Below are 57,200 nucleotides of genomic sequence, written 5' to 3'. Positions count from 1 at the left end.
TGTAAACGGGTCGCCAGCTGCACATATTGAGCGGTGATCGCATCGCCGAATAACGGATCGGCAGTTAACGGCTGTAATTGCCCCATCAACTGCTGCCAGTCCGCCGGTTGCAAGGTGGTTTTCAGCAAAGGAAAGATCTGTTGCTCTTCCAACACGATATGCTGACGCTGCAATGCAATGAAATAGCGTACTTTTTCCGTTAACAGCGCGGTTGGAATAATCTGGTCCGCCATCACCATCTGCAGCAGGGCATAAAACTGCTGACACGCCGCCGACAACGTTTCATGGGCCTGTGCCAGTGACGCTATCTGCGCCGCCTCATCCGGATACTGGGTGCTGAAATAGGTATAAATCTGATCTTCGAGGCAGTGGTGATGCTGTTCGGCATGTGGGATCAGGTACTCCGCCACATCGCGCAGCAGACGGTAATTTACCCCGTCGCCACGCTCTAGCCCGGCTAACTCTTCTTCCAGAACCGCCAGTAACCGGCTGATATTGGTATGCTCACGCGTCAACTGGGTCAGCAGCATGATCTTCTCCTTGTCCGTGGATATTGTCCGTGGATATCGTCCTTGGGATCACACAGAACGCCCTTCCCTTCGCGATGGAAAGGCGGCGCTTGATGACCCAGACCACCGGTACTGACAATCCCCGCAGGCGCTGGTCTTCACTGGCGTGTTATCCCCAATACTCCTTGTTGTACCACTCTCGGCCAACACTGCTGAGGATAAATGCTGTTTTTTTAATCAACCTCACACACTTGAGGTGACGCGTTTCAGCTATGCAACACGGCTCGCGCTTGTAGCACGTAGCTAACTCGATTTAGAGCACCGGTTGCCAGTCAATGGCCGGTAAATTTTGCTGTGCTAACAGCTGATTCGTTTGTGAAAAGTGGCGACACCCCAAGAAACCACGGTGTGCCGACAGTGGCGAAGGATGCGGCGCCGTCAGCACATGGTGACGCTGACGGTCAATAATGCGGCCCTTTTTCTGGGCATGCGCGCCCCACAGCAAGAAGACCACCCCTTGGCGATGTTCGTTGACGGCGGCAATCACGCGATCGGTAAAGGTTTCCCAGCCCAGCTTAGCATGCGAATGCGCTTGACCACGCTCCACGGTTAGCACGGTGTTGAGCAGCAACACGCCCTGATCGGCCCAGCTTTTCAGGTAACCGTGCTGCGGGATCTGAAAGCCCGCAATATCCTGCGCCAGCTCTTTGTACATATTGACCAGTGAAGGCGGCACCGGCACCCCTGGCTGCACCGAAAAACACAAACCATGCGCCTGATTGGGGCCGTGATACGGGTCTTGCCCTAAGATCACCACTTTTACCTGCTCAAACGGGGTGTAGCGAAAGGCATTGAATACATCGTGCTCCGGCGGATAAATCTCTTTCCCCGCCGCGCGCTCAGCCGCTACATAGGCCATGGTGTCCAGAAAATAGGGTTGCTGCTTTTCAGCGCCAATCACATCGCTCCAGTTCAGCTCGGGCATGTGCATCTCCACTCAGATAATCGTTAACAAGGCGTAAGCTTACCCCCTTCGCTACTGGCTTATCCAGCCTTGCACGCACCTATCTGCGCCAGATCTGCGCTAAGGTCGCATTTTAGCGCCTGCGGTTTGGCGCAGTTCTGCGCTTGTTGCTAAACTGTTAACACTACTCCTCTGACTGTGCGTGAGGCAACTTATGTCGATGATCAGCGCAAAAGAGTTTGCTCACTGGCTGTTTGAGCGCTTTAAAAACAATAAACAAGGCGTCTACCTGACTCGTAAGGACATCAGCCAACTCAGCGGACGGACTAAATTCAGCGTGGACTTTGTACACGACATTCATCATGAGCTGATGCCGCTCGGTATGGCCTTTGTGACTGACACCGCGCGCGAATACTTTTTCCTGCTTCCACTCTCCAATCAATACTGGCGCCATTCACTGGAAGAGCAGTATCAACACGACTTCTTAAACGTTCTGCAGTTCGACAAAATCGAAAAACGCCAGCCATAAAACCGAATCCAGATCAATTTTCACCTTTCGGCGCGCATCTCACGATGTGCGCGAGATCATTTTTATACATTTGAATAAACCTTACTTTGAATCAGGATATTGACATACATCAAACAAGGTCACACAATAACCATCAACAAAGGTTGTAAACTATCAACTCTTTCTATAATTACCTTGCGGGAGATCGCTATGATTACTGGGATTCAGATCACCAAAGCTGCCAATGATGCACTGCTGAACTCTTTCTGGTTGCTGGATAGCACCACCGGTGAAGCGCGTTGTGTATGCGCCAAGAGCGAATACGCTGAAGATCAAATCGTTCCAGTTAACGATCTGGGCGAAATCGAATACCGTGAAGTAGCGCTGGACGTACAACCGACTGTACGTGTGGAAGGCGGTCAGCACCTGAACGTTAACGTTCTGCAGCGTGAAACGCTGGAAGATGCGGTTAATCATCCAGAAAAATACCCGCAGCTGACTATCCGTGTATCTGGTTACGCGGTACGTTTTAACTCTCTGACTCCAGAGCAGCAGCGCGACGTTATCACCCGTACTTTCACTCAGAGCCTGTAATTGGCTGCGGGAAAAATCCCCGCGGGATGTTCTCATCCTCTCTGATGCTTCTCTCCAACAGGCGGTTTCTAACCGCCTGTTTCATTTACATGAAGTCTCCTGATACTCCCCGTAATTAGTCACAGAAATCTCTAATTCATTATGGTATTTTGTTTGATACAGCTACACAGTTCGTAACTGTTAGCAATAAAAAATATAGCCATTAGAATTTAGTACAGGATTCTTCTCATGAAACTTATCGCCAAGCTCATCGCCGGGATACTGGCCGGGCTACTCTTGGGCTTTTACGCCCCCGAATGGGTTATCCGTCTACTATTGACTGCCAAGTCATTGATCGGAGAACTGATCAACTTCACCATTCCACTGATTATTTTGTTCTTCATCACCAGTGGGATCGCCAGCTTGCCGCGTAACTCAGGTAAAATCCTGGGTAAAACCGTGATCTTGGCTTATGCCTCGACCATCGTGGCGGGTACCTGTGCATTCCTGATTGCCGGTCAGGTTATTCCATTGCTCGCCGAAAACGCAGTGAACACAGAAGCCGTTGCCAATAAGCTGACACCGTTTATTCAACTGTCGATCCCGCCACTGTTTGGTGTGATGACCGCGCTGGCGACCGCCTTCCTGTTCGGGATCGGTATCAGCAAGACCCAGAATAAAACCCTGAAAGAAGCCAGTGATGGCGGCCGCGATATCATCGACGGTCTGCTGGCCAAAGTGATCATTCCGGTACTGCCGTTCTACATTGCCGGGGTCTTTGCCGAAATGACCATCGAAGGCACGGTATTCACCACCCTGAAAACCTTCGGGATCGTGCTGGCACTGGCCATCGTGATGCATTGGCTGTGGCTGACCGTGCTGTATGTCGGCGCGGGGATCATCTCTGGTCGTTCACCACTGTTCCTGCTGCGCACCATGCTGCCAGCTTACTTCACAGCGGTCGGTACCATGTCTTCTGCCGCCACCATTCCGGTCACTCTGCGTCAGACCAAAGCGATGGGCGTGAACGAAGGCGTGGCGAACTTCACCATCCCGCTGTGCGCCACCATCCACCTGTCAGGCTCCACCATTACACTGGTAACCTGTGCTACTGCGGTGATGTATCTGGCACAGCACATGGATATCCCAAGCCTGATGACCATGTTGCCGTTCATTCTGATGCTGGGGATCACCATGATTGCTGCACCAGGAGCTCCGGGTGGCGCGGTGATGTCAGCACTGGGGCTGCTGGGTTCAATGCTGGGCTTTACCGAAGCGCAACTGGCGCTGATGATTGCCCTGTATCTGGCACAAGACAGCTTCGGTACCGCCTGTAACGTAACCGGTGATGGCGCCATCAGCCTGCTGGTCGATACTGGGTTTGAAGCGGAAACCGAAGCCAGCAACAAGCCTGCTGAAGCCTAATTGATGCTCAGTTAAGCAAACCATGCGTAACCGGCACGGATGCCCGTTCAACTCACACACGCTGTACCGTTATCTGACGTACAGCGTGTGTTGTTTATTGTTGCTCCTGTCCGGTTGCGCCGCACCACTCAAACCGACCACCTGCACCCCACGTCTGACCCTGCATTTGCTGTACCCATCCGCCAGCGCGCAGGCCCTCACCTATCGCAATCCCGAAGGCGAGCAGTTATACCTTTCGCCGACACTGCTGCAATGCCAGCACATTGATGATGTGTTTTATATCTATTCGATGGATGGCAGCGGGCCGACGCTGCGCCTTGACCTCGCGCCGCAAGGGCAAGCGATTCTCTCGCAGCAAACCAGTGAACACGTGCGTGGCAATTTAGCGATTTTGATTGATGGCCAACTGCTGGCAACGCCCATTATTCAAATGCCGATTGATGGTAACTCACTCCTGATTAATGGCATCAATGATGAAGTGGTGGCCAAATCATTGGTCAATAGCATGAAAGCGCAGAGCAATATCGGTCGTTATCAGGTTTCCGCACATCGGCGCACCGAAACGCCGGTACTGTTTCAAGCCGGCATGCAATTGCAGCCTCTAATAGCACAAACCACGCTTCCTACGTCCACTGATGTTGAAGCTGAAGCCTCGAATCCAGACACATCCCCTCGCGCGGCGCAAACGGCTGACTTAGCCGTAGCCGACACGACCGAGCTAGACCGCCAGCGCCAAGCGCCGAGTGCCAACCATGAAGTGCAATTAGGCATAGCGCTGAACAAGGCCGAACTGCTGCAACAAACGCTGCCTAAATTACGGGCCATGAATAACAGCAATTACACCATCCAACTGCTGGCCACGCGTAACTACCCGATCGCACAAGCCTTACTGCAAGAGCCGGGGATCAAAAGCCCGCTCTATCTGTATCGCACTTGGCGCAGCGGGCAAGACTGGTATTTGGTGGTCACCGGTGAATTTGCCACCCTGAGCGAAGCGCGCAGCGCGGCAACCAGCGAAAAAATGGCGCAGCTGTACCACGATGCGTGGGTCAAAAGCGTACGTAAAGTGCATCAAGAGCTGAACGCTAATGCGCCCAGTGCGGCCAAAACCAACACGCCACAAAAGAGCGCAACACCCGCTAGCCGAAAATCAGTCACCGATAGCGCACTACCCAATACCGCCGCACGCTAGCGCGCACCGGCAGGATATTCTTGCCCATAACGTCAACGCTGAAATATCAGCACCTTTTTAGCCCCCGCCCCAAAAGCCAAAAAAACAAAAAAACAAAAGTAAGCTTCGCCATAAAAAAACCGCCTCCCAAGGGAGACGGTCTTCATAGCGACAGCAGTGCTCAGGCCGTAGCGCAATAGCAAAATAAAAACGCGCTTTACCCGGCACGCTTATGCCCTGCTAACAGCCAGCACTTACAGCAAATGCTGCTGTAACCACTGTTTTAATGCAGCAAAATCCGCAGGCATGGCTTGCGACAGCAGTGGCAATTGCGCGCGCTCGGCCAATGCTGGCGGCAGATCAATGTCGCGCGCCAAGATAGCTTCGACACTCTCTTTAAACTTAGCCGGATGCGCAGTACACAAAAAGACGCCAGTTTCACCCGGACGCAACTGCTCCGACAGCACTTGATAGGCAGTGGCGCCGTGCGGCTCGCACAGATAACCTAACGCATCCAGTGTGCGCAGCGTGTCACTGACCGCCTCATCACTAACCGCGCCATAGGCCAACAGCGGCATCTGACACTCTTTGCGGCGATACAGCTCTTCAATGCGCGGCCAGTTGTTTGGCCGGCTCACGTCCATCGAGTTAGACAACGTGGCAACCGTCTCACGCGGTGCCCACTCTTTGGTAGCCAAATAACGCGGCACCGTATCGTTGGCATTGGTGGCCGCAATAAAACGTTTTACCGGCAGCCCCATCGCTTGAGCCAGCAAACCGGCGGTTAAGTTACCAAAGTTACCGCTTGGCACCGCCACCACCAACTGATTGCGCGCCGCCTGCGGCAACTGCGCCACCGCTTCGAAGTAGTAACAGATTTGCGCCAGCAAGCGGCTAATGTTGATCGAGTTCGCCGAATTCAGGCCAATCGCCTGACGCAGCGTTTCATCATCAAATGCTTGTTTCACTAAGGCTTGGCAAGCATCAAAATCGCCATCCACGGCCAACGTGGAAATATTGCCGCCCAGTGTACAAAACAGTTTTTCCTGCAGCGGACTGATCTTGCCTTGCGGATACAAGATCACCACTTGGATCTGCTCGATGCCGGCAAAAGCATGCGCCACCGCTGCGCCAGTATCTCCTGAGGTCGCAGTCAGGATGGTGATCTTTTCATCCCCCGCCACTTCAGCCAACACTTGCGCCATAAACCGGCCACCGAAGTCTTTAAATGCCAGCGTCGGGCCATGGAACAGCTCCAGCGCATAAACCGAATCAGACACCTGCTGCAGCGGCAGCGGGAAATCAAAGGCCGTCGCCACCATCTGCTGCACCTGCTCCGGCGTCAGCTCATCGCCAATCAAGCGACTTAAAATGCATGCACTACGCTCGACAAACGGCAATGCCAACAGCTCATCGATGTTGGCCAGTAACGGCACATCAAACGGGAAAAATAGCCCCTGCTGGCGACCCAATCCCTGACGCACCGCCTGTGCGAAGCTTACCTGCTCGTTGTGGTCCTTGATGTTATACAGTTTCATGCGTTACCCCAGTATGCGTGCCCCTGCCCGATCCATGCGGCAGATATGGACAAATCCTTCGTCATTTTGCAGATAGTTATCACTTAACCAGCGCGCGACACGGCTGGCCACCGCGTAATCGGCGCACACCGAGAACAGGGTTGGACCAGAGCCAGAAATGCCGGTCGCCAGCGCGCCGCAATCGCGCGCCTGACGGCGCGCTTCGGCAAAGCCTGGCAATAGCCGCTCACGATACGGCTCGGCGATCACGTCTTTGATCATCTGCGCGGCCAGCCGTGGCTGATGGCTGTAACAAGCATGGATAAACCCAGCTAGATGGCGACCATGAGCAATACAGTCTTGGCGACGGTATTGCGCCGGTAAAATTGCGCGCGCTTCCGCAGTCGATACCTTGATGCCCGGATAGGCCATCACCCAGTACCACTCGTCAAAACAGGGCACTGACTGACTGATGATCCCCATCTCTTCCAGCATCAGCTGCAAGCCGCCCAAATAGCATGGTGCCACGTTATCGTAGTGCACGCTGCCCGAGATGCGACCTTCCAGTTCGCCCATCATGGCCAGCATGGCATGCTCATCAAACGGGCGGTCATGCCATTCATTGAGCGCCACCAGCGCCGCCACAATCGAGCAGGCACTAGAGCCTAGCCCCGAGCCAATCGGCATGTTCTTTTCCAAAACCAGTCGCACCGGTTTGACCTTGCCGCCTTGTAAGCGCAGACGCTCACTGAACAGCACCCAACACTGATAAACGATGTTTTCCTGCGGATTGACCGGCAATTTATCGACAAACCGCCCGCGACACGCCAGCTCAAACGGTTCGCTGCAAGCCTCGGCACTGACCACATCCCCGAGCAAGGTACCGTCCACCGGACTGACCGCCGCGCCCAGCACATCGAATCCGACACTCACATTGCCAATCGAGGCCGGGGCATACACTTTGATTCCCATCTTAGACTCCCCGTTTCCACGGCAGGGTACGCAGCAGATCGGCGAAGATCCCGGCAGCGGTCACATCGTTGCCCGCGCCATAGCCACGCAATACCAGTGGTAGCGGCTGATAATAGCGGCTATAAAACGCCAATGCGTTCTCGCCATCTTTGACTTTAAATAACGGATCATCGGCCCCCACCGCCTGAATTTCAGCGCGGCACTGACCTTCTTCAATGACCCCAACATAGCGCAGCACTTTGCCTTCACTGTTGGCGGCCGCCACTCGCGCGGCAAACTCCGCATCCAACTGCGGTAAGCGCGCCATGAAGGAGGCGGTATCGCCACTGGCATCGAAACTGGCTGGCAACACGCCTTGCACCTGAATATCGCTCAACTCCAGTGGGTAACCGGCTTCACGGGCCAGGATCAAAAGCTTACGCGCCACATCCATCCCCGAGAGATCATCGCGCGGATCTGGCTCGGTATAACCGTTTTGGCGCGCCAGCGCTGTGGCCGCCGACAGGCTCATGCCCTCTTCCAATTTACCGAAGATAAATGACAAGGAGCCTGACAACACGCCGCTAAAGCGACTCAACTCATCACCGGCATTGAGCAAGTTTTGCAGGTTTTCAATCACCGGCAAACCCGCGCCGACGTTGGTTTCATACAGAAACTTACGGCGACTGCTTTGTGCGGTACGGCGCAGCAAACGGTAATAATCAAGCGATGACGTATTGGCTTTTTTGTTCGGGGTGATGACATGGAAACCGGCGGCCAAGAAGTCGGCATACTGATCGGCAATTTTCTGATCCGAGGTGCAATCCACAATCACCGGATTGAGCAGATGATACTGATTGACCACCCGGATTAGGCGAGCAAAGGAATAAGGCTCATTGGCGGCGCTGATTTGATCACGCCAGTGCTCCAGCTCGATGCCATTAACATCCAACAGCATTGAGCGTGAATTGGATAAGCCGCAAACCCGCAGCTGAATATTTTGCGCCAGCAAACGTGGCTGCTGACGGCGAATTTGCTCGACCAGCGCGCCACCAACACCACCGACGCCGATGATAAACACATCCAGCACCTGACGAGAGTTAAACAGCGCCTCATGGCAGGTCCGTACCGCTTCGGTGACCTTCTCATCGGCAATCACCGCGGAGATAGAGCGCTCAGACGAGCCCTGCGCGATCGCCACGATATTGATGTTGGCCTGTGCCAGCGCAGTGAAAAAGCGCGCTGAGATGCCACGCGCAGTGCGCATACCATCACCGACCACCGACACTACCGCCAGTTTTTCCTGCACATCCAACGGCTCTAACAGACCGTTTTTCAGCTCCAGATAAAACTCATCGTTCAACGCACGGCGCGCTTTGGCTAACTCGGCTTGTGGCACACAAAAACTGATGCTGTATTCAGAAGAGGACTGGGTGATCAGCACCACGGAGATCCCCGCGCGTGACATCACCGAGAACACCCGTGCCGCCATGCCGACCATGCCTTTCATGCCAGGGCCTGACACGTTCAGCATCGCCACATTGGATAAGTTAGTGATGCCTTTGACTTCCAGCTGCTCGGCGCCACTTTCCGCGCCAATTAAGGTACCTTCGGCTTGCGGGTTGGCAGTGTTTTTAATCAGGCACGGGATCTGGAACTGAGCAATCGGTAAAATGGTACGCGGGTGCAAAACCTTCGCGCCAAAGTACGACAGCTCCATCGCTTCCGGATAGGACATGGATTTGAGCAAACGCGCATCCGGCACCAAACGTGGGTCGCAGGTATACACGCCATCGACGTCAGTCCAAATTTCGCAGCACTCGGCGCGCAAACAGGCGGCCAGCACTGCGGCGGAATAGTCGGAGCCATTACGCCCCAGCACCACCAGCTCACCTTTTTCATTGCTGGCGGTAAAGCCTGCCATCAGGGCCACCGCGCCTTGCGGAATAGGATCGGCCTGAAAACGGGCGGTCGATACCTCGATATCCACGGTCGACTCCAGATAGCCACCGCGCGCCAGCAGTTTTTCCACCGGATCCAACACCTTAACCGGATAGCCGCGCGCCACAAACAGCGCGTCCATAATGGCAATCGACATCTTCTCGCCACGGCTGATAATGCTGGCATTGATGCTATCTGGGCACTGCCCCAGCAAACTGATCCCATGCAGTAGCTGGCGCAAATTGGCAAACTCGCGCGCCAACATGCTCTTGACGCTTTCCAGCGCAAACGCTGGCAACTCGGCATGCAGCCCCTGCACTAAATCGGCAAAAATCTGCTCGGCATCATTGAGGTTCGGTTGGATATCCTGACCGGCCACAGTTTTATCAATCATGGCCACCAGATGGTTGGTGATTTTGGCTGGAGCCGATAACACCGCGGCGACCTGCCCCTGCTGGGCATTGCTCTCGATGATGTCAGCGGCACGTGCAAACCGTTCGGCATTGGCCAGAGAAGTGCCACCAAATTTCAATACCCGCATCGTTGTACTCCCTTTACAAGTCCATCTCCGTTACCGTATCGCTCAGGATAACGGTTCCGTTAACTTTATGTTTTGCCGTGTTATGCAGGGCGATCACGCTCTGACATGTAACAGCAAACAATCCATCGTATCCATTCCGTGTTACCGCATGACACCGAGTCGCGCTGTGAAAACGGGTAGCAAAAAAAAGGCCCGTTCCGGTGAGGGTAACGGGCCTGGATATCTGATTTGCGCGCGTCAGCCAGCCCCGTTACCGATGGTGGTAATGGTGGTGGTTGTAATCGTAATCAGGGTAACCAGCTGAGCGTTCATCATAGTGTTACGTCTTCTCGTTGTAAGCTGTCGTAAGAGAACTGTTGTTGGTGATCCGTGATTGCCATAGCCTGCTGGGCAGACTTTTCGCGCAGTCGTGACTCTATTGGTTAAAGCAAAATTGCGCTAAAGTCAATCAATCGGCTGATTTTCTCTCCGCAGCCACCACTCAATCCACACCAGCAATAGCCATTTTTACCGGATAAAATCCTGCCAGCTTTAGCTGAATCGGTTAATTCGAGAAACCGACAGCGCCAATCTGATAATTACGCGTTGTTTTTCAGCGCGAGCATTTTTTCGATATCATGCAGCAAGGTGTGCAGCATCGCGGTGTCACGCTGAGCCAACATCCCTAAGCGCTGATCCAGCCAATCGGCCAGTTTCTGATCGTCGGCCACCTGCAAGGTTTGCAGTAAACGCTCGACGCGGGCGCGTAAGGCGGTTAACTGCCCCGCATCAGTCGGGGTTTCCTGCTCTTGCTGCAGCTGATTTAACTGCGACAACTGATAGCAATACACCATCACCGCCTGTCCCAAATTTAATGAGGGATAATCGGCCTGCATCGGCACGCAGGTCAGGATATCGGCCAGTTCTAACTCATCATTGGTCAGACCGGAGTCTTCCCGCCCGAAAACCAGTGCCGCGGAGCCCATCCACTGCTGCTTTTCTTGCAGTTGCGTCAGCACTTCAGCGGGGGTCGCGTAATAATTGAAGCGACCGCGCTCACGCGCCGTGGTTGCTACCACCAATTCCACATCCGCCACCGCGTCAGCCAGCGTGGCATACGTACTAGCCTGGGCAAGGATTTCTTGCGAGCCATGCGCAACCCATCCAGCCGCCGGCTGACGATGGGCATCACTGTTCACGATGCGCAGTGAGCTAAACCCCATGGTTTTCATCGCCCGTGCTGCCGCACCCACATTTTCTGCCCGCGCGGGCTCTACCAGTACGATATGAAACTGCATTGTTTTGTTCCTGATTCATTCACCGCCGGCAACTGTAACGAGTTTAGCCAGAAATGCAATTTCCCCCAGTTGCGCATTGGTTAAAAGATCGCCATAGTGAATCCATGCAATGCATATATTCACCTAAATAAAAGCACGGACGATCGCCCAATATGAGCCAGCACCGCGCCGCTTGGCGACGCGACATCAGCTGGTCAGCGAACAGATCGCAACAGGCAGAAGGAATGGCATGATGACCTCGGCACTGGAACACCTGATCGCGCATACGATCCTGCAAGGATTCGATGCCCAATACGGACGCTTTTTAGAGATCACCGCCGGTGCCCAGCAGCGCTTCGAACAAGCCCAATGGGCTGCGGTGCAAGATGCCATGAAGCAGCGGATCAATTTGTACGATCACCATGTCACCTTGGCCGTCGCCCAGCTCAAAAGCATGACCGGCAACCTGTATACCGATGCTCACTTTGTCATGCGGGTCAAACGTGCCTACGAAGATTTACTGCACGACTATCCGCGCTATGAAATTGCTGAAAGTTTCTTTAACTCGGTGTATTGCCGCATCTTCTCGCACCGCAATCTCAATCCGCATAAGCTGTTTGTGTTTAGCTCACAACCGGCGCGCTTTGATCTACCGCAGCGCCCGTTAGACAAAAGCTATCCACTGACCGAACAGTCAGGCGCTAGCGTCAGCACGCGTCTTGAACAGGCATTGGCGCAATTGCTGAATGACACCCCGTTTACCCTGCCATGGGAAAACCTCACGCGGGATATCGAGCAGCTGCAGCGCCGGCTGCGCGCACGTTTTAGTGAAGAGGCGCTAGCACAAGCCAGTCTGACCATGCTGCGCGAACCTTTCTTTCGCAATAAAGCCGCTTACCTGATTGGCCGCATTGAATGGCCGGATGCGCCGCCCACGCCCCTCATCCTGCCGATTCACCATAACGAAGCCCGCGGGATCTTTGTGGATACTTGCCTCACCGAGTTTGACGAAGCCAGCATTGTGTTTGGTTTTGCCCGCTCTTACTTCATGGTGTATGCCCCCGTGCCTTCTGCGGTCGTGCGCTGGTTACACACTATTTTGCCGGGCAAAAGCCACGCTGAGTTGTACACCGCCATCGGCTGTCAGAAGCACGGGAAAACCGAGTTTTACCGCGAATATCTGCACCATCTAGAGCACTCGGACGATCCTTTTATCATCGCCCCCGGCGTGAAAGGGATGGTGATGCTGGTATTTACCCTACCCTCCTATGACACTGTGTTTAAGGTGATTAAAGATCAGTTTGCACCGCAAAAAGAGATGAACCGCGAGATGGTGAAAGCCAAGTACCGCTTGGTAAAAGAGCACGATCGGGTCGGGCGGATGGCAGATACCCAAGAGTATGAGAACTTTATCCTGCCACGCGATCGGGTCTGCAGCGAGCTGCTGGATGAGCTGCGCCGTGAAGCGCCTTCGCAGTTGGAGGAAAACGGTGACCAGCTGATTATCCGCCACCTGTACATGGAGCGACGCATGACGCCGCTGAACCTCTATCTGGAGCAGGCCAATGACGAGCAACTGCGCGCCGTCATTGAAGAGTATGGCAGCGCCATCAAACAACTGGCCGCCGCCAACATCTTTCCCGGCGATATGCTGTTCAAAAATTTCGGCGTCACCCGTCACGGTCGCGTGGTGTTTTATGATTACGATGAAATTAACTACATGACGGAGATGAATTTTCGCGAAATCCCCCCACCACGCTATCCGGAGGATGAGATGTCGGCTGAGCCGTGGTACAGCGTGGGGCCGAACGATATTTTCCCTGAGGAATTCCGTACGTTCTTGTGTATCAACCCGCAGATTCGCCAGATCTTTGAAGAGCTGCATGGGGATCTGTTTGAAGCGCGTTACTGGCGAGAGATCCAAGATAAGATCCGCCACGGCCACATTGAAGACGTCTTTCCTTATCGCAGAAAGTTACGCTTCTCGCGAAATTAAAAAAGTTCCGCTATTAAACGGATATTTTGTCATTTTTTAGCCATACTGAGAGACACGCAGCAAACCGGCGTGGTAAAAGCGGACACACTATTGGCGCACGGTTTTCGCGTGAGTCTTTGGCTATTTACATGAATAGTCGTTATACGCCACAGGGAGAGGCTATGTTGTCACTGTCATCATTGCTGTTGCACGGCCGCCACGCCAATCCTCTTCGCGTGATGCGACTCTCCCTGCGCCAAGCGTTATTGGCAAGCGTGAGTGCCACTTTACTGATGAGCACAACAGCGCATGCGCTGTCGATGGCCGATATCTCGGTGCGTCCGTATTTTGATGCCGGTAACGAAATGACCGCCTTTGATGAATGGCACGTGGCCAGTGGCGTCAGCGTCAGCATTACCCCGGAATGGCAATGGTTTATTGCCAACCAAGTCGGTACCTCGCAAACCGCCGCGCAAGCTTATAATGGCGGAGATACCGGTGCGGCCAACAGTAATGGGGTAGTCAGCGGGGTAAGCTATCAATGGAGTCAGAATCTGCGCTTGGAAAGTCGTATTGGCCGAGAAAATCGCCCCAATGCCCAACAAAGCAGCATTGCCTTTGGTAGCGCCTTGAGCCTGACCCGCTCTTTGGCCGTCAAAGCGGGGATGAATGTGCAAACCACCACCTTACCAAGCAATCCGCAAACCGATGTGCAGCTCGGTCTCGGTCTGGGCGTAACTTTTTAAACGCCATCTCGACAAACATCCACGCGTAAAACCCTATGTATAAAACAAATCAGTGAGCCCCTAGCAATCTTGGCGGCTCACTGACTGTAAGTTGTGGGTTGTGGGTGGTAGGGTGTGGTTGCGGATGCGCGTTATAACGTCGGATCGGTATTGCTTGGCGGATTATCCGCTTGCATACAAGGCAAACAGCGCAAATTCAGCTCTTCACGTGCAATGGCAATGCCGTTCAAATCTGCATACAGCCAATCGCCGGGATGAATGCGGATCCCCTGAATCTCTACGCTGATGCCCAGCTCGCCCAAGCCTCGTTTATCAGTTTTCACAGGACAAGCACCGAGCGCTTGGATCCCCAAAGGCAACTGCGCCAGCTCCCCCACATCACGCACCGCGCCAAACACCACAATACCGGCCCAGCCATTGGCCACCGCTTTGTGCGCCAGCTGATCGCCTAACAAGGCGCGGTGCAATGAACCCGCCCCGTCGACCACCAGCATCTGTCCATAGCCAGGTTTAGCCACCAAATCACGCACCAGTGAGTTATCTTCTGGGCAACGCACGGTCACCACAGGGCCAAAAAAGATGGCGCGCCCGCCATAAGAGCGAAACCACGGCGGTAACACTGTCAGTGACTCGGCGTACACGTCGCATAAATCAGGTAAAAGATCCAACATCGTCCGATCCTTCTGTTATCCATCATCTAAACTTTATTAACATACGCGATCTTTTTGGCTAAATCTGTGTGCCGCTCCACTGGCGGTAAAAATCCCTGTTAACAATTAACTGATAATCCGCACAGATCGATAAACAGTTTATTGATAAATAATGATATTTTATAAAATATTGCAGCCAGTAGCAGACAGATCGGCTAAACTTGACATATATCAAGCAAATTTACGTTATTTCAACTAGTCTGACATAGCCCATTGTTATAAGGCTGTTACATAGATAGAATATTGCGCACCTAGAAGGTATCCTGCCATTAAGAGTCATTGACGACATCTGCGGTGTTACGGCGAGCATCTGTGCCGCATCGCTCCTAAGGAAGGCGCAAGCAGTTGAATTCTACGTTAATTCCTGTGCATTGATTCGTAAACACTTACCGATAAAATATGTTAAGTTTTAATGCACAACATTGCACAACAAGATTCATATTTTTGGTATTGTCTTAGGTAGCATACATGCAAACCCCGCACATTTTGATCGTCGAAGACGAGCTGGTCACTCGCAACACTCTGAAAAGTATTTTTGAGGCCGAAGGCTATATCGTTCACGAAGCCAACGACGGCACCGAAATGCATCAGATGCTGTCTGACCACGATATCAGCCTGGTCATTATGGATATCAACCTGCCGGGCAAAAATGGCTTACTGCTGGCGCGCGAACTGCGTGAGCAGGCCAATATCGCACTGATGTTCCTGACCGGACGTGATAATGAAGTCGATAAGATTCTGGGTCTGGAAATCGGCGCTGATGACTACATCACCAAGCCATTTAACCCACGCGAGTTAACTATTCGTGCCCGTAACCTGCTGTCTCGTACCATGAACATCGGTGGTGGCAGCGAAGAGCGTCGTCTGGTGGAAGAGTACTGCTTTAACGGCTGGACTCTGGACATCAACAGCCGTTCTCTGGTTAGCCCGGCTGGCGAGCAGTTCAAACTGCCACGCAGTGAATTCCGTGCCATGCTGCACTTCTGTGAAAACCCGGGCAAGATTCAGTCGCGTGCCGAGCTGCTGAAGAAAATGACCGGTCGTGAACTGAAGCCGCATGATCGCACCGTTGACGTAACTATCCGCCGTATTCGTAAGCATTTCGAATCCGTGGCAGATACGCCGGAAATCATTGCCACCATTCACGGTGAAGGTTACCGCTTCTGCGGCGAGCTGGAAGAGTAATTCCACTCTCACGCAATTGACCAACAAAAACAGGGCCATCGGCCCTGTTTTTTTATTGCGCATTTTTAACTACATATAGCGATACTACATATCGCCCACTACACATTTTTTACTGCATCTTGTTGGCTGCATATCGCTAGCGTGGCGGCTAACCTTAACCGACCCATTTACTTAGCGCGGCTTTTTGCCCTGCTCTGCCGGTGTTTGGCTTTGCAGCCAGCCACGCAGTAACTGCACGTCATTACGCCACTCACGATGGATCTCATCCACCCAATCCGCCACATTATCCCACCACGCCGGCAGATCCGGAGACTGCGCCTGCTGCGCCAATTGCTGAATATGTTTAAGCCCCACTGAACCTGCGGCGCCTTTGATCTTGTGCGCTTCCGACACAATGCCTTTTTGATCCTTAGCGGTCATGTTGGAATCGAGGATCGCCAGATAATCCGGCATCACCTTCTCAAACAAGTCCAGATTGCTCAGCATCAAGGTTGGCCCCACCAACTCCAGATATTGCTCGAGCATGGTCAGATCCAACAAGGCCGACGGTGCTGGCACGGCTTTGTCATCGGCTGCCGGCGTTGGCTGCGGAGCACTGACCGGCAGCTCTGCTGGCTGCGGTAACTGACGTTGCAACATTGCCTGCAGCGCCTGTACTGACAGCGGCTTACTCAGCGCATCATCCATCCCGCCAATTAAGTATTCGCTCTTGTCTTTCAAGACATTAGCGGTCAAGGCCACCAATGGCGGCAACTGGGTATAGGTTTCACGCCAGCGCCGAGCGATATCAAAACCGGTCATATCCGGCAGCTGAATATCCAGCAACACCAAGTCATAACGCGATGGATCAAACAGTGAAAACGCGTCGGCACCGGTCATCGCCACATCCAGAGTGTGTCCCAGCTTTTGCAGTACCGAGCGCGCCACAATCACGTTCAGCTCAATATCTTCGACCAGCAGGATGTGCAATGGCCGTTGTACACACGCCGCCACCGGCGCATCTTCCGGCTGCGCCGCCGCCAGCTCACGCACACTGACCGTCAGGGTAAAGCAAGTACCCTTGCCTTCTTCACTGGTGACTTGAATATCACCGCCCATCATCTGCGCCAACTTACGAGATACCGCCAACCCAATGCCGGTACCGGTTGGATTAAGCCGCCCATCTTGGCCTTTGACCTGATAGTACATGGCGAAAATCTTATCCAACTCGGCAGCCGGAATACCGATGCCGGTATCTTGCACCGCAAACGACAAGCGGGTTTGCGCCGCATCGCGCTCGGCATGCACGCTGACGGTCACCCCCCCTTCGCGGGTAAATTTCATCGCGTTGCCTACCAGATTCCACAGGATCTGACGCAAGCGGGTGCCATCGGCCTCAATGCAATCCGGTAATGGCTCATGCCGGATCAACTGGAATTTCAGCCCTTTTTGTTCAGCCTGCAAACCGGAAAGGTTTTCCAGATCGCTTAATAAGCCAGTGAAGTCGACCGGTTTAGCCGCCACATCCAAACGACGACGATCGAGTTTGTCCATATCGATGATGTCATTGAAGATATGACCTAAGGTGATCGCACTTAAGTGAATGGTTTTCAGATACTTTTGCTGCTCCGGACTCAACTCGGTATCCAGCAAGATCCGGCTTAGACCCACAATCCCGTTCAGCGGAGTACGCAGCTCATGACTGATTGTAGAGATAAAGGTGGTCTTATCGCGGCTGGCTTTTTCTTGCGCCTCTTGATAACGCTTACGCTCGGTAATATCGCGCCCGAAGCCCATCAGGCCACAGCGCACGCCATTACGGTCATAAAATGGGACTTTGCGCAGCTCGAAACAGGCTTTGCGCCCATCGGGGTAATCCAGCCACAGCTCATAAGTCAGCGGCATATTGTGCTGGAACACATTGGTATCGGTTTCCACCACTTTAGCGGCGATATCTTTGCTGTACACCTCCCACGCCGTCAGGCCAATCAGCTGCTTTTCACTCTTACCGGTGAGCAGCTCCATCGCCCGATTACAACCAGAGAACTGGCCATTTTCGTTGCGGTAATACACCAGATCGGGGGAGGCATCGAGAAACGAGCGTAACAGCGCACTTTGCTGGGCCAGCTGAATTTGCGCCTGTTCACGCTCGAACACTTCGTTTTCCAGATCTTCAATGGCCAGCTGCCGCGCATGCTCAGCCTTACAGCGCTCTTCGTTTTCCAGGCTCAGCTGCTGGATTTTTTCTTGCAACTGGGCATTTAGCTGCAAGTCACGCGCGCGCATCTCTTCGAGCTTACTGACCAACGCTGACAAACGCTGGCGCGACTCTTCTTGCTGCTCAACCACCACCGATAAAAAGTACACCGCCCACGGGGTGATCAGCAGCCCGAAAAACACCGAGCGCACTACATCGATGCCATGCACCTGCCCTTGTAAAAACAAGGTGACCCCGATTTGCACCAACAAGGCCAGCGCCACCAGCGCGGTTGCCAGCAACAGCGAAAACCGGACAATGCCCAGCTTCACCATCAAATCCACATAATATTGCGCAAGCAGCTTGATCCGGTTCATACCGCCGATCCGTTTTTTTGAAATGATATCCTAGGGCGGTATCTTACTGTGTGTCGTCCTGCAGCTCCACCTTGACGCTGTGGGCTGTTTCACCGGTCACACAGATCCGGTTACGACCGAGGGATTTGGCCTGATACAGCGCCAGATCGGCCTGTTGCACCAGCTCGCTACAATGCACCAGTGGTGAGGGCTGCATCGCGGCAATGCCGATACTGCACGTGAGGTGGCCGTTGATGTCCGACGCCGAGTGTGGAATATCCGCTTGACGCAAATTGATCTGGATGCGGCGCGCCACTTCTTCTGCACCTCGCTCATCGGTTTCCGGCAGCAAGATCACAAACTCCTCGCCACCGTAACGCGCCACCAGATCTTGCGGTCGCCACAGTGAGTGAGTAAGCACTTCGGCAAACGCCTGCAAACCGCAATCGCCTTGTTGATGACCATAACGATCGTTGTAGGCTTTGAAATAATCGATATCAATCAGCAGCAGTGCCAGCGAGCGCTGATTACGTTGATGGGTACGCCACTGCTGATGTAGCTGCTCTTCAAAATGACGCCGATTGGCAATGCGGGTCACACAATCGAAATAGCTTAAGGTGTGCAGATCCATAATCGCATCGGCCAGTTGCTGCTCGGTGCGCTTACGCTCCGTAATATCGCGTCCCACAATCAGCACCGCACGCTCCGCGTATTCTGGGCCGTTACAGGGGGATTTGGTGATCTCCAACCAGCGCACCGTGCCATCGGGGGTGCTGAAGTAGTCCTCATAACATACCGGCAAGCCACTATTGAGCACTTGCTGCTCTTGTGACGCCCAAAACGCCACCCGATCTTCAGCGCTCCACGCCACAGGCCGCGTACCACAAATCTGCGCTACCGTGCACTGCGGCCCGCCGAGCATATGGGCAAAGGCTTGATTGCAGGTGAGATAAACGCCGCGCTCGCTGATCACCGCCACCGGATCGGGGCTGGCATCAAACAGCTGCTGCATCAGGCGTCCAGAGTGACGGTAGGGCTGGCTACGCCAGCGGTAGCGCCAACGCTCCCAGCGAACATAGCCCGTCAATACGCCGGCCGGACGATGCCGCGAGGCACGCATTCCCAACAGGAGCAGGGTTAACCCCAGTCCTCCTAGGATAACCCCTAACATAAACAGTGCAGAGATGGTCATTCACGTACCGGCAATTGATGAAAAGTCGTATAAATAAGCAGCGAAACGTCCCACTTTACCCGATTAATTGAAAAGGGGAACCTAAAGCCGAACCCTGCGCGCCTCTTTGCGCCAAAATGCGATTTATCTCTACCATTCCCGTCCAGCGGTTTTCACACCACAGCGGCGCTAACAGCGTCGGACGGCGCGCACTGGCCGACACCCGATGGTAAATAATCTCTGCCGGCGTGTGACGGATCATCTCCGCGGCGATATCCACATAAGGCTCCAGCTCAATCGCCTGCTGCCGCCCAGCTTCCCACGCTTTCGCCATGGTGCTACCGGTGACAATGTGCAGTGGGTGTAACTTGATCCCATCCGTACCGGCAGCAACAACCTGCGCCAAGGTTTGCAAGCAATCTTCTTTGTCTTCGCCCGGCAAGCCAACAATCAGGTGAGTACACACTTTCAGGTTACGCGCCCGCGCCGCTTGGGCCGTTTTGACATAACACGCAAAATCATGCCCACGGTTGATGCGTTTTAAGGTGCGATCCTGCGCCGATTGCAGCCCCAGCTCCAACCAGACTTCATAGCCTTGCTGCTGATAACCGGCCAATAAATCCAACACCGCATCAGAGACACAATCAGGCCGCGTACCGACACACAACCCCACGATATCCGCCTGCTGCAGCGCCTCTTCATACATTCTTTTCAGCAAGCATAATTCGGAATAGGTGCTGGTATACGCCTGAAAGTAGGCCAAATAACGACGCGCACGGTGAATTTTAGTCGACTGTTCAGCAATTTGCTCAGTAATGCTTTTATATTGCGCATTTTCATCGGAAAACGAGGCCACATTACAAAAGGTGCAGCCGCCACGCCCCAACGTACCGTCGCGGTTCGGACAACTAAAGCCGCCATGCAAGGTCAGTTTGTGGATTTTCTCCCCGTAGCGGCGGTGTAAATCGCTGCCAAACATATTTACCAGTTCATTCAGTTGCATCAGCGTCTATTTCCACGATCGAAACCATTCAGATTACAGTGTTGCGCAACCCCCGATCCTGACTCGGATCAAAGCCTTGCCCAACCTGACATTGACTCATTTTTATGACGCACTCATCCCGCCCGAGATCTCTGCCCCCGAGCAAGAATAAATAACGAATAATTGTTCATAATCATGCAGTGCGCCGTGCGCGGTTTATGCTCCGCGCTATCCATAAAGAACGACGTTCTGACCTGTTTTTTATTTTACAGCAGGATAGAAAAACAGAGCGAAATTTTACCTGTCACCCCCACCACCCACGAATTACTGGCCTAGTGGCCAGAAAAACTCACGCCGTGCTACCGCAAGCCCAATCGACAGAACAGCCGTTTGCCGCCTAATTTGTGCAACTAGCTTAATAAACCAATGAATAATAAGTAAAAATAGTCTGTTGCATCGCGAAATTAGATGTTGCTGGCCAATTACAGAATGTTTGACCTATGTAACATTTATCGCTAATTTGGGAAGTCGGCTGGAAGCTGTGAGGTGAGCATGGAGCTCACCGGATTTATGCAAATAATTTGTCGTTCGGTACAGGCAAGGGAGGAAGGCAATCATGCTGTACGATTCATCCCAGGAAAGGGATAACTGTGGCTTCGGGCTGATCGCCCATATCGAGGGTGAACCCAGCCACAAAGTGGTACGTACCGCTATTCATGCGTTAGCCAGAATGCAGCACCGTGGTGCGATTTTAGCCGACGGCAAAACCGGCGATGGCTGCGGCCTGTTGATGCAAAAGCCGGATCGTTTTTTTCGCATGGTGGCCGAAGAGCGCGGTTGGCATCTGGCCAAAAACTACGCGGTCGGCATGCTGTTCCTCAATCCTGACCCTAGCAAAGCGGCCCTTGCCCGGCAAATTACCGAAGAAGAATTACAGCGCGAAACCCTCTCTTTAGTCGGTTGGCGTGTAGTCCCGACCAATCCTGATGTACTGGGTGAAATTGCACTCAGCTCACTGCCGGTGATCGAGCAAGTCTTTGTCAACGCCCCTGCCGGTTGGCGTCCACGCGATGTGGAGCGACGTCTGTTTGTGATGCGTCGGCGCATTGAAAAGCGTCTGCAAGACGACCCACACTTCTATGCCTGTAGCTTCTCTAATCTGGTGAACGTGTACAAAGGGTTGTGCATGCCATCCGATTTGCCACGTTTTTATCTGGATCTGGCCGATTTACGCATGGAATCGGCGATTTGCCTGTTCCACCAGCGTTTCTCTACTAATACCGTACCGCGCTGGCCACTGGCGCAGCCATTTCGTTATCTGGCCCACAACGGTGAGATCAACACCATCACCGGTAACCGCCAATGGGCACGGGCGCGAGCGTATAAGTTCAACACGCCACTGATCCCCGATCTGCAAAATGCCGCGCCGTTCGTCAACGAAACCGGCTCAGACTCCAGTTCACTGGATAACATGTTGGAGCTGTTTTTAAGCGGCGGGATGGATCCGTTTCGCGCCATGCGCCTGCTGATCCCGCCTGCTTGGCAAAATAACCCCGATATGGACGACGATCTGCGCGCCTTCTACGACTTTAACTCCATGCACATGGAGCCGTGGGATGGTCCGGCGGGTGTGGTGATGAGCGATGGCCGCTATGCCGCCTGTAACCTCGATCGTAACGGTCTGCGTCCGGCGCGTTATGTCATCACCAAAGACAAGCTGATCACCTGCGCATCCGAAATTGGGATCTGGGATTACCAGCCGGATGAAGTGGTAGAAAAAGGCCGTGTTGGCCCTGGCGAGCTGCTGGTGATCGACACCCGCAACGGAAAAATCCTGCACTCACTGGAGATCGATAACGATCTTAAGCAGCGCCATCCTTATAAAGAGTGGATGCAGAAAAACGTTAAACGCCTGATCCCGTTCGAGCAGTTGCCCGACGATCAGGTTGGCAACCGTGATTTTAACAATCAGCAGCTGGCAACCTACCAAAAACTGTTTGGCTACAGCAATGAAGAGCTGGAGCAGATCCTGCAGGTGCTGGGGGAAAACGCGCAAGAAGCGGTCGGCTCCATGGGTGACGATACCCCGTTTGCCGTACTGTCGCGCCAAAGCCGCAGCCTGTATGACTATTTCCGCCAGCAGTTTGCGCAGGTGACCAACCCACCAATCGACCCGCTGCGTGAAGCGCATGTGATGTCACTCTCCACCTCCATTGGTCAGGAGATGAACGTCTTTTGTGAGGCCGAAGGACAAGCGCACCGCGTCAGTTTCAAATCGCCGATCCTGCTGTACTCCGATTTCCATCAGCTGCTGGCGCTCGACACGAAATATTACCGTCACGATGTATTGTCTTTGAGCTTCGATCCGCAGCAGACCGATCTGCAACAGGCCGTGCAAGCCCTCTGCGATCAGGCCGAACAACTGGTGCGCAGTGGCTGCGTATTGCTGGTGCTCTCAGATCGCCAGCAGCGCGCCGATCACTTACCGATCCCAGCGGCCATGGCGGTCGGTGCGGTGCAAACCCGCTTGGTCAATAACAGCCTGCGCTGCGATGCCAACATCTTGGTAGAAACCGCCAGCGCGCGCGATCCGCATCACTTTGCGGTTCTGCTCGGCTTTGGCGCCACCGCCATCTACCCGTATCTGGCCTATGAATCGCTGGCCAAACTGGTGGATGACGGCGCGATCAACAAGCCGTACCGCACGGTAATGCAAAACTACCGCAACGGGATCAACAAAGGCCTGTACAAGATCATGTCCAAAATGGGCATCTCTACCATTGCCTCTTACCGCTGCTCGAAGCTGTTTGAAGCAGTAGGGATCGGCTCTGACGTGATTGATCTGTGCTTTAGTGGCGTGCCTAGCCGCATCGAAGGGGCCAGCTTTGCTGACTTCCAGCAAGACTTGGTCAATCTATCCCGCAAAGCCTGGTTAGTACGTAAACCGCTGGAGCAAGGCGGCCTGCTCAAATACGTTCACGGCAGTGAATACCACGCCTACAACCCTGATGTGGTGCAGACCCTGCAACAAGCCGTACACTCCGGTGACTACCGTGATTATCGCCGCTATGCCGATTTGGTGAACCAGCGTGAGCCCGCGACCTTACGTGACCTGCTGCAACTGACCCCAAATCCGGCTACATCGGCGGTTGCATTGGAGCACGTCGAGCCGCAAGAAAGCCTGTTCCGCCGTTTTGATACGGCGGCCATGTCAATCGGCGCCTTGAGCCCAGAAGCCCACGAGTCATTGGCGCAAGCCATGAACACCTTGGGCGGATATTCTAACTCCGGTGAAGGTGGTGAAGATCCGGCGCGCTACGGCACCAATAAAGTCTCGCGCATCAAGCAAGTCGCTTCTGGCCGCTTTGGTGTCACTCCGCACTATCTGGTTAACGCCGATGTCATTCAGATTAAAGTGGCTCAAGGCGCTAAGCCGGGCGAAGGCGGTCAGTTACCGGGAGATAAAGTCACTCCATACATTGCCCGTCTGCGTTACTCCGTCCCCGGCGTGACTCTGATTTCGCCGCCGCCGCACCACGATATTTACTCTATTGAGGATCTGGCGCAGCTGATTTTCGATCTCAAACAGATCAATCCGAAGGCGCTGATTTCGGTCAAGCTGGTCTCTGAGCCGGGCGTTGGCACCATCGCTACCGGCGTTGCCAAAGCCTATGCCGACCTCATCACTATCGCCGGCTATGATGGCGGCACCGGAGCCAGTCCATTGGCGTCAGTTAAATATGCTGGCTGTCCGTGGGAGCTGGGCTTAGTCGAAACACAACAAGCGCTGGTCGCCAATGGCCTGCGCCATAAGATCCGTTTGCAGGTCGATGGTGGACTGAAAACCGGTCTGGATATCATCAAAGCGGCCATTTTGGGCGCCGAAAGCTTTGGCTTTGGTACCGGGCCGATGGTGGCATTGGGCTGTAAATACCTGCGGATCTGTCACCTGAACAACTGCGCCACCGGCGTGGCAACCCAAGATGAAAAGCTGCGCCGCGACCACTACCACGGCCTGCCTGAGCGAGTAATGAATTACTTCCGCTTTATTGCGCAGGAAACCCGTGAGCTGATGGCCGAATTGGGGGTGACCCAGCTGGTCGATTTGATTGGCCGCACCGATTTGCTGACCGAGCTGGATGGCTTTACTGCACGCCAGCAAAAACTGGACTTATCCGCGCTGCTGGCCACCGCTAAGCCGCATCCGGGCAAAGCAGTGTACTGCACCGAAGGCAACCCGCCATTTGACCAAGGCGAGCTTAATGCCCGTTTGGTCGCGCAAGCCCAAGAGTGCTTAACCCAGCGTAAGAGCAAAAAGTTGTTCTTCGATATCCGCAATACCGATCGCTCGGTTGGCGCTCGTTTGTCCGGTGAAATTGCCAGCCAGTTTGGTGAAGCCGGCATTGCCAGCGAACCGCTAAAAGTGCAATTCAGCGGTACTGCCGGACAAAGCTTTGGCGTATGGAATGCCCCTGGCGTTGAGCTGTCACTGACCGGTGATGCCAACGACTATGTCGGCAAAGGGATGGCCGGCGGCAAAATTGCCCTGCGCCCACCGATAGGCTCGGCGTTCAAAGCCCACCACGCCACCATCATCGGCAACACCTGCCTGTATGGCGCCACCGGCGGCAAACTGTTCGCTGCGGGCCGCGGCGGGGAGCGTTTTGCCGTGCGTAACTCAGGCGCGATTGCGGTTGTCGAAGGAATCGGCGATAACGGCTGTGAATACATGACCGGCGGCATCATCTGCGTACTGGGTCGTACCGGCGTGAACTTCGGAGCCGGGATGACGGGCGGCTTTGCCTATGTTCTGGATGAACAGGGCGATTTTGCCAAACGGGTTAACCCCGAGCTGGTCGAGCTACTGGATGTCACCGAGTTGCCTATCCACCAAGAGCACCTGCGCGGTTTGATCACCGAGCACGTGCAGGCAACCGGCTCGGCACGCGGCGAAGAAATTTTGGCGCACTGGGAAAGCTGGGCCGACAAGTTCACGCTGGTGAAACCAAAATCCAGCGATGTTAAAGCATTACTTGGTCACCGTAGCCGCTCTTCGGCGGAACTCCGGGTTCAGGCGCAGTAACAGGGAGAGAGTAAGCCATGAGCCAGAATGTGTATCAGTTTATTGACTTGCAGCGGGTCGATCCGCCGAAAAAACCGCTGAAGATCCGCAAAATTGAGTTTGTTGAGATCTACGAAAACTTTTCCGAATCACAGGTGCATGCCCAAGCCGATCGCTGCTTGGGCTGCGGCAACCCTTATTGTGAGTGGAAATGTCCGGTGCATAACTACATCCCGAATTGGCTCAAGCTGGCCCATGAAGGACGTATTTTGGAGGCGGTGGAGTTATCACACCGCACCAACAGTTTGCCGGAAGTCTGTGGCCGCGTGTGCCCGCAAGACCGTTTGTGTGAAGGAGCCTGCACCCTGAATGACGAGTTCGGGGCGGTGACCATCGGCAACATTGAAAAGTACATCACCGATAAAGCCTTTGAGATGGGCTGGCGACCGGATCTGTCCGGCGTGGTGGATACCGGTAAGAAAGTCGCGGTGATTGGCGCCGGCCCAGCCGGGCTTGCCTGCGCTGACGTGTTGGTGCGTAACGGCGTGAAACCGGTGGTGTTCGATCGCCATCCAGAAATTGGTGGCCTGCTGACCTTCGGCATCCCGGCCTTCAAGCTGGAAAAAGAGGTCATGATCCGCCGACGCGAAGTGTTCAGTGAGATGGGCGTCGAGTTTCGCCTGAACACCGAAATTGGCAAGGATCTGGCGTTCACCGAATTGCTGTCCGAGTTTGATGCCATCTTTTTAGGCGTGGGCACCTACCGTAACATGCGCGGTGGTTTGGAAAACGAAGACGCCGCCGGGGTGTACGATGCGCTGCCCTACCTGATTGCCAATACCAACCGTTTGATGGCCTTTGAGCGTCAAGCGGATGAGTATATCGACATGGCCGGTAAAAAAGTGGTGGTTCTCGGTGGTGGTGATACCGCGATGGACTGCGTGCGTACAGCAATCCGGCAAGGGGCAGCCCATGTGGTGTGTGCTTACCGCCGCGATGAAAGCAACATGCCCGGTTCACGCCGTGAAGTGAAAAACGCCCGTGAAGAAGGGGTAGAGTTCATGTTCAACCTGCAGCCTCTGGGGATTGCCCTCGATGCCCATGGCCGCGCGTGTGGCGTGAAAGTCGTGCGTACGGAGCTCGGCGCACCCGATGCACAAGGCCGTCGCAGCCCCCAAGTGGTGGCCGGCTCTGAGCATGTCCTGCCCGCCGATGCGGTGATCATGGCGTTTGGTTTCCAACCACACGCCATGCCATGGCTCGAGACCTGTGATGTCGAACTCGATAGCAAAGGGCGAATTGTCGCGCCGGCCGAGCGTGAGTTCGCCTTCCAAACCAGTCATGCCAAGATTTTCGCGGGCGGGGATGCCGTGCGTGGCTCCGATCTGGTGGTCACCGCGATTGCCGAAGGTCGTCAGGCGGCAGAAGGGATCATGAACTATCTGGGCTGTTAATCCGCGCAGTGCGCTACGCCTAAGTTAAGTTACGTTAAGTTATCCGCTCGCGTCGTAGGCCACCATCAACCGGCTCGCGAATGCACTCTCCACGGCCAACCGGCATCAAGTTTTTGCGCGGTTGGCCGTTATCTTTGCAACGCCGTTTCTATACCAATTTTACACACACGCGATACCAACACGATGGCCGCTTTTATTCGGCTGGCGCGGTCATGACAAGCATGCCGACTCGCAGATGCTTCATGCTAGACTAGGCATCACTGAAATGCTGCGACTGGCGGCTAAACCGCTTCGCAGTGCGTGTTTTCTTTTTTTGCAGGCCCAATCCCATGAAAGTAGGCATTATTGGCGCAATGGAGCAGGAAGTCGCCATCCTGCGTGACCAAATCAGCAATCTGCAGGTGTTCAAACGCGCCGGTTGCGAAATTTACAGCGGTACTCTGCACGGTACTGATGTGGCGCTGCTCAAGTCCGGCATCGGTAAAGTGGCCGTGGCACTCGGCACCACCTTGCTGATTGAACATTTTGCCCCAGATGTCATCATCAATACCGGCTCGGCCGGTGGTCTGGATAGCCGCCTGAACGTCGGTGATATCGTTGTCTCCAGCGAAGTGCGCTACCACGATGCCGATGTCACCGCTTTTGGTTATGCCTATGGCCAACTACCTGGTTGCCCAGAAGCCTTTGCTGCTGATCCTAAGCTGATCAACATAGCAGAAAGCTGCATTCGCAGCGCCGGTCTGAACACGGTACAAGGCCTGATCTGTAGCGGTGATGCGTTTGTACACGGCGCAGATAATCTAGCTCGCATTCAACAACACTTCCCGCAAATTGCCGCAGTGGAAATGGAAGCCGCTGGCGTTGCCCATGTGTGTAACCAGTACCAACTGCCATTTGTGGTGGTGCGTGCCATTTCAGATGTAGCCGATAAAGAAGCCAGCATGAGCTTTGAAGAGTTCCTGCCGGTCGCCGCCCAGCAATCATCGGTCATCGTGGCCGCGATGCTCAAGCAACTGAACACCTACTAATCGTCCACCACGGAGCCTGACGTGATCCAGCCTGCTGTTACTGAACTCAACTTCCGAGAACTGGCTTTCTGGTATCCGCTGCTGGCGTTGTGGGGTGGCATGCTACTGCACCTGCTGCTACCACAACCGGCGCGCGCATTGCGTCAGGGGTGGACTCTGCTGGCCAGCCGCTTGCTGGCCCGCATGCTACACGCGAAAAACCCGCCCGCTCAGCAGCGCCTATCCGGTGCGCTGAGCTGGTTATTATTGCTATTACCACTGCTGATTTTATTACCGGCACTGCAGATTTTGGCCTGGTCCGAACCGGTGTTTGATGCCGTGCTGCTCTGGCTGGCATTCAGTTGGGCTGCTTTATGGCCGGATAACCAACGTTTTGCCCGCGCACTACAAGGCGAACAAAAACATCTGGCGCGCACCATCTTAGACGAACAAGTGCAACGTGATACCACCGAGCTTTCCCTGCTCGGGTTAGGTAAAGCCGGTGCGGAAACCCTGTTGATGGGCTATTTGCGCGGCTTAATTCATGTTCTGTTTTGGTATTTGCTGGCTGGAGGCTGTGGCGCGCTGTTTTATCGCTGCTGCGAACTGACCGCGCGCTGCTGGTCGCCGGCACAACCGAAAAATCACGCCTTCGGCCTCTTTGCCGCTCGCATGCAAAGCGTACTGGAGTTGCCGGGCAATCTGTTGCTATTGCTGCTGCTGCTCCCTGGGCGTCATCTGCGCCAACGCTGGCAGCGGATGCAAATACAAGCCAAAGGCTGGAGCCACTGGCTCACCGGCGCTCTGTATACCCAAGTCGGTTTACGTTTGGATATCGCGATGGGTGGACCGGTGCGCTATCAAGGCATACGTGTTGGACGACCAACGCTAGGCGGTAGCCGACCGGTACACAGTCGAGACCTGTACCGACTGGCGCGCGATTTAAATTTGTATGCGTTTATCCTGTTATTGCTAAGCTCAGCCGGAGTGTTACTGCGATGAAAAAGACGCTGACATCACGCTTATACCGCGTCTTATCTCGCTCGTTAGCGCTGTGTCTGCTGCTTGTAAGCTACAATCTGCTGGCGGCGGCACAACGGGTGATCTCCCTTTCGCCCTCTACCACCGAATTAGCCTACGCCGCCGGTATGGGCGAGCAGATGGTGGCCGCCAGTAGCTATTCCGATTACCCTGCCGCTGCGCAACAGCTCGAGCGGGTTGCCGATCACCGCGGGATCAATGTCGAGCGGATCTTACTGCTAAAGCCAGATCTGGTGTTGGCATGGAAAGGCGGGAATCCCACGCGCCCACTGCAACAGCTCGAGCAACTGGGGATCCCGGTATTTTATGCAGACCCACGCCGCTTGGACGATCTGGCCAGTGAGTTAGATCAGCTCGCCGCCTACAGTAGCCATCCAGACGAAGCGCGTGCCAACGCCCAAGCACTGCGCCAGCAATTCAGCACTCTGCAGCATACCTATCAACGTCAAACGCCCATTCCAGTATTTATCCAATACGGCACGCAAGCGATGTTTACCCCCGGCGTCGATACCCTGCAATCGCAAATCGTCAGCCTGTGCGGAGGTAAAAACATCTTTGCCGACAGTGGCCTGAGCTGGCCTAAGATCAGCCGTGAGCAAGTTCTGCTGCGTAAGCCACACGCCATTATCGTGCCTGGCAATGCCGAAACGGTGGCTGAAGTTCGCCGCTACTGGCACGGGATGTTAGACGTGCCTGTTATCGCCGTGGAGGAGAGTTTGTTAAGCCGCAGCGGGCCACGTATGCTGCAAGGCGCACAGCACATTTGCACCGCATTGGCGAAACTCTCACCTGCGTCATAATTCAGTAAAAAGCCCGTTGCCAGCAGGCCGCTAAACGCTACAATCGCCGGCGTTTTAAAACTGACTGACTCTGAGGGCTTTCCATCACATGCTGTATTTCTTCGACATGCTGGGCACCGCTGTTTTTGCCATCTCCGGTGTACTCCTTGCCGGCCGTTTGCGGATGGATCCGTTCGGGGTGGTCGTTCTGGCCGCGGTAACTGCCATTGGCGGCGGTACTATTCGCGATATGGCGCTGGATGCCGGCCCGGTATTTTGGATCCGCGATCCCTTCTATCTGACGGTGATTTTTATTACCTGTGCCCTGAGTATGCTGCTGATCCGCCCTGCTCGTCGGATCCCGTGGTGGGTGCTGCCGGTACTGGATGCAGTCGGTCTGGCGGTCTTCTTAGGGATCGGGGTGAACAAAGCCTTGCTGTGTGGCGCTAGCCCAATGGTCGCAGTGGTGATGGGCGTGATCACCGGCGTAGGCGGCGGGATCATTCGTGATGTGTTAGCCCGTGAAGTACCCATGATCTTGCGTACCGAGATCTACGCTACCGCCTGTATTATCGGCGGGATCCTGCACACCGGCGCACTGAGCCTGGGTGTCGGCGCACAACATGCGATGCTGCTGGGTTTATTTAGCACTTTAGGGATCCGCTTGGCGGCGATCCGCTGGAACCTGAAATTGCCGACCTTTCGTATTGACTGATGATCCCCGATTTGGATAGTCTGGGATGTGGGATCAATGATTTTTTCTATCAGATCCTCAAAATGTGACGCTATTTATAGAAAGTTGTATTAAAAAACAGCAAGTAACTCGATGAAGAGTAGACTCGCCCACCCCGATTTCCTATAATTGCGCCCGTCAGGCCCCATAGCTCAGTGGTCAGAGCAGGCGACTCATAATCGCTTGGTCCCCCGTTCAAGCCGGGGTGGGGCCACCAAATTTAATCTGTTAATTCAGGCACTTAAGCCACCCACAGCGGGTGGCTTTTTTGTTTCTATCGACCTGATGGCAGCAAAATGGCAGCAGGTTTTTCCTGTATAGCTCATTTGTCTCATATCTAGCCCAATAAAAAGCCCGCTCAGTTGGCGGGCTAAAACAAAATCCAGCATTCATAAAGCCATCACAAAGCCATCACTGTCTGCTGGCCTTGTGGATGTGGGTTCACCATGTTGATCACATTTGGCTTTGTGATTGAGCGGACCACTGTTTCATGGGAAACAAACGTATGGCTGCAATTGATATTGGTGCACTGGTTGTAGCGTTCTTTAGTTTCATTAGTAACAACGAAACTGCTGCGCGTATGTGCCGGGCACCCACATATTGGACAATTCATCATAATAATTTTCTCCCAACATCATTCACTAAACGTAAATCATTCTACATCAACAACCCAAAATGGAACAGTTTTACTCCATGCTCAAATCATCAATCTTTACCTCAAGCTCTAAAGTATTCGTGTAGCCGCTCTCGTTTAATGAATGGGTCACCGTAGTCAGCAGCCAATCAGCTGCGTCAATTTCAGCTTTAAACCCGTTCACTTTAACCGGCATCTCCGGATACAGGTCTGCTCGCCCTCGAGCTAAATCGATTGTGAATGTGGCAACCCCCCGCTGCAGCTTTTGCCATGCAGCCTTTGCAGCACGTTCAGCATTACCTTTGTTGGCATAGGTATGCCCCAACACCAACACGTTGCCTTCCGTTCCCATCAGGTATTCACCTTGCTTGGCTTCCGGCTCTTTCGGCTTTGAGGTTCGGCGCTTACGCTTAACGGCAACTTGCTCTTTCTTTTTTGGCTCGCGCGTATTGAGCCAATTCGCCGTTACACCGGTATATGCGCCTCTGTCGGCCAATCCAAACCGATGCCCATCACCTTTGGCGCGTGTAATGGTTACAGCAGGAATAGGCTTACCGCTGGCGGTTCTCCCTTGCCCTTGGCGGATAAATAACAGCTTTCCACCTTTGACTGAGGCTATCGCCCCTTCCTGTTTTGCTAGTCGTGTTAAAAAGCTGCCGTCTGACTCATTGGTTTGATCCACATGATTGATGTGAGTCTTTGCCATTTCACTATCCAGTGCGACTTCCAGCTTATTGCGCTTGGCAATGGTGGTCACAATGTCGCCCAGCGTAACGTCGTGGTATGACGCATCCCGCTGGATATTCAGCGTGTCACGAAAATCGGCACTTCTTGCCGTAATTCTTAACACGTCCGGCGCACCAGAGTGCTCTATCTCATCAACCGTAAAACGTCCCTTTGGGGTCAACGCTTGCCCTTTCCAGCCTAACGCCAGCGTGAGGCCAACGCCTCGGCGCGGTAATTTCAGTGCACCATCAGCGTCATCCAGTTCAATATCCAACTGGTCAGCCTCAAAACCGCGATTGTCTGTCAGGGTCAGTGACTTCAACCGTTTTTCAATTTTGGTGGTAATGTCCTGACCCTCCATGGTCAGACTAAATGCTGGGGTGTTCTCCTGCCCCTCAAGCCAATCCAGAGTCATGACAACATCCCGCCTATCGCACTGCTCACGTTATCTTTCATTTGGCCCAGCTGGTCGGCCAAGTCACCAAACATATCTGTCAGCGATTCATCCACTCGCTTTAACGAAATGGTGAAATCAATCTGACGTGCCGAGCCATCACTAAAAAAGACTTTCTTTGTCTGGTTGATACTCTCGATCACGTACATGCCGTAAATCGTCCCTGCGCCGTCGAGCAACGACCACGCTTTGCCGGTATCCGCCATTTGTTCCAGCGTCAGCATAGAGAAACGGCCACCGGTTAATGAGGGGAAAAGAGTACCGGTCAGCGTTATCGCGTCAGTGTCCGGCCCCAAGAACTGCGAGGACTGACGGCGACCAATGCGGCTATTCGTCGCATGACGCCATGCTTTTTGTTGTTGCAGTTCTTGGTACGGCACCGTTTTCAACATGAAAACGAATAGCCCCAGAGACAACATCATTAGAACATCTCCCGATCACTAAACTGGCTACGCGCACGGGCTTGCAGCTTGCGGTCACGTTCATCCATCGCCTGCATGACGATGCGTGCAATGTCTTGCGGTGACTGATTGGCTGCCGCGTGAATATGAATTTCTGTTTTACCCGCACTGACTACCGGCGCCGCATTCTGTTTCACAGACACCGTTGATGATGTTCGGTATTCCGCCGCCGGTAAGCTCATGGGATGCAATGGCGCAGCCGCTGCAGGCACTGCCGCACTCATTCCCAGCGCGGCTACTGCCGCCATGACTGCCGTTTGTTTGCGACCGGTCACTCTGGCTGGCCCATTAACCAACTCCGGCCCACGTTCACCGACAATGCCAAACTGACCCGACGGGATATATCCACCGGCGTCGAACAGCCCTGCAAAGCCCCACCCTGATTTTTGCTGCGTCACTTTGGGCATCACTTGCGCAGCAGCGGCTGGCACTGATGCGTTATCCGATTTCATCCAATCAGGTAAATAGCTGGATAGAGAGGTCAGTTTCGCTTTCAGGGTTTCCCACTTCTCATTGATGCCAGCAAGCAAGCTATCAATCATGCCTCGCCCTGCTTCGACAAACTGCGCGGGTAATGCCTTCGCCCCCGCCACAATCTCATCCCATTTGGTTGAGATAAATCGGGTGATCGCGTCCCATGTTTGCTGCGTCCACTGGGTAATGCTGGCCCAGAGCGCCTTTATCTTTGGCCCCAAGGTGTCCCAGTTCTGCCAGATGTAAATTGCAGCGATAGCAATCGCCGCCAACACGGCCAATATCGGGTTAGTTAACATGGCACGCCCCAGCCACAACATCGCCGAGCCAACAAAACGCACGCCTTTAGCCAAGCCGCCCAGCATGCCGATGATGCTGGGCAGTTTTACGCCAACCATTGCAAAGCCCAGACGCATCACAGCCATCGGGCCAATAATGGCTGCAACTGCCACCGCGATTGACCCCATGACAATCAACAACACAGAAAGGCCCGCCGCTGTTTTCATCAGCACCCCAGCCAAACGCGGGTTTTCTTCGACAAAACGTCGAAATGCACCGGTAGCCTGCTTCGCCAGAGTGATGATCTCCATCAACGGATCCCGCAGAGACTGACCCAGAGAAGAGAAGGTGTTATTGACCCCTGTTTTCAGCAGCAGATATTGCGACGATAACGAGTTCTTATCGATATCAGACTCACGTTGCATGGAGCCTTTCGCGCCGGCCTTTTGGGTTAAGTCCAGCTGACGAATAAATTCATCAATGTTTAGCCCTAGCTTCTGTGCATCATCGCCGAACTCTTTACCAAACAGCTGCGTCATCACGCTAAGCTGCTTCTCTTTCGACAACCCTTTAATCCGGCCCAGCACATCCTTGATGGTCGCCACCGCATTATTGGCAATGCCTTTTTCTAGTTGAGTCGCATTCAGGCCAAGGCTTTTCATCCCGTCACTGAATCGCTGGCTCTGCATTGATGCGATACCCAGCTCACGCACCATGGCCTTACTTGCCGATGCTGCCACTTCGGGAGCCGCCCCGAGAGACAAGAACGTAGACCCCAATGCAGCCGCCTGCTTGTAGTCCATCTTGTCGGCAATATCCCCCATCCGTTGCATCACATTGATGATGTCTGCGCCTTTGGATTGGGCGTTGTCATCCAGATAGTTGAGGGTGTCGCCCAAGTCTTCGATGTTCCTCATCGGGATTTTGTAGAGAAACGCGATTTTCCCAAGGTCTTCGGCCAGTTGGTCTGCGGGCATTTCAAACGCCTTGGACGCTTTGGCCGATACCGCGGCAAAGCTCAGTAGGTCTTTTTTCTGTTTGTCCCACGGGTCTTTGTCATTGGCGACGCCCATTCGGGCACCACCTTCAACTAAGGCCGCTATATCCATGGCACCGTTTGCCATCGGCAATGTTTCACTCAGGCGCTGGATCTCCTTTTGCATCTCCTGATATTTGGCTGTTCGACCGCCGTTATCATCCAGCAAACCATTGACCTGCTTGGCGACGCCTTTCATGGCATCTTCCATTGCGCTGTAGCTTTTCACGGCATTGAATACCGGCATCCCCATCGCGATCCCCGCCCCCATAGAGGACGCGCCAGCACCGGCAATCCGATCACGCACTTCTAGTGTTTTGCTGTATTGCGCCTTGGCCTCGGCCATTTTTCGCTGCCGTTCGCCCACGCGCTTTAACATGCGCTCTTGCTCTTTGAGCTTGGCGTTATACCGCTCGGTTTCAGACGCTATCCGCGCCGTGGCTTGTTCACCATCTTTGGCCGATATTCCCATGCGGTATAGCTCTGCGCGGGTTTTCCCCATCTGCAGTACACCATCCCGCTGCTTTGCCTCCAACTTGCTGACCGCTCGCCACTGGTCTTCCAGTGCCTTGGTCTGCTTCTTGGTGGTGCTGTCGAGTTGAGATAACTCGCGGGTCATCATCTGCGCTTTCAGTCGGGCTTGCTCCAGCTCGCTGCCGGTCTGCTTGACCGCCCGAGAAAGGGCGTTAAATGATGTGAGTTTTTGACCGGCCTGCTCTAGCCGTTTGAGTTCATCGCGGGAGTTTTTTACATCAGCGGCCAGCGCACGGGTGCTGGCCTGAGCTTGTTTGAATGGGCGGGTTAGCTTTTCGACGGCAGAGAGCACTACCTGCAAACGCAAATTTCTATCACTCATCATTAGCACCACTGCGCAAAATCGCCCGATGCCGCCACTCCAGTAATTCAGGCAATGACATGTCGTCAGTGACGGCAGGTGACCAGTGAAAGACCGTGGCAATATCTGCCATCAGGTCTTCTACCATTAAGCTGTCTGGATATCGGACTTCACCCGATTCGGCAGCAAAAAAAGCACCACCTCCGTACTCAACGAAATGAGGTCAGCCGGATCCATTGTCATGACTTCGGCACGGGTCAGGGATGGCGTCGTGACCCGTGGCAGCACCAGTGTCATGTAGTCCACGTCCATTTCCATCAAGGCTTGTAAGCGACAGCCTCGCAACGCACCGGACTGAGGCTTACGCACCACAACGTGCGTGATGGTTTGGTTACCACGCTGAATCGGGGTATCCAGCTCGACGGTCTTTTGGGTTACTTCACCGCTGGCAATATCCATGGTGATTGGGGTTTCTTGGGTTGGTGTAGTCATACGTGTTCCTATTGAAATTGATATGGCGCGGCCCGTGCCGCGCACTGTGAGACAGTCAGATTAGAGGCCGATAGCGGTGCGGTGTGCTTCCAACAAATCGACGCCATTCGCGCGCTCAATCATGTTGATAGTGTCGATTTCAATCAGCTCTTCACCATTGATGGTCAGCTTGTAGTAGGTCGGGGAAAAACTGATTTTGGTGGTTGAGCTATCACCCTGCTTGTTGTCACCACCGTCGATCTCTTTGTGACGACCACGAACAACTACCTCAACGGCCATCACTTCGGCGGTATCATCACGTTGAATTGAGCCGGTAAAGCGCAGCTGAACCGCGTCGGCCTTGGCCGCGCCCCACTGTCTGAACACCAGAATTTCCGTACCGCCGAGCGTGAACTCACAGGCCAGTGCGTCATCATCCAGACCCAAATCAATGTCTGCCGCGCCTGACATACCGCCGCCGCGATATTTTTCAAACTTGCGGGTCAGCTTTGGCAAGGTGAAGGACTCAACAATGCCCATCCAGTTTTCACCGTCATTGAACATGTTGAGGTATTTGAGTTTGCGAGGTAATGCCATCTGTAGCCCCCTTAACCTTTAACCTTGGATGCAAAATCCATCAGGTATTTATCCGTAATACGCTGGCGTAACATCAGGTTTTCCAGCGGTGGGACAGGGGTATAGTCGTAATCCAGTAACAACTTGCCTGCCTTGAGTGACTCTTTGGTATTAATGGCGGGATCTACCCAGCAGCGACCACCCAGCAAATACCCTTGCGATACCATCTCACGCAGTTTTGCGTTGATGCCTTCCACGATGTCGCGGACTAAAGATGGGGTCAGCGGCTTATCAATGGCCCACATATGGGCTTCGGCCATAGTGTCAGCCAGCACTTGGGCGGTACGGGTGTAACACTCAAAAGCAAACAGCGGGTCATCCGAGCAGCTGCGGGAACCCCAGAAGCGGAAACCGTTCTGGCGGATCAGCGTGGTCACATCGTTTTCGTTGAGTAGACCGGCATCAGTCGCAGGGTTTTGTAAATCCCAGAACACATCAGCAGACAGACCCGTTACCCCGTTGACGCCAACGTTAGACAGGGACTTATGCCAGCCAATCTCTTGGTCAATCTTGGCGCGTAAGCCTAACGCACGCGCAGTGGCAAAGGCGGTGGTATCTGCATTCGTGGTGGTATCCCACGAGACAAAATCCGGCCAAATCAGCATCAGCTCACGTTGGCTAAAGTTCTTACGGTAGGCGATCACTTCTTCAACGGTTTTGCAGCCGTATGCACTGGCATAGACAAACCCGCGCAGCGATTGGGCAATTGCAGTCAGCTCGGTCGTCACTGCTTTCACATCGTGCCCCGGCACACCCAGAATGCGCGGTTTTACGCCCAACTGAGCTTGCGCAGCCAGCAAGGCTTTCATGCCGGTTTTCTTACCTTCGTCAGTCACGCCGCCGATAATATTGGATGTAGTTTCGTCTTCGGTTTCGCCCTGCTGAACACGCACCACCACGGCAACCGGCGAACTCTGGTCAGCAATAGCATCTAACGCGCTCGCCAGCGTGCCTGTCTTACCGGCTTTGCCTTGCGCGGTTACAACGTCGGTAATTAGAACGGGTTTATTCAGGGGGAATGCGGTGCTATCCGCATCATCGCCAGTACACACCATCCCAATGATGGCGGTACTGACAGTTCGGATGGTGCGCGTGCCCTCGTTGATTTCTTGGACACGGACACCGTGGTGATAATCTTGCGCCATAAAGCGGATCTCCGGTTAAGGTGTTCCGCTATGGTGAAAGGATAGAGAAAATGCTGCACTTCGTTACCGTTGTGTCGCTGATGACACAATGGCCCCGCACAAATTAGGCGTCTGGCGGGGTCGGCCAGTCGATCTCCGGTGCGGTTGATGTGTCCACAGCCTGCAGTGCAGTGATGTAGTTCATCCACGCAATAAGTGATGCTTTATCGGTATCGGAAATCATGCCAAGTTGGAGCTGGGTTTGCCAAAGGCTGATGTGCTGCTTTGCATTTTCTATACGAGCCGACTTTTCTGTTTCAGCCTGTGCAATTAACTCATCTGGATGAATAACAATACTCGGCGGCTGAAACTCACCCTCACTAAAAATCCAACCTATATCAGCAATGTCAGTTGTTACTGCGACTAAACCATCAGGCGGTGACCATTCTCCATCGCCTGACCATTCGATGACATTCTCTACCATACCGTCTGCATTTATTAATGCATATCGCATTATGAGTACTCCCATACCACGCAAAAACCGCCTGCTCCACGGCCACCAAGAGTAGGCAAATTAGCATTCAATCCGTTGTTACATGAACCTGAACCGCCCGCACCATATGATTTAGCATCCATTCCAGGACTATTTGTGCCTATATTGTTACCGCCATGACCGAAATAGCTATAACCACCATTACCGCTAAGCGCTTGGCCTGTAGATGAAATAATGAATCCTCCGAACCCCGGACCACCTACAGCAGCATGTATCGCTAACGCTAACGGTGATAACGTAGGGATCAACTCATTATTGACAGCATTTTGGGCGAACATTGGCGGAGTACCCGTTATACACATCCCTCCAGCTCCACCGGGAGCAATAGCATACTCACCAAATAATGAGTTGCCGCCATTGCCTCCCCGTTGATTGATGCTTCCACCACCAGGAGCACCACCAGAACCAATGGTCACGTTAACGGACAGCTCATCTGTAATATTGTTGACCTTAAACTTTATGTAACATGCGGCAGCACCACCACCGCCAATGCTGACTTGGCCGGGGGGCGTTGTTGATGCGCCACCGCCACCGCCACCGCCGCCGATGAGTTCAACAACGATTGTTTTAGTCCCCGAAGTTGGGCGATAAACGCCAGATGTGGAGAACAACCTAACGTTTAGTAATCTACCGAGCTTACACTCGTTGAGGCTCTTGCCTATACTCTCTGAAAATTTCGGGTCGTTATTAATAGCTGCAGCCACTTTACCCAAATCATTCAACGTCTCAGGAGCATTCGAGACTTTCGCATATTGCTTGTGCGGGTCATCAGCTTCGGCATGTAACTCCATGAGTTTGTCCGCATACTCACGCACCTCAATAACCTTATCATCCACATACTGACGCGTTGCCAGAACAACGGACGGGTCGATTTTCAAGGATACCGACTGCGTACTGCTGACAATCAAAATCACACGGATAGTTTGCGTTCTACCACTGCCCTCTTGCAGCTGCGGCTTGTACGTTTCTGGGCAGTTGGCAATGGCAACTAATGAGCCGTCTTTATCAAACAAGCCCACTTCACGGATCCACCAACCGCCCACGTCTTCGGGGATCACCTGCTCAGAAATAATCTGACTGTTGTTGAGCGGGTCAATCGTCAACAGGTTAATGGCCGCACGCCGACGCTCACCAATCAGTGCCGTTTGCGCAGGATTAGGAATCGGTAAGCCTCCGCCACCATCCCCCACAGCCATGTGCGTAATTTCCAGTTGAGTACCCAATGCGGTCGCGTTCGCCAGCTTGGCCGCGCCCAAATTGGTCAATATGGCAAAATACTTAGCCGCCATAACAAATCTCCAGCGAGTCAATTACATGCACTGCGCTGCCGGTATAAGTTTCACCGCCTACGCTGATGTGCTCAGGTAAATATGGGTAAATGGTCAGGGTATCCCCCAGATAACAGGCCGCCCCGACATGGGCATATCCCTGCACTTGCAGTTGAATTGACATGCCAGCCAAGTGACGGCTGCACGGCTTGGCATCCTCAATCAATCGCTCCAATTCGTGGTAGGTATCTTCCGTGATCCCGCTGTCTTGCACGCCGATATCCAGCCGAAACGTCCCTGGCGGTTCGTTCGTTTGCCACCATTCAATAATGCGAATGAGATAACCAAACGGCTCGACCACACGCCGGATAGCACCAAGCGTGCCTTTGTGTTTGTGGATATAGAATGCGTCTTTCACCACTTGCCGCTTGACCGACTCCGGCCAGCTCTCGTCCCAGCGGTCAACAGAGCGTGCCCATGCCAGATACGGCAGAAACTTCACCGGACAGGTATCCGGATCCCAGAGGTCACGCAGCGGCACGTTAAGGTCACTGATGCCCTGACAGGTCTTAGCCAGATTGCGTTCAAGCTCCGTTGAGCCGGTAGGTAATAGGGTTGGTTCACTCATCCGTACCCCCAACCGTCACGGCCCATTCCGTACAGTGCGCGGCCTGAGTTCTGTTCAGTACGATGTCTTGCGCCGGTTCGCTGATCACCACCCGCTGCACTCCCTCCACATGGAGCGCAGCGTAAATGGCAGATAGCCGAATATCTCGCCCAAGCCGACGCTGGGCGCTGATGTAGGTTTGTAAACGGGCCTTAGCGGCGGCCAAAATAGGTTCGGCCTCCGGCCCCGGATAGACGTAGAGCTGGGCAATAGTGCGATATGACACGATGCTGGCCGACTGCACGGTAAGCCGATCACTAACCGGCCGCACATTTTCATCATTCAAGGCATCGCGTACTTTCGTCAGTAAGGCTTCATCGGCTTGCCCATTACCGGTACGCGATAACACCGTGACCGTCACTTGGGCTGGCGCAGGACTAATGGCACTGGCATCAGCCACTTGCCCGTCAGCACTCAACGCATGAAACTCATAGGCCGCCGTTGGCCCCGCCACCGATAACCCCTCAAACGCTGCCGGTATGCGTACACGCAAATCGGCATCATCTTCCATAACCGCAGGGATAGGCGGCACGGTGCTGGTATCCTCCGGCGTCACCACCAAGCGGCGAACATTGTTATTCGCGGCCAACTGTTCTAAATCACTACTGCGTGCATACGCCACCATCACGGCTTGTGCCGCTTCATTGATGCGCTTACGTAGCAACAGCTCGCGGTAGGCGTTCTCCTGCAGGAGCTTAACGATCGGCTCTGACTCCATTTGCAACGTTCTGCGCATAGCGTCTTTGTCGTCTGGACGGCACAGGGAAATCAGGCGTTCTTTGCGCTCGGCCAGCAACACTTCAAAATCCAGCTCTTCAACGACATTGGGCATTGGAAGCTGTGACAAATCGACTGATGCCATTACGCATGCCCCTTGAGTGGTACGGATAAACTGGCAAACGTGCCGTCCGTCAGCACGCCGGTCAGCTCGGCGGCCATGGCTCCGTTCATGTCCGTTTTCATCTGGATACTTTGCAGTTGAACGCGCGGCTCCCAGCGCGTGATGGCACTGTAACTGGCAGCCATCAGCTGCAAGCGGAGTGCCGCATTTTGCGGCTGGTCGATTAACTCCGGCACAATCGAACCATACTCACGACGCGCAATACGGGTGCCAACGGGCGTTCCCAAGATATCCGCCATGGATTGGCGGATATGCTCCAGTTCGGTAATTCGCTGACCGGTACGCCGGTTCATGCCCAGATACTTCACTTTGGCCCTCCCGAATTGTCTTTCCCCGCCTGCACTTCGATATGGACGTGCTTATGCACAACAACGCCATTGGATGACATCGCCCCACCGCTCTGACTGACTTCGCCGTTAATCTGCGTGTGCTCGGCATCAATGGTTAGCTGCTTGGTGACAAGCTCCATGCTTTCTGCCGCAGCCATGCTTAGGCTCTTGATGCCGGATACCGACAAGTGCCCCGATTCCGGTTCATATTCAAAACGGGCACCATCAGGAAACGTCACGACCCAACCGTCTTGTGAGTTGGACGGTGGCGGGTTTTCATCGGAATAAATGGCCGGTAGGGCAAAAGCCGTGGTCAGCTCGCCGCCGATAGCCAACAGCAAAACTTGCTCACCGGCAGAAGGTTTCCACCACGTACGTGATGCTCCCGCACGCATGGTCAGCCACGGGATCCAATCGGTTTTCAATTCGCCACTGGCAACCCGACACAACCATTTGTCCGCATCAACATCGGTAATGACGCCGGTGCGTATCATGTTGCGCAGTAGCCGCAGCAGTTCAGTTAATTGAGTGTTCATGAGGGGTAGCGTGCCATCAGGTCGATAGCACGCGCATTAGGTGGGCGTTGTATGGTTTACCGCACAATGGCGATGGGGAATTACTGGCTCAGATGGTTAATCAGTTCATCACCGACCCGAGCCACATCGGCTTCGGTCACGCCGAGCAGCTGACGTTGCGGATACTTGATGCTACCCCGTTTACCAAGCCGCTCACGCAAACCGTATTGGTGAACTCTAGCGATGTCATTGACGCGGCTATTACTGAAACTGACCTCGGCCACATCCGGCGTGGCTTTGGCTTTGAGATACCGCGCGGTGCGGATTTTGCGAAACATCTTGCGGCTGATGCGCCCCTTCTTCATCCGCTTTTGCGGTTTTCGGGCCTCATAGGCCGAGCCATCAGGATTTTGCTGTTTTTGGATCCGTTGCTGCTGTGATTGACGCAAGTCACGCGCCCATTTGGCCGTCAGCTTGCGCCGCTGGGCGGGACTAACCTGCTCCAGTAACCCTGCCATCCACGCTTCAAGCTGGATAAAGTCACGCACGGCTCCACCCCAATTCATCTGGATCGGCTGGGGATGGTTCGCCGACGGCCTCAACCACCAGTTTTCCGTTTTGCTCGCTGACTATCACGCGCTCAGTCAGCATCAAATCAATGCTGATATCGCAGGACGTATTGTTGAGAATGTCGGCCTCAAACGTCAGCGCCCGTTCGCGCATCTCCGGATTGTTCAGCACATCGGGCTGGTTCTCTCGTAGCCACGCCACTATCGGTGCCATGAGTAAGTTTTGGTTACCCGAAAAGTTCATCACGATCACGTTGAGCGTATAGCGATACTCAAAGGAAAAAGACGTGGCCAACGTAGAAACAATGCTGCCATTATCAATAAACAGGCTCAGGTTCTCGGGGTTCTTTTCCAACGCTGGGACTTTTTCACAAAGAAATGTCCGTAATGATTCCGGCTTTTTCACGCTGGCGCTCCTGACAATCAACAATCATATCCACTTTGGCGGCACACGCCGCCCATGCTGCTACCGCAGTATCACCATCGTCACGCAGTTCACCGTTTGTTGTCGGCGCTGCCGCTGGCAGCTGACAACGGGTGATGCTGGGACAGGTACGCATGATAACCTGCAGCGCCGGTGATGGCTGGACGCTGTTGCAGCCGGATAATCCCAGCAGGCAAAGGAGTATCAGCCCAGCGTTTAAGCTCTGCATTTTCATTAATCAGCTCCTTAATCCGGTGATTTTTAGCCGCAACGCCTGCAGTTAACGCCTCAATTTGTTGCTGCAACGTAGCTTGGTATCGGTCATTCTCTTTGGCCGTTTCATTCAAGGTGATGATCTGCTGTTTTTTCTCTTCCACGGCCTGATTCAGTGCTGCGATGTCGCTGCGTAAATCTGTGACCGTTTGCTGGGCTTTATCCAAGCGCCAAGACTGGAGCAGCGCACCCAACAGCAACGCCACCACCATGATCCCCACGAATACCCGCATTCAATTAACCCCTCGCAGACAGTGGGCAAGCTCACGCTGGCGGCGGCTGACCAATCCAGCATTTTTAACCCCGCCCACATAGACCCAACGGGATAACTGCTGACATGCCTGTGACCAATTACGCTGATTGATAAAGTGGGCCAGTGTAGAACGACAAGCCGCAGAGGAGCCGACATTAAATCCCCAGCTCACCACTGCGTCATAAACCGGCTGCGGCATGGTCACAGGCATGCAGCGCGCTAAGGCCTTTTCCGTTCGTGCGACATCGGCCACCAAATTTTCAGCTACCTGCCGTTCAGTAACGGCACTCTTTGAGGTCACCCCTTCGGTATGGCCGATCCCGTTCGTCCACACCCCTGCACTACAGCGGTATGGTGTTAGGCGGCAGCCCTCAAAGTCGGCGATCAGTTTTAACCCCTCGTCAGATACCTTGAGTTGGTGATAGCCGGGCACCATGGCAACCAGTGCCAGAATCGCCCCGACCAGACAACGTTTAACGGTTGAGCTGTTCATAAATCCCCTTACTCAATGCATCAGACTTGTCTTTGAAAATCTGATAGGTCTTGCGCCGGTAGTACCAATTGACAAAGAACGTCCCGACGCCCAACACCGTACCGGTCAAAAAGGCTACGTCCTGCACGGTCAGCCCACCCAGCCATGCCAAAAAAAGGGCCAGCCCGTAGGACATGGCCGTGGTGATTTTTTCCATCCGTTAATCCCATAGCTGCACAGTTTGCGTGGTCGGCGTAGACACCACATCAGGCAGCTCGACCTCCATACCGTGCGGCAGGAACGGGCCGACATCTGCCAATGCGGGATTCGCCGCCAACACAATTTCAGTCATGCCCCGAGTGCGCCCGTAATAGCGCCAACACAGGGCATCCACGGTGTCATGTTGCATGGCTCTCACTCGCACTAAATCAGCTCCACCGTCATGTGTGCTCGCCCCTGCAAACGCTGGATAGCCCATTGCGCATCACGCCACAGCTCATCAATCACGGTCGCCATATCTTCGGCGCGTTTCCCCCCTGACTTGGTAGTGTCGATGTCTTGGTAACGCTCAGTCAGATTGGCTTTGATGCGGCTATACACGGCGCGCCGATACCAATAGGTCAATTCACTAAATCCACCGATGGTGGCGGCAGGGACATCAGCCAAGTTTGCAAAGCCCAAGCGCTGCTGTTGCTCCTTGTACAACGCCAGTTCGGCGTTGGTTTCACTCATTGCGGATAACGCCACTTCTTTGAGGCGCTCATTCGTCACCGAGCCATCGGTACGCATCGCCAAGCGGTAATGTTCCAGATCAACATCCGGCCAAAACGGGGTATTTTTGATAGTTTCCGCTTTGCCATCAGGCTGCTCAGGCGCAACAAACTCCATCCTGCATTCCTCTGAATTGGTAGGCGGTGGACGGGATTTTGATGCGGCATCTGCCTGTCGCCATCCCGTGCCGCCTCGCGCGTGGGCACGTTCTGTTATCCGTTGTTGGCGTTACGGGCAATTCGCTCCAGTTGCTCCATATCTTTTTTCACGCCACAGTTCTTATCGAACTGGAACGCCTGACTGATATGGGCATACGCCAACACCGGTTGATTGTTATCGCGCAGGCCATACGCCAAAATTTTATGGAGTTTGGCCCGTACTTGATCTGGCATATCGTGGGAGTCGGTCAGCGCCAATGTGCGCTGGATAAGGTCAACATCGACCGGCTGTTTGGACGCATAGGCATGAATGGTGGCATCGGCAATTTCTTCGGCTACGGCGCAGGCCGTCTGGCGGTTGTAGCGCTTTGGCATCACCAGACCATGCTTTAATGCATACTCGGCAATATCCAACGCCCCCGAAAAATCACCGGCATCCACACGCCAAATCATGATGTTCATCAGCACATCATCTTGTGCCCCTTTCCCCGTCGCCAATGCCCCAGCCACCCACGGCTGGTAATACGGTAAGAGTTCGCGTTTCAGTTCGGCCTTACGCACCGTGGACTGCACACGCTTGAGCCGACGCTGGTCTTCTTCCAGCTTGAGCAACATCTGGTTGTACGCCGATAGGTTTCGTAAGGTAGAGCCGCCCATTTGGGCGGACTCCTCAGCCTGAACACGCATTAAATGGCGTCGTGCAGGACTTGGCATGATCACGCCTCCGCAGCAGCCGGTTGTGATGCCGCCGCAACGAATGAGCCGACTTTGATGTTTTCGACTAACGCCACACAGCGGTAATCTTCCACCACGTAGGCTTCATTCACGGACTCTAGGTTTTCAATGCGATCACGTTTTGGATTGTCCAGAACGGAGCGGCGGCGCGTGTCTTCTTGCCAATAAATCGACAGGTTATCCAGACGGGTGATCATCAGCGCATTGGCTGGGAAGTATGGTGCGCGTACCGCTTGCAAACCGCCCATGCGTTTCTGGCTGATAATCATCTCAGCGGCCATGGCTTCGCTGTTGTCCTGCTCTTTGTTGACCAGGGGGAAATACTTGTCAGCAAGCAGTGCACGGCCACAAATCACCACCAGACCGTCGTCGTCCTGAAACACGGGGTCAATGATTTCATTCACGGCATCCATAACCAGTGCGTCCAGATTGGCGTAATCGCCCCCCTTGCCCACTTTGATAACCTTGGTCACCGAGCCATCATCGGCGGTGATGCCATCCATCACATGCGTTGGCGCATCGTTACGCACCTTCTGCAGCCAACCGATATTCACATCTTGCAGCATGGGGTTTTTCGCACGGTCAGAGGTTTTCGCGCGGGATGTCCCGTTGAAACCAATCATGATGCGGTCCAAGGCTTGGCGCTTGATAATGGCGTTACGGATCCGCAGCTGGAAGTCTTTAAACTTGGCCCACAAATCCAGCTTGGCGTACGGCAGCGCCGTATCGAAGTTGGTCTGTTCGCACTTGTATTCCACATCACTAAATGCGGTAGGGTCGGTCGGCTCACGCTCTTTGTCGTCGGTGTTGGTTGTCCCCGCGATACTGGTGCCGACGCCCAGCCCCAGCAACTGGCCGGACTGCTCAGACACAGGAACAACGTTAATCAGTGACAGGAATGCCGAGGATTGTTGGATCGCATCTTCCAGCGTCTGGTTCACCGACGGCGCAACCGTAAACTTTGAGGTCAGGTCACCGACATCAACGTCGTTCAGTTCGGCTAACCGCTGCAGGAAGGCGTTAAAGGCAAATTTGGTATTCTTTTTCATGTAGGTGCTGCTCCGTTAGCAGTTAGTTTGTTCTGACGGTGAATGGCTGCCACCGGTAGAGAATGGTCGGCGCTGTGAGCTGCTGTCTTCGGTATTCAGACGCGTGGTCAACTCATCAAGCTGTTGGCTGCAGGTTTCCAACTTGCTTTCCAGTTCATCCACTTTGGCAAGACTGGCGGACAGCTCAGTAACCTGCTTTGCCGTCTGCTGAACTTCGGACGCACACAGCTCAACGGCCTGATGCACATCGCTGAAACGGGCATCATCTGAGGTCTGTTTTTTATCGAACAACGCGCGAATGCGGGTAAACAGCGTGTTTTTATGGTCGGGCACGTCCTCAAACTCGATCACCGTTTCTTCGGCCACCGTGAACAGGTTGTGCGGACTGAGTTTGCGATTTGCCAGCGTACTTTCCCCTGTCGCACTAAAGCTCAGGCGTTGCGTCCCCAAACTGGCAGGGTCATCGGTCACCGCAAGGCCAACGAGGTACGCAGACCCCAAATCAGCGAACTCCGGATCAACCTCCATAGAGGTGTAAACCTTCTGCCCTTTCTTGCTGAGTTCGACCAGCTCCGGCGTCGGTGCGATTTCGGCATACAGCGCCATGCGGCCAGCCAGTGCGCCGTCTTGGATCTCTTCGGCAAACAGTCCAGTGACATCGCCATAGCGACCGAAGGAGCCGTCCGGAGAGTAGGATTTGATGTGCTCGACGTTAACCCGCGCGCCATAAACCTCGGGGTCATAATTTTCGGCCATCTGGGTAAGCCATTCGCGCAGGATTTTGCGACCGTCGGTCGTCGCCCCTTCAACCCCAATGCGAAAACGCTTTGATTTTGTTGCCATCTGTCAGGCTCCATTCGTGAAAACGTATCTTGAGCCACTATGTTTGCGGGGATGGGGGTAGTGAGACAACGCGCGGGAATTGTGGGAGCACTGACACAATGAGCGCCAGCGGTGCAGCGTGACGCAGGTCGGTAATCTGGCCGTATGAATACGACACCGGTAAATACTGACTTTGATCCCCGTCGTCAGGCCATGTTCCTGTACTTTCAGGGGTTACGCATCGCCCGCATTGCAGAAATGCTGGGAGAGAAGCCTGCAACCGTACACAGTTGGAAAAAGCGTGACAAGTGGGGCGACATTGGCCCACTCGACCAAATGCAGCTGACCACTGCGGCACGCTACTGCCAGCTGATTATGAAGGAGCAGAAAGAAGGGAAAGACTTCAAAGAGATTGACCTGCTGGCCCGTCAGGCCGAACGCCACGCACGTATTGGTAAATTTAACAACGGCGGCAACGAAGCCGACCTGAACCCTAAAATTCGCAGCCGTAACAGCGGCGAACGTCGCCAACCCGAGAAAAACGTTTTCAGTGAAGAGCAACTGGAAAAACTGCAGCAGCTTTTCCACGACAACTTATTCGGTTATCAGAAAAACTGGTTTAACGCCGGTAACCAACACCGGATCCGGAACTTGCTCAAGTCCCGACAGATTGGTGCCACGTATTACTTTGCCCGTGAGGCACTGATTGATGCGCTAACAACGGGGCGTAATCAGATTTTTCTCAGCGCCTCCAAGGCGCAGGCGCATGTGTTCAAGCAGTACATCATTGAGTTTGCCCGTGAAGTGGATGTGGAGCTGAAAGGCGACCCGATGACACTGGGCAACGGCGCATGCTTGTACTTCCTTGGTACCAATGCCCGTACCGCGCAGAGTTATCACGGCAATCTGTACCTTGATGAATATTTCTGGATCCCGAAATTTCAGGAGCTGCGCAAAGTTGCCTCCGGTATGGCGCTGCACAAAAAATGGCGTCAAACCTACTTTTCTACCCCATCCAGCCTAACCCACAGTGCGTACCCATTCTGGTCAGGGGCGCTGTTTAACCGTGGTCGCGCCAAGGCGGACAAAGTAGAAATTGACCTCAGCCACACCAATCTGGCGCGCGGGGTACTTTGCCCTGATGGTCAATATCGGCAAATCGTCACCGTTGAGGATGCCGTTAACGGCGGTTGTAACCTGTTTGACCTTGACCAGCTGCGTTTGGAGTACAGTCCACCGGAATACCAGAACCTGTTGATGTGTGAATTCATTGACGACTTGGCGTCCGTGTTCCCACTGTCCGACCTGCAAGCGTGCATGGTCGATAGTTGGGAAGTGTGGGATGACGTACAGCCACTGGCGCTGCGCCCATTTGGTTACAACCCAGTCTGGATTGGCTATGACCCCGCCAAGGGCACATCAAACGGTGATAGCGCCGGTTGTGTCGTGATTGCCCCACCGCCGGTGCCGGGCGGTAAGTTCCGAATCCTTGAGCGTTTCCAGTGGCGTGGCATGGATTTCCGCGCACAGGCTGAATCTATCCGTAAGCTCACTGAAACCTACAACGTCACCTATATCGGCATTGACTCAACCGGTATCGGCCACGGCGTGTATGAAAACGTGAAAGCGTTTTTCCCTGCCGTGCGTGAGTTCGTTTACAACCCGAACGTGAAAAACGAACTGGTACTGAAAGCCTATGACGTTATCAGCCACCGCCGTCTGGAGTTCGATGCCGGACACACCGACATTGCCCAATCGTTTATGGCTATCCGTAAATCCGTCACGGCCAGCGGTAGCCGCCCAACCTATGAAGCCAGCCGCAGCGAAGAGGCCAGTCACGCAGACTTAGCGTGGGCAACGATGCACGCCTTACACAATGAGCCGCTGGAAGGCATGACCACCTCCAACACCAATATCGTGGAGATTTACTAAACCATGACGCGCAAACGCAAACTCAACAAATCCAGCTCGGTGATCACCGCCAACCACCAAGCCCCAGCAGCCGAAGCCTTCACATTTGGTGACCCAGTTCCGGTGCTTGACCGCCGCGAACTGCTGGATTATTTGGAGTGCTCCCGCACCGAACACTGGTACGAGCCACCGATTAGTCTGGATGGATTGGCACGAACCTTCCGCGCTGCAACGCACCACAGCTCAGCCATTTACGTGAAGCGTAATATTCTGACCAGCACCTTCATCCCGCACAAACTTCTGAGCCAGCAAGCGTTCAGCCGGTTTGTGCTGGATTATCTGGTTTTTGGTAACGCTTATCTGGAGCGGCGAAAGAACCGGTTAGGCGGCACGCTATCGCTAGAACCCACACTGGCGAAATACACGCGCCGTGGCGTGGAGTTAGATACCTACTGGTTTGCCCAATACGGCTACAACACTGAGCCTTACCAGTTTGAGGCCGGCAGTGTGTTCCACCTGTTTGAACCCGATCTGAATCAGGAGCTGTACGGCTTACCGGAATATCTGGCGGCCATCCCTTCCGCGTTGCTGAATGAGTCAGCGACACTGTTTCGCCGTAAATACTACCTGAACGGCAGCCATGCGGGTTTCATCATGTATATGAGCGACCCAGCCCAAAACCAGTCTGACGTCGACAATATCCGCAATGCGCTCAAACAAGCCAAGGGACCAGGCAATTTCCGGAACATGTTTATGTACTCACCGGCAGGGAAGAAAGACGGGATTCAGATAATCCCACTCAGCGAAGTGGCGGCCAAAGATGAGTTTCTGAACATCAAGAACGTCAGCCGTGATGACATGCTGGCCGCACATCGAGTACCACCGCAGATGATGGGCATCATTCCTAATAACACCGGCGGCTTTGGTGATGTGGGTAAAGCGAGCAAAGTCTTTGTACGTAATGAGTTGATGCCATTGCAACGCCAAATGCTGGAGCTGAATACATGGCTTGGCGAAGAGGTTATCCGCTTTGACCCTTACAAACTTGATATTGATGACGGCAACTTATCGGTTTCCATATCCAACTGAGAACTCCCAAAAACAAAACCGCCACACGGCGGTTTTTTTATACCCTCAGCAAGCCACTTAAAAACGACTCAGCACTCACGAGTTGTTTTGTCTTGCTCCCCCATCAACTCATTGCTGTTCGACTAGCAGCACCTCGCACGCTTAGAAATAAATCATAGCTGATGCTGCTCTATCGCCTGCCGCGCGCAATCGTAGCCCCGCCACGCCCGCGCGCTTGATCTATGGCTTTTCATGCATCTGCATGACTCTTGCTATCCAGCGCCACTGCTGGCGCTGGGTGCTAAATTTGATCCTAAATGAGTCATGCAGATCCATGCGCTAAACAGCCATCTTTCATGCACAACGAGTTAGCTCGGTAACCAGCTGTCATCTTCCCAGATTTCTTGGATTATTGATTGGATGGCCTTGTGGTCTTCTTCACTTTTAGTGCCAGTGATTTGCAGCAGTGTGCTGCTACTTTTGGCAACCCGAAACCTAGCATTCGGATACATGGGATGGATTTTCTTTGCCAGTTCGTTCTCTAAAGCATCCATGACGGATTGGGAAATTTTAGTTTGTTTATCAAAAAGAATTTCAACTCTCATTAACCCCTCCTCACTGGCATGAGGCCGACATTTCTCGGCGTTCGTCTTTGTTATTCACCTGCTCTAACAACTGAGCAGTCAACTCACTAATCCAGACCAACGCCAGTTCCTTATCATCCCCGCTACATACGTCCATCAACACGACACGTGCGATGAGTTGGATACGCTGCAACGCAAGGGACTCAGTGAAAAGATCAGACACAACCACTCCTTTTCCTTTCAACACTGTACATATATACAGTATATCGACCGGATAAATTTTTCTATCTGTTTTTCTTACTAAATTTTTAGATGTGTATACTTTGCTATACACATCTCCTATCGGAGTGCCCCTTTTACCTAAAATCCTAAACTCATTTTTTATAATGCAAGGGTGGCAATGGATAATCATTGACCAATCAGATACTTATTAGCAGGTTTTCGATGAATAAATTCCGTTAATCACCCTGAAATGTGCACATAAATAGCCGGTAGAATTCCTCCTTCGAACAACTCATGCGAAGCTTGTCAATGTTGTATAAATTCCGAACTGCGGCCCAAGCACCTTCAACGGTCACAACTTGCCGCCATTGGCCGTCCTCACATAAACGTCCGACCTGTAGTGCTTTAGGGTTTAGGTCTACTTTTATTTGTTCGGCTTTTGGTTTGAAACGGTTGGATAGCTCACCACTCCAGAACGGATAGGCGTCATGTGACAGGCTGGATAAAGAGGAGAAGAAAGTCCTGCGATATCTCTTTTGCAGAGCGATGGCTGCTACAATTTTCAGTGTATTCCTGAAATCATCCATCCAGAAATAATCATCCACATAGACACAACTACTGAATGCAAGAAGGTATTTTAGTGGTTCATAGGAAAACACAATTTCTGCCCCATTGCTTAGTACTAACCGTTGCCGCTCCCTGCGGCCATCAAACCGAACTCTCACACCGACTTCCATGGCGAACTCAAACATAATCGCCCTAACATAATCTGCCGATGACTCATCTTGACTAATGAATACTTGGTTTCTACCTGTAACCAAGGCATCAAGCATTGCCTCTTTAGCAAAATAAGATGTCGCCCCTGCCTTAGGAAATTTAATGATATTTCTGACTCGAAACTGCTTTCCTGCTTCAAACCATACTCGATGCCAATCAAGCATTTCTTGCTGAAACTTCATCATCAGCGTTGAAATCTGTTCTTTGGTGAAGTGGTTCTGTACTCGCGTTGTTGCTGTCATTGGATACACCCTCAGTAATAATTGTCTTCAAGTTCTGTGCATGTCTCGTGATGTATCAATTAAATACGGCAAAAAAATGCTTCTACTTCATAAAGACTCAGCATCACATACCCTTCAGCAATAAACCCGACATCACATACATCGCAGACAATCTGAGCTGTCACCATCCCGCTATAACCATGATCTTCAGTCCACTCTCGCAGCATTAGAGCATCGCCCACCTGATAATCACGGTCATTTTTCCTCAGCTCTGCACGCTTATCCCCTCTAATCACCGAGTTAAAAAACTGGGGTAATATTTTCAGCTCATGCACCCGACCGGTTGGCATCACATTTTCTTTGATGGGCATCAACTCCCCACTCGGTGCCATAACCATCTTTTTCCCGATAAAGCTGAAGTGCTTATCTTGGAACCGCTCATTATCACCATTGACGAACCATTCACCCGACTCAGCGTCATACGCCGCCAGTTCTGACCGTGGCTCATCAAACATTTGTACCTTGTACCACCCGCTGGCTCTGCTTGCTGCTTCCATTAGATAACCCTCACGTAAAGTTTTCTGTTTCTACTAACCTGCCGTTCTGCATGTGCAAACTCATTCCGCTACCGGCGTTGAACCGGCATCCCCGTAGCAATAGCTCTGCTGTTTCACGTAGTGACTGCGTATCGAAGTCAGGTGATCGCAGCCCGTTGCTGCTTCCCCACATACCGAAGCCTCTGGCTTTCAGTTCAGTAATTAATCTTTCAGCAACCCCGCTACCGGTGTTGTCGTCAATACCGTGGGCGCGGCCCGTACAGTTATTGACAGAACTCCGAGGGGGCGCTTCGCACCCAGAAAGAGCAAGAGCAGACGCTGCTGGCGCTGCGTCTTGTTTGTTGGAGCGCGGGACTATCTCCCACTCAATTTGACGTGTATCGATAACTGGCAGCTGGCTATGCCACGGCGAGCAAACACCCGCCACAACTACAACTGGTTCTTCGTAGGCGTTAAGTTCATCGCGCTTTTTGTACGCAAGACGGATCACTAGGCTTCGACGATTAACGAGAGGGCCACCCTGTGCGTTGGTGTATGTAGCCCAGCAACCAACGTCTGCAGCAGCAAGCACGGCATCCATATCTTTGTGTTCAAACTTCTGGTCGCGCAGTCTGCGCAGCTCACGCCACACGGTGACTGGTGCGCCGCCGATTTGTTGGAATTGACGGATACGCCAGCGTGACGCCCACGCAGTAACGGACTTAGATGACTCTTTCAGGTCTTCCCCTGTTTCGTCGTCTTTCTCGCCGTCCAGTGCATAGCCATCGATGTTCTTTGATATGTACTTGGCGATGTATCCGGTAGCGCTTCCTAGAGCTGGGTCGATTTCTTTGGCTTTAAAACGAGCAAACTCTGCCCCTGCTTCATCACCATCTTCTTGCAGCGCATACTCACGCAACACGCTGCGAATGGCCTCTCTATTCTCAGGGCGGAAAAACAGCAGCATGTGCCAGTGCGGGGTACCATCATGGTGCGGTTCTGCTACACGAAAGCCGAAGACTCGGATCCCTTCGCGGTTCAGTTTTGCGCGAGCTTTGGCCCACACGCCGCACAGGTATTTTTGTGTGTCGCGTGGGTTGGAGCCGTTCCACTTCTCATTAAATCCTCCATTGATATGGGTGGAGTGGTATGCCGACGGTGCGGTCAGGGTATAGAAGTCTCCCTCTAGCCCTTCGTTGTTGGCGATGTCTTCAAACCCGCGCATGCGCGTCATCAGTTCGCAACGGCGAATTGCTGGGTTTGCCACTGACGCATACACGGAATCAGCCAGGGGGACTTCTTCACCGGTTTCTTTATTGCGCAGCGCCATGGCTTTAATCATTTCGGCATTGCGCTTTTTCTGTTCGTGCCAATCACGTAGGCAGCGGCGGGAAACATACGGCGATGCGGCTTTTTGAACTTGTCCGGCGGCAATGGCCATATGTTCATACATGCGCGCGCCCATGGTGCGCAGTTTGCGCGTCCACCACTTTTTGCAGGTCATGCGCAGCAGTGCTGACTCACACCGTGGCACTGTCAGTGTTCCCTTTCTGTAATTTTCCCAGTACGGAACATCGACACCCAGCGAGTGGGTTAACTCAGCCATGTGTTTGTACACGCCGGTCATGATCTTCAAATCACCATCATCAGCACATTTGCCGGTGATGATTTCGAAATAGCGAGTCAGTTCACCAAACAGGCCATCGGCAGTTTTCTCTGCCAATTTGTCGATTTGGTCACGTGACATTTCAGCCAGCAGAGTGACTGCTGCTGCGGCCGGCTTGATAGATTCGATAGTCAGGTTGGTTGTGCGGCATGAATCCTGAAACGGGTCATCCGCGCCATACGATGCGTTGAAGCGCAGGTTTTCTGGCGCAGTTCTGTAGTTGCGCATAACCAGCTGCAGACGTGCCAATACTTTCTTGCCCATTGTTTCGCGCAAAAAGGTATTGGCACGGCGACGGCCTTCTTTTTCATAGATGTGCTGATAGCGTTTGCCGAAGTAGCCAGCGATGAAGTCCGGTACGCCTTTTAGGTATGTATGCCGGAAATCATGGTCGTCTTTGTCGAATTCCCACAACAGAGACTCTGTGCGTGACAGTCCGGTAGGGATTGGGCGCTGCAGTGGGCGGGTTGGTGGAAGTGCGGCTGGTGCAACGGCAGGCGCATCAGGTTTGATGTGCTTGCCGGTATGGGTGAAGTAATCGTGCATGTCTGCAGCAATGGCGTGACGCACTGCTGCAGACAGGGAGCGTGACCAGCTTTTTACATCATCAAGTTTTGCGTCATCAATGCTGGTAGTGCTCATGGTTTTTCAATCTCTGTATTTCAACTCGGCAGTTAGAAGCCATGCTTAGATTCATTGCTCGCAGCGCCTTGGTTGGAGCGGAGCAAGCATTCGCAAGCGCAGTTAAATGGCTCTTACGCCAAAACTGCAGTCGCTTTGTTTGCATATTTTTTCTCCATCGTGACCATTAGGCGTTCTGTCTGTGCTAGCGCCAAAAACAAAGCCGCCCGACTACGATCACCGAGCTTCCGGTTATGTGCGGCTTGGTTGAGTAACTCAGTATGTTTGCGGTTCATCTCTACACTCCTTGCTGTGGAATTAATGGCGCATCCGTGATGGCTAGCCGTCGTATGTCTTCTATGTGTTTCGCTTTTGTTTTCTTGATGGTCTTAACGTCCAGAATGGCTATGGCGGCGTTCTGAAAAATCACTTTGCTGCCGCGTTCTTTCGCCTGCTTTTCTGTCGCTTCCGCGATGCTTTCCGCTTCAATTTCGAAGGCCGGATAACGCGGGTTGTAAGCACCATCGATGTTTAACCACGTGCCCCAAAACATGCTTTTCCCTCCGTTTTGGGTAAAAAATCCCCCGCACAGTGAAGTGCGTTAGTTAACTTATTGATTTATTTAATTAGGCGTATTCTTCTGGCTTTACAGCTGAAAGGACTGACGGAGCATCGTCAAAAAGGTGGAATAGCTCTTTCATTGCACGGATAACATCACCGGCCCACTCGCAACCATCCTTGTCTACATAACAATATGGCTGCATGTATTCTCGCTCTGACAATCCCGCATGTTTGAAAAGTGTTTTGCGTTGCTCTGCGGTTAACCAGCTCAGAAAGGTGGTGTTACTCACACCATGCTTACGGTATTTGGCGAAGGCTTTCCGCAAATCATCAATGGCACAAACAATTGCTTCACGTTCGCTCTGGGACAATTCGCTAAAACACGTCATTGCATGACCCTTCTTGAGTCCCGCATGGAAACAAACTGTTATACGGTCATAAAGGCTCAATGAGTCCCAAAAATTGCATGTCCCTGTCCAGCGGTTTGGTGCTAAGTATTTTGCCAACAACTGGCGGAAACCGACCGGCTGGCTCACGACACAAGACATAGTCACTGCGGCCATAAATCCCCCTATCAACCCAGACCAAATGTCGCACCGATGCCATTCGAAAATGTTTCAACGGTGTTCATCAGCGCAGGGTTACTTTGCAATCTGGCCTGCAGCGATAAGGCGGCCAGACTGAGATACCGAATCCCCGAGTTCACGCTATCGACTACATGGTGCTTGCTGCTGTGCGGCATTTTTCCACCGACAGCTGCAGTAGCTGCGATTTGTCCGATCTCGGCGGTGGCTTTCATGACGTAGACAGGCAGGTGTTCTTGCGCAACTTCATTTACGGGAACACATGGCAAGCAATGCAGTTGGGCAAGAAAACCATCAACTAGCGTTGCATCTTCGGTTATGTCGGTCAGTACAAGAATTTCAATCCAAGTCAGCTGATGCGGCTGCTCTGGGTTGAGTTTGTTGCGAAGTGTTTGGGCATTCATCCCTGCTTTTTCAGCAAGTACTTTCAGATTATGCGCCAGTGCAAACTTGCGGCATGCCTCATCAAAATGAGGATGGTTGGAAATCTGAAAATCAAACATAGCATTCGTCCCTAAGACATCCCAAAATGGAACTTATCAAGCACGCATCGTGACTTCATATCCTGAAGCTGCTTCCATGGTGAGGGCAAACATGTTGACTTCAACGAGGCTATTAACCCCAGCTTTCTTGCGGATTGGCAGGCGATTCTCTCGAATCATTTGGCGGGCATACGACGGTTTATAGCCAGTTCTACGGCAGAACTCATCCAACGTGACAAATGGCTCTGACACTACAAGATTGATACTTGGACGCATTGAAAAATTACGATCCATGATGCACTATTCCTCAGTTTAAGTGATTAACTCACTATTAATCACCTTACG

At 53.3% G+C, this 57,200-nt stretch carries 60 protein-coding genes and 1 tRNA gene (1 of these 61 cut by a window edge); 16 read left to right on the top strand and 45 right to left on the bottom strand.

Features of this window, described 5'->3' with window-relative positions; genetic code table 11:
* Positions 1-530, bottom strand: the 5' portion of a protein-coding gene (locus L975_RS01660) for a hemerythrin domain-containing protein (protein WP_010864652.1). 16 nt of this gene lie to the left of the window's left edge; 530 of the gene's 546 nt are visible here — the first part of the coding sequence; it begins with the start codon at positions 528-530; its stop codon lies beyond the left edge, outside the window.
* Between the two features lie 292 nt (positions 531-822).
* Positions 823-1,500 carry a uracil-DNA glycosylase gene (gene ung / locus L975_RS01655; RefSeq protein ID WP_047706807.1) on the bottom strand — a complete coding sequence of 226 codons (678 nt, stop codon included), beginning with the start codon at positions 1,498-1,500 and terminating at the stop codon, positions 823-825.
* Positions 1,501-1,687: 187 nt separating this feature from the next.
* Between ung and L975_RS01650 the strand changes: the two genes are divergently transcribed.
* The 4 genes from L975_RS01650 (at position 1,688) to L975_RS01635 (ending at position 5,171) form a co-directional block, all read left to right on the top strand.
* Positions 1,688-2,002 carry a hypothetical protein gene (locus tag L975_RS01650; protein WP_010864654.1) on the top strand — a complete coding sequence of 105 codons (315 nt, stop codon included), beginning with the start codon at positions 1,688-1,690 and terminating at the stop codon, positions 2,000-2,002.
* A gap of 189 nt (positions 2,003-2,191) precedes the next feature.
* Complete coding sequence (gene grcA, locus L975_RS01645) at positions 2,192-2,575, top strand: autonomous glycyl radical cofactor GrcA (protein ID WP_010864655.1); 384 nt, start codon at positions 2,192-2,194, stop codon at positions 2,573-2,575.
* A gap of 228 nt (positions 2,576-2,803) precedes the next feature.
* The gene (locus tag L975_RS01640; RefSeq protein ID WP_039045833.1) at positions 2,804-3,979 is read left to right on the top strand and encodes a dicarboxylate/amino acid:cation symporter; all 1,176 of its coding nucleotides are present in this window, start codon (positions 2,804-2,806) and stop codon (positions 3,977-3,979) included.
* Positions 3,980-4,001: 22 nt separating this feature from the next.
* The gene (locus L975_RS01635) at positions 4,002-5,171 is read left to right on the top strand and encodes an SPOR domain-containing protein (RefSeq protein WP_047706805.1); all 1,170 of its coding nucleotides are present in this window, start codon (positions 4,002-4,004) and stop codon (positions 5,169-5,171) included.
* Positions 5,172-5,404: 233 nt separating this feature from the next.
* On the opposite strand, the gene thrC is transcribed toward L975_RS01635, so the two are convergent.
* From thrC to L975_RS01610, 4 genes are all read right to left on the bottom strand, one after another.
* Positions 5,405-6,688: a threonine synthase gene (gene thrC, locus L975_RS01630; RefSeq protein WP_047706804.1), complete on the bottom strand. Its 1,284-nt coding sequence runs from the start codon at positions 6,686-6,688 to the stop codon at positions 5,405-5,407.
* Between the two features lie 3 nt (positions 6,689-6,691).
* On the bottom strand, positions 6,692-7,639 hold the full coding sequence (thrB, locus tag L975_RS01625) for a homoserine kinase (protein ID WP_010864659.1): 948 nt from the start codon (positions 7,637-7,639) through the stop codon (positions 6,692-6,694).
* Position 7,640: 1 nt separating this feature from the next.
* Positions 7,641-10,100, bottom strand: coding sequence for a bifunctional aspartate kinase/homoserine dehydrogenase I (gene thrA, locus L975_RS01620; RefSeq protein ID WP_047706803.1), 2,460 nt, complete (start codon positions 10,098-10,100; stop codon positions 7,641-7,643).
* 578 nt (positions 10,101-10,678) lie between these two features.
* Complete coding sequence (locus L975_RS01610; RefSeq protein ID WP_047706800.1) at positions 10,679-11,377, bottom strand: tRNA/rRNA methyltransferase; 699 nt, start codon at positions 11,375-11,377, stop codon at positions 10,679-10,681.
* A gap of 232 nt (positions 11,378-11,609) precedes the next feature.
* On the opposite strand from L975_RS01610, the gene aceK reads away from it, so the two are divergent.
* The gene (aceK, locus tag L975_RS01605) at positions 11,610-13,352 is read left to right on the top strand and encodes a bifunctional isocitrate dehydrogenase kinase/phosphatase (RefSeq protein ID WP_047706798.1); all 1,743 of its coding nucleotides are present in this window, start codon (positions 11,610-11,612) and stop codon (positions 13,350-13,352) included.
* A gap of 128 nt (positions 13,353-13,480) precedes the next feature.
* Positions 13,481-14,077 (top strand): hypothetical protein, encoded by a 597-nt coding sequence (locus tag L975_RS01600; protein ID WP_156121043.1) that lies wholly within the window; start codon positions 13,481-13,483, stop codon positions 14,075-14,077.
* Between the two features lie 131 nt (positions 14,078-14,208).
* Here L975_RS01600 and L975_RS01595 read toward each other — a convergent pair whose 3' ends face one another.
* A complete protein-coding gene (locus tag L975_RS01595; protein ID WP_072032999.1) occupies positions 14,209-14,748 on the bottom strand; it encodes a putative 4-hydroxy-4-methyl-2-oxoglutarate aldolase in 540 nt (179 codons plus the stop codon).
* 507 nt (positions 14,749-15,255) lie between these two features.
* Between L975_RS01595 and arcA the strand changes: the two genes are divergently transcribed.
* Positions 15,256-15,972 carry a two-component system response regulator ArcA gene (arcA, locus tag L975_RS01590; protein WP_010864665.1) on the top strand — a complete coding sequence of 239 codons (717 nt, stop codon included), beginning with the start codon at positions 15,256-15,258 and terminating at the stop codon, positions 15,970-15,972.
* Positions 15,973-16,143: 171 nt separating this feature from the next.
* Here the strand turns inward: arcA and arcB are convergent, their stop codons facing one another.
* Genes arcB through L975_RS01575 form a run of 3 tightly spaced genes read right to left on the bottom strand, consistent with a single transcriptional unit; the run spans position 16,144 to position 20,678 of the window.
* Entirely contained in the window at positions 16,144-18,525 is a 2,382-nt protein-coding gene (gene arcB / locus L975_RS01585; RefSeq protein WP_052181193.1) for an aerobic respiration two-component sensor histidine kinase ArcB, read from the bottom strand.
* A gap of 43 nt (positions 18,526-18,568) precedes the next feature.
* Entirely contained in the window at positions 18,569-19,696 is a 1,128-nt protein-coding gene (locus L975_RS01580; RefSeq protein WP_081995564.1) for a diguanylate cyclase domain-containing protein, read from the bottom strand.
* Positions 19,697-19,751: 55 nt separating this feature from the next.
* Positions 19,752-20,678 carry a TIGR01212 family radical SAM protein gene (locus L975_RS01575; protein WP_047706795.1) on the bottom strand — a complete coding sequence of 309 codons (927 nt, stop codon included), beginning with the start codon at positions 20,676-20,678 and terminating at the stop codon, positions 19,752-19,754.
* Positions 20,679-21,273: 595 nt separating this feature from the next.
* On the opposite strand from L975_RS01575, the gene gltB reads away from it, so the two are divergent.
* The 7 genes from gltB (at position 21,274) to L975_RS01540 (ending at position 30,950) form a co-directional block, all read left to right on the top strand.
* On the top strand, positions 21,274-25,740 hold the full coding sequence (gene gltB / locus L975_RS01570; RefSeq protein ID WP_047706793.1) for a glutamate synthase large subunit: 4,467 nt from the start codon (positions 21,274-21,276) through the stop codon (positions 25,738-25,740).
* A 17-nt stretch (positions 25,741-25,757) separates the two neighbouring features.
* Complete coding sequence (locus L975_RS01565) at positions 25,758-27,173, top strand: FAD-dependent oxidoreductase (protein WP_047706792.1); 1,416 nt, start codon at positions 25,758-25,760, stop codon at positions 27,171-27,173.
* A gap of 329 nt (positions 27,174-27,502) precedes the next feature.
* A complete protein-coding gene (mtnN, locus tag L975_RS01560) occupies positions 27,503-28,201 on the top strand; it encodes a 5'-methylthioadenosine/S-adenosylhomocysteine nucleosidase (RefSeq protein WP_047706790.1) in 699 nt (232 codons plus the stop codon).
* Between the two features lie 21 nt (positions 28,202-28,222).
* Positions 28,223-29,182, top strand: a complete 960-nt coding sequence (locus tag L975_RS01555) for a cobalamin biosynthesis protein (protein ID WP_052181191.1) — start codon at positions 28,223-28,225, stop codon at positions 29,180-29,182.
* Positions 29,179-30,021 carry a vitamin B12 ABC transporter substrate-binding protein BtuF gene (btuF, locus tag L975_RS01550; protein ID WP_052181190.1) on the top strand — a complete coding sequence of 281 codons (843 nt, stop codon included), beginning with the start codon at positions 29,179-29,181 and terminating at the stop codon, positions 30,019-30,021. Before L975_RS01555 ends, btuF begins: the two co-directional genes overlap by 4 nt.
* A gap of 88 nt (positions 30,022-30,109) precedes the next feature.
* Positions 30,110-30,715 (top strand): TRIC cation channel family protein, encoded by a 606-nt coding sequence (locus L975_RS01545; RefSeq protein WP_010864674.1) that lies wholly within the window; start codon positions 30,110-30,112, stop codon positions 30,713-30,715.
* Between the two features lie 159 nt (positions 30,716-30,874).
* Positions 30,875-30,950: transfer RNA gene (locus tag L975_RS01540), tRNA-Ile, on the top strand.
* Positions 30,951-31,133: 183 nt separating this feature from the next.
* Here L975_RS01540 and L975_RS17460 read toward each other — a convergent pair.
* From L975_RS17460 to L975_RS01425, 25 genes are all read right to left on the bottom strand, one after another.
* Positions 31,134-31,349 (bottom strand): ogr/Delta-like zinc finger family protein, encoded by a 216-nt coding sequence (locus L975_RS17460; protein ID WP_072032998.1) that lies wholly within the window; start codon positions 31,347-31,349, stop codon positions 31,134-31,136.
* A gap of 70 nt (positions 31,350-31,419) precedes the next feature.
* Complete coding sequence (locus L975_RS01535) at positions 31,420-32,508, bottom strand: phage late control D family protein (RefSeq protein WP_047706788.1); 1,089 nt, start codon at positions 32,506-32,508, stop codon at positions 31,420-31,422.
* Positions 32,505-32,969 carry a phage tail protein gene (locus tag L975_RS01530; RefSeq protein ID WP_047706786.1) on the bottom strand — a complete coding sequence of 155 codons (465 nt, stop codon included), beginning with the start codon at positions 32,967-32,969 and terminating at the stop codon, positions 32,505-32,507. The genes L975_RS01535 and L975_RS01530 overlap by 4 nt, the downstream gene beginning before the upstream one ends.
* Entirely contained in the window at positions 32,969-35,653 is a 2,685-nt protein-coding gene (locus tag L975_RS01525) for a phage tail tape measure protein (RefSeq protein WP_047706857.1), read from the bottom strand. The genes L975_RS01530 and L975_RS01525 overlap by 1 nt, the downstream gene beginning before the upstream one ends.
* Positions 35,646-35,765, bottom strand: coding sequence for a GpE family phage tail protein (locus L975_RS01520; protein WP_010864463.1), 120 nt, complete (start codon positions 35,763-35,765; stop codon positions 35,646-35,648). The genes L975_RS01525 and L975_RS01520 overlap by 8 nt, the downstream gene beginning before the upstream one ends.
* A 14-nt stretch (positions 35,766-35,779) precedes the next feature.
* A complete protein-coding gene (locus L975_RS01515) occupies positions 35,780-36,091 on the bottom strand; it encodes a phage tail assembly protein (RefSeq protein WP_052181197.1) in 312 nt (103 codons plus the stop codon).
* 93 nt (positions 36,092-36,184) lie between these two features.
* A complete protein-coding gene (locus tag L975_RS01510; RefSeq protein ID WP_047706785.1) occupies positions 36,185-36,700 on the bottom strand; it encodes a phage major tail tube protein in 516 nt (171 codons plus the stop codon).
* A gap of 11 nt (positions 36,701-36,711) precedes the next feature.
* Positions 36,712-37,884 (bottom strand): phage tail sheath protein, encoded by a 1,173-nt coding sequence (locus L975_RS01505; RefSeq protein ID WP_047706783.1) that lies wholly within the window; start codon positions 37,882-37,884, stop codon positions 36,712-36,714.
* Positions 37,885-37,987: 103 nt separating this feature from the next.
* A complete protein-coding gene (locus L975_RS01500) occupies positions 37,988-38,377 on the bottom strand; it encodes a tail fiber assembly protein (RefSeq protein WP_047706781.1) in 390 nt (129 codons plus the stop codon).
* Complete coding sequence (locus tag L975_RS17455) at positions 38,377-39,705, bottom strand: phage tail protein (protein WP_072032997.1); 1,329 nt, start codon at positions 39,703-39,705, stop codon at positions 38,377-38,379. Before L975_RS17455 ends, L975_RS01500 begins: the two co-directional genes overlap by 1 nt.
* Complete coding sequence (locus tag L975_RS01490) at positions 39,695-40,312, bottom strand: phage tail protein I (RefSeq protein WP_047706779.1); 618 nt, start codon at positions 40,310-40,312, stop codon at positions 39,695-39,697. The genes L975_RS17455 and L975_RS01490 overlap by 11 nt, the downstream gene beginning before the upstream one ends.
* A complete protein-coding gene (locus L975_RS01485; protein WP_010864470.1) occupies positions 40,305-41,213 on the bottom strand; it encodes a baseplate assembly protein in 909 nt (302 codons plus the stop codon). The genes L975_RS01490 and L975_RS01485 overlap by 8 nt, the downstream gene beginning before the upstream one ends.
* Positions 41,213-41,545, bottom strand: coding sequence for a GPW/gp25 family protein (locus tag L975_RS01480; protein WP_036770538.1), 333 nt, complete (start codon positions 41,543-41,545; stop codon positions 41,213-41,215). The genes L975_RS01485 and L975_RS01480 overlap by 1 nt, the downstream gene beginning before the upstream one ends.
* 11 nt (positions 41,546-41,556) lie before the next feature.
* Positions 41,557-42,117 carry a phage baseplate assembly protein V gene (locus L975_RS01475; RefSeq protein ID WP_047706777.1) on the bottom strand — a complete coding sequence of 187 codons (561 nt, stop codon included), beginning with the start codon at positions 42,115-42,117 and terminating at the stop codon, positions 41,557-41,559.
* A gap of 80 nt (positions 42,118-42,197) precedes the next feature.
* On the bottom strand, positions 42,198-42,662 hold the full coding sequence (locus L975_RS01470) for a phage virion morphogenesis protein (protein ID WP_052181189.1): 465 nt from the start codon (positions 42,660-42,662) through the stop codon (positions 42,198-42,200).
* Positions 42,637-43,071, bottom strand: a complete 435-nt coding sequence (locus tag L975_RS01465; RefSeq protein WP_052181188.1) for a phage tail protein — start codon at positions 43,069-43,071, stop codon at positions 42,637-42,639. The genes L975_RS01470 and L975_RS01465 overlap by 26 nt, the downstream gene beginning before the upstream one ends.
* Positions 43,034-43,279 carry an Rz1-like lysis system protein LysC gene (gene lysC / locus L975_RS18395; RefSeq protein ID WP_230400765.1) on the bottom strand — a complete coding sequence of 82 codons (246 nt, stop codon included), beginning with the start codon at positions 43,277-43,279 and terminating at the stop codon, positions 43,034-43,036. Before lysC ends, L975_RS01465 begins: the two co-directional genes overlap by 38 nt.
* Entirely contained in the window at positions 43,161-43,595 is a 435-nt protein-coding gene (gene lysB / locus L975_RS18535; RefSeq protein WP_047706773.1) for an Rz-like lysis system protein LysB, read from the bottom strand. Before lysB ends, lysC begins: the two co-directional genes overlap by 119 nt.
* Positions 43,596-44,108 carry a lysozyme gene (locus L975_RS01455; RefSeq protein WP_047706771.1) on the bottom strand — a complete coding sequence of 171 codons (513 nt, stop codon included), beginning with the start codon at positions 44,106-44,108 and terminating at the stop codon, positions 43,596-43,598.
* Positions 44,089-44,304, bottom strand: a complete 216-nt coding sequence (locus L975_RS01450; RefSeq protein WP_010864477.1) for an HP1 family phage holin — start codon at positions 44,302-44,304, stop codon at positions 44,089-44,091. The genes L975_RS01455 and L975_RS01450 overlap by 20 nt, the downstream gene beginning before the upstream one ends.
* Positions 44,305-44,307: 3 nt before the next feature.
* On the bottom strand, positions 44,308-44,511 hold the full coding sequence (locus tag L975_RS01445) for a tail protein X (RefSeq protein ID WP_036769950.1): 204 nt from the start codon (positions 44,509-44,511) through the stop codon (positions 44,308-44,310).
* The gene (locus L975_RS01440; protein ID WP_010864479.1) at positions 44,511-44,975 is read right to left on the bottom strand and encodes a head completion/stabilization protein; all 465 of its coding nucleotides are present in this window, start codon (positions 44,973-44,975) and stop codon (positions 44,511-44,513) included. The genes L975_RS01445 and L975_RS01440 overlap by 1 nt, the downstream gene beginning before the upstream one ends.
* A 95-nt stretch (positions 44,976-45,070) precedes the next feature.
* Positions 45,071-45,730, bottom strand: coding sequence for a terminase endonuclease subunit (locus L975_RS01435; RefSeq protein WP_047706768.1), 660 nt, complete (start codon positions 45,728-45,730; stop codon positions 45,071-45,073).
* 2 nt (positions 45,731-45,732) lie between these two features.
* Positions 45,733-46,800, bottom strand: a complete 1,068-nt coding sequence (locus tag L975_RS01430; protein ID WP_039045789.1) for a phage major capsid protein, P2 family — start codon at positions 46,798-46,800, stop codon at positions 45,733-45,735.
* Between the two features lie 15 nt (positions 46,801-46,815).
* Entirely contained in the window at positions 46,816-47,643 is an 828-nt protein-coding gene (locus L975_RS01425) for a GPO family capsid scaffolding protein (protein WP_047706766.1), read from the bottom strand.
* A gap of 144 nt (positions 47,644-47,787) precedes the next feature.
* Here L975_RS01425 and L975_RS01420 point away from each other — a divergent pair, with 144 nt between their 5' ends.
* Both L975_RS01420 and L975_RS01415 read left to right on the top strand, forming a co-directional pair.
* Positions 47,788-49,554 (top strand): terminase ATPase subunit family protein, encoded by a 1,767-nt coding sequence (locus L975_RS01420; protein ID WP_047706765.1) that lies wholly within the window; start codon positions 47,788-47,790, stop codon positions 49,552-49,554.
* A 3-nt stretch (positions 49,555-49,557) separates the two neighbouring features.
* Complete coding sequence (locus tag L975_RS01415; RefSeq protein ID WP_047706763.1) at positions 49,558-50,622, top strand: phage portal protein; 1,065 nt, start codon at positions 49,558-49,560, stop codon at positions 50,620-50,622.
* Positions 50,623-50,969: 347 nt separating this feature from the next.
* Here the strand turns inward: L975_RS01415 and L975_RS01410 are convergent, their stop codons facing one another.
* The 10 genes from L975_RS01410 to L975_RS01370 form a co-directional block, all read right to left on the bottom strand.
* Positions 50,970-51,206 (bottom strand): DinI-like family protein, encoded by a 237-nt coding sequence (locus L975_RS01410; protein WP_010864488.1) that lies wholly within the window; start codon positions 51,204-51,206, stop codon positions 50,970-50,972.
* Between the two features lie 10 nt (positions 51,207-51,216).
* Positions 51,217-51,408 carry a hypothetical protein gene (locus L975_RS01405; RefSeq protein ID WP_010864489.1) on the bottom strand — a complete coding sequence of 64 codons (192 nt, stop codon included), beginning with the start codon at positions 51,406-51,408 and terminating at the stop codon, positions 51,217-51,219.
* A 235-nt stretch (positions 51,409-51,643) separates the two neighbouring features.
* Complete coding sequence (locus tag L975_RS01400; protein ID WP_052181187.1) at positions 51,644-52,426, bottom strand: terminase large subunit domain-containing protein; 783 nt, start codon at positions 52,424-52,426, stop codon at positions 51,644-51,646.
* A gap of 59 nt (positions 52,427-52,485) precedes the next feature.
* Positions 52,486-52,962 carry a DUF3850 domain-containing protein gene (locus L975_RS18530; RefSeq protein ID WP_230400761.1) on the bottom strand — a complete coding sequence of 159 codons (477 nt, stop codon included), beginning with the start codon at positions 52,960-52,962 and terminating at the stop codon, positions 52,486-52,488.
* Positions 52,963-52,972: 10 nt separating this feature from the next.
* A complete protein-coding gene (locus L975_RS01390) occupies positions 52,973-55,249 on the bottom strand; it encodes a replication endonuclease (protein ID WP_230400760.1) in 2,277 nt (758 codons plus the stop codon).
* A gap of 113 nt (positions 55,250-55,362) precedes the next feature.
* Positions 55,363-55,524 carry a hypothetical protein gene (locus L975_RS17990; RefSeq protein WP_156121040.1) on the bottom strand — a complete coding sequence of 54 codons (162 nt, stop codon included), beginning with the start codon at positions 55,522-55,524 and terminating at the stop codon, positions 55,363-55,365.
* 2 nt (positions 55,525-55,526) lie between these two features.
* Positions 55,527-55,781: a hypothetical protein gene (locus L975_RS01385; protein WP_010864493.1), complete on the bottom strand. Its 255-nt coding sequence runs from the start codon at positions 55,779-55,781 to the stop codon at positions 55,527-55,529.
* Positions 55,782-55,854: 73 nt separating this feature from the next.
* Entirely contained in the window at positions 55,855-56,352 is a 498-nt protein-coding gene (locus L975_RS01380) for a hypothetical protein (protein ID WP_010864494.1), read from the bottom strand.
* Between the two features lie 11 nt (positions 56,353-56,363).
* Entirely contained in the window at positions 56,364-56,876 is a 513-nt protein-coding gene (locus L975_RS01375; protein WP_047706761.1) for a phage regulatory CII family protein, read from the bottom strand.
* A gap of 36 nt (positions 56,877-56,912) precedes the next feature.
* Positions 56,913-57,149: a hypothetical protein gene (locus L975_RS01370; RefSeq protein WP_047706759.1), complete on the bottom strand. Its 237-nt coding sequence runs from the start codon at positions 57,147-57,149 to the stop codon at positions 56,913-56,915.
* Between the last annotated feature and the right edge of the window lie 51 nt (positions 57,150-57,200).

Origin of the sequence: Plesiomonas sp. ZOR0011 (assembly GCF_000800945.1) — a bacterium.
In the GTDB taxonomy this organism is placed as follows: Bacteria; Pseudomonadota; Gammaproteobacteria; order Enterobacterales; family CAMTGL01; genus Plesiomonas; species Plesiomonas shigelloides.
This window is presented reverse-complemented; position numbering and strand designations above follow the sequence as displayed.

What these genes read in the sequence shown, in the direction of transcription:
- ung (WP_047706807.1), bottom strand. Translation starts at nt 1,500, where the DNA reads ATGCACATGCCCGAGCTGAACTGGAGCGATGTGATTGGCGCTGAAAAG.
- L975_RS01650 (WP_010864654.1), top strand. Translation starts at nt 1,688, where the DNA reads ATGTCGATGATCAGCGCAAAAGAGTTTGCTCACTGGCTGTTTGAGCGC.
- grcA (WP_010864655.1), top strand. Translation starts at nt 2,192, where the DNA reads ATGATTACTGGGATTCAGATCACCAAAGCTGCCAATGATGCACTGCTG.
- L975_RS01640 (WP_039045833.1), top strand. Translation starts at nt 2,804, where the DNA reads ATGAAACTTATCGCCAAGCTCATCGCCGGGATACTGGCCGGGCTACTC.
- L975_RS01635 (WP_047706805.1), top strand. Translation starts at nt 4,002, where the DNA reads ATGCGTAACCGGCACGGATGCCCGTTCAACTCACACACGCTGTACCGT.
- thrC (WP_047706804.1), bottom strand. Translation starts at nt 6,688, where the DNA reads ATGAAACTGTATAACATCAAGGACCACAACGAGCAGGTAAGCTTCGCA.
- thrB (WP_010864659.1), bottom strand. Translation starts at nt 7,639, where the DNA reads ATGGGAATCAAAGTGTATGCCCCGGCCTCGATTGGCAATGTGAGTGTC.
- thrA (WP_047706803.1), bottom strand. Translation starts at nt 10,100, where the DNA reads ATGCGGGTATTGAAATTTGGTGGCACTTCTCTGGCCAATGCCGAACGG.
- L975_RS01610 (WP_047706800.1), bottom strand. Translation starts at nt 11,377, where the DNA reads ATGCAGTTTCATATCGTACTGGTAGAGCCCGCGCGGGCAGAAAATGTG.
- aceK (WP_047706798.1), top strand. Translation starts at nt 11,610, where the DNA reads ATGACCTCGGCACTGGAACACCTGATCGCGCATACGATCCTGCAAGGA.
- L975_RS01600 (WP_156121043.1), top strand. Translation starts at nt 13,481, where the DNA reads ATGAATAGTCGTTATACGCCACAGGGAGAGGCTATGTTGTCACTGTCA.
- L975_RS01595 (WP_072032999.1), bottom strand. Translation starts at nt 14,748, where the DNA reads ATGTTGGATCTTTTACCTGATTTATGCGACGTGTACGCCGAGTCACTG.
- arcA (WP_010864665.1), top strand. Translation starts at nt 15,256, where the DNA reads ATGCAAACCCCGCACATTTTGATCGTCGAAGACGAGCTGGTCACTCGC.
- arcB (WP_052181193.1), bottom strand. Translation starts at nt 18,525, where the DNA reads ATGAACCGGATCAAGCTGCTTGCGCAATATTATGTGGATTTGATGGTG.
- L975_RS01580 (WP_081995564.1), bottom strand. Translation starts at nt 19,696, where the DNA reads ATGACCATCTCTGCACTGTTTATGTTAGGGGTTATCCTAGGAGGACTG.
- L975_RS01575 (WP_047706795.1), bottom strand. Translation starts at nt 20,678, where the DNA reads ATGCAACTGAATGAACTGGTAAATATGTTTGGCAGCGATTTACACCGC.
- gltB (WP_047706793.1), top strand. Translation starts at nt 21,274, where the DNA reads ATGCTGTACGATTCATCCCAGGAAAGGGATAACTGTGGCTTCGGGCTG.
- L975_RS01565 (WP_047706792.1), top strand. Translation starts at nt 25,758, where the DNA reads ATGAGCCAGAATGTGTATCAGTTTATTGACTTGCAGCGGGTCGATCCG.
- mtnN (WP_047706790.1), top strand. Translation starts at nt 27,503, where the DNA reads ATGAAAGTAGGCATTATTGGCGCAATGGAGCAGGAAGTCGCCATCCTG.
- btuF (WP_052181190.1), top strand. Translation starts at nt 29,179, where the DNA reads ATGAAAAAGACGCTGACATCACGCTTATACCGCGTCTTATCTCGCTCG.
- L975_RS01545 (WP_010864674.1), top strand. Translation starts at nt 30,110, where the DNA reads ATGCTGTATTTCTTCGACATGCTGGGCACCGCTGTTTTTGCCATCTCC.
- L975_RS17460 (WP_072032998.1), bottom strand. Translation starts at nt 31,349, where the DNA reads ATGATGAATTGTCCAATATGTGGGTGCCCGGCACATACGCGCAGCAGT.
- L975_RS01535 (WP_047706788.1), bottom strand. Translation starts at nt 32,508, where the DNA reads ATGACTCTGGATTGGCTTGAGGGGCAGGAGAACACCCCAGCATTTAGT.
- L975_RS01530 (WP_047706786.1), bottom strand. Translation starts at nt 32,969, where the DNA reads ATGATGTTGTCTCTGGGGCTATTCGTTTTCATGTTGAAAACGGTGCCG.
- L975_RS01525 (WP_047706857.1), bottom strand. Translation starts at nt 35,653, where the DNA reads ATGAGTGATAGAAATTTGCGTTTGCAGGTAGTGCTCTCTGCCGTCGAA.
- L975_RS01520 (WP_010864463.1), bottom strand. Translation starts at nt 35,765, where the DNA reads ATGGCAGATATTGCCACGGTCTTTCACTGGTCACCTGCCGTCACTGAC.
- L975_RS01515 (WP_052181197.1), bottom strand. Translation starts at nt 36,091, where the DNA reads ATGGATATTGCCAGCGGTGAAGTAACCCAAAAGACCGTCGAGCTGGAT.
- L975_RS01510 (WP_047706785.1), bottom strand. Translation starts at nt 36,700, where the DNA reads ATGGCATTACCTCGCAAACTCAAATACCTCAACATGTTCAATGACGGT.
- L975_RS01505 (WP_047706783.1), bottom strand. Translation starts at nt 37,884, where the DNA reads ATGGCGCAAGATTATCACCACGGTGTCCGTGTCCAAGAAATCAACGAG.
- L975_RS01500 (WP_047706781.1), bottom strand. Translation starts at nt 38,377, where the DNA reads ATGCGATATGCATTAATAAATGCAGACGGTATGGTAGAGAATGTCATC.
- L975_RS17455 (WP_072032997.1), bottom strand. Translation starts at nt 39,705, where the DNA reads ATGGCGGCTAAGTATTTTGCCATATTGACCAATTTGGGCGCGGCCAAG.
- L975_RS01490 (WP_047706779.1), bottom strand. Translation starts at nt 40,312, where the DNA reads ATGAGTGAACCAACCCTATTACCTACCGGCTCAACGGAGCTTGAACGC.
- L975_RS01485 (WP_010864470.1), bottom strand. Translation starts at nt 41,213, where the DNA reads ATGGCATCAGTCGATTTGTCACAGCTTCCAATGCCCAATGTCGTTGAA.
- L975_RS01480 (WP_036770538.1), bottom strand. Translation starts at nt 41,545, where the DNA reads ATGAACCGGCGTACCGGTCAGCGAATTACCGAACTGGAGCATATCCGC.
- L975_RS01475 (WP_047706777.1), bottom strand. Translation starts at nt 42,117, where the DNA reads ATGAACACTCAATTAACTGAACTGCTGCGGCTACTGCGCAACATGATA.
- L975_RS01470 (WP_052181189.1), bottom strand. Translation starts at nt 42,662, where the DNA reads ATGAATTGGGGTGGAGCCGTGCGTGACTTTATCCAGCTTGAAGCGTGG.
- lysB (WP_047706773.1), bottom strand. Translation starts at nt 43,595, where the DNA reads ATGCGGGTATTCGTGGGGATCATGGTGGTGGCGTTGCTGTTGGGTGCG.
- L975_RS01455 (WP_047706771.1), bottom strand. Translation starts at nt 44,108, where the DNA reads ATGAACAGCTCAACCGTTAAACGTTGTCTGGTCGGGGCGATTCTGGCA.
- L975_RS01450 (WP_010864477.1), bottom strand. Translation starts at nt 44,304, where the DNA reads ATGGAAAAAATCACCACGGCCATGTCCTACGGGCTGGCCCTTTTTTTG.
- L975_RS01440 (WP_010864479.1), bottom strand. Translation starts at nt 44,975, where the DNA reads ATGGAGTTTGTTGCGCCTGAGCAGCCTGATGGCAAAGCGGAAACTATC.
- L975_RS01435 (WP_047706768.1), bottom strand. Translation starts at nt 45,730, where the DNA reads ATGCCAAGTCCTGCACGACGCCATTTAATGCGTGTTCAGGCTGAGGAG.
- L975_RS01430 (WP_039045789.1), bottom strand. Translation starts at nt 46,800, where the DNA reads ATGAAAAAGAATACCAAATTTGCCTTTAACGCCTTCCTGCAGCGGTTA.
- L975_RS01425 (WP_047706766.1), bottom strand. Translation starts at nt 47,643, where the DNA reads ATGGCAACAAAATCAAAGCGTTTTCGCATTGGGGTTGAAGGGGCGACG.
- L975_RS01420 (WP_047706765.1), top strand. Translation starts at nt 47,788, where the DNA reads ATGAATACGACACCGGTAAATACTGACTTTGATCCCCGTCGTCAGGCC.
- L975_RS01415 (WP_047706763.1), top strand. Translation starts at nt 49,558, where the DNA reads ATGACGCGCAAACGCAAACTCAACAAATCCAGCTCGGTGATCACCGCC.
- L975_RS01410 (WP_010864488.1), bottom strand. Translation starts at nt 51,206, where the DNA reads ATGAGAGTTGAAATTCTTTTTGATAAACAAACTAAAATTTCCCAATCC.
- L975_RS01400 (WP_052181187.1), bottom strand. Translation starts at nt 52,426, where the DNA reads ATGACAGCAACAACGCGAGTACAGAACCACTTCACCAAAGAACAGATT.
- L975_RS18530 (WP_230400761.1), bottom strand. Translation starts at nt 52,962, where the DNA reads ATGGAAGCAGCAAGCAGAGCCAGCGGGTGGTACAAGGTACAAATGTTT.
- L975_RS01390 (WP_230400760.1), bottom strand. Translation starts at nt 55,249, where the DNA reads ATGAGCACTACCAGCATTGATGACGCAAAACTTGATGATGTAAAAAGC.
- L975_RS17990 (WP_156121040.1), bottom strand. Translation starts at nt 55,524, where the DNA reads ATGAACCGCAAACATACTGAGTTACTCAACCAAGCCGCACATAACCGG.
- L975_RS01385 (WP_010864493.1), bottom strand. Translation starts at nt 55,781, where the DNA reads ATGTTTTGGGGCACGTGGTTAAACATCGATGGTGCTTACAACCCGCGT.
- L975_RS01380 (WP_010864494.1), bottom strand. Translation starts at nt 56,352, where the DNA reads ATGGCCGCAGTGACTATGTCTTGTGTCGTGAGCCAGCCGGTCGGTTTC.
- L975_RS01375 (WP_047706761.1), bottom strand. Translation starts at nt 56,876, where the DNA reads ATGTTTGATTTTCAGATTTCCAACCATCCTCATTTTGATGAGGCATGC.
- L975_RS01370 (WP_047706759.1), bottom strand. Translation starts at nt 57,149, where the DNA reads ATGGATCGTAATTTTTCAATGCGTCCAAGTATCAATCTTGTAGTGTCA.